The sequence below is a fragment of the Psychrobacter sp. CAL346-MNA-CIBAN-0220 genome (assembly GCF_040309805.1).
Classification (GTDB): Bacteria; Pseudomonadota; Gammaproteobacteria; order Pseudomonadales; family Moraxellaceae; genus Psychrobacter.
Map to the genome: position 1 here is coordinate 461,374 of NZ_JBEOPF010000001.1, position 57,671 is coordinate 519,044.

Here is a 57,671-nt window from a genome sequence, read left to right on the forward strand (position 1 = left end):
GCGACCTTATTTTACCTACCCTATTTTATCTACTCATGGCAATATAAGCGGACAAAAGTAATATTTTTATCAAAAAAAACGTTATAGGTGTTTATTGTTCTATAATTGATGCTAATAAAACCGATAAAAGGTGGTATAATGGAGATAAGTGGATATATGATTAATATGCCAAATGACCTCATGCGATACGACTGGTATATTTCTACTCATATTTATTATTAGCTGAATTAAATAATAATTAGTATGAATAATCGTAATCGAAGCAGAGTTAAGTGGTTTATATATTTAAAAAGACAGTTACCATAACTTTTATAAATATTTACCTCATCTGATATACCCTATCATCAAGTTTGTTGGCTATTCCGCTGATACCCTGTGCAACGACCAATAGACCGTTGTATACAATACGATGATCTCTTTACTATTTGGAAACGTTCTATGTCTGGTAATAATTTCGTCATGCAGCCTATTGATTTATTTAAAGTACTGTCTGACCCAACCCGCCTTAAATTATTCCAAATTTTATTCAAAAAAGAATCTCGCTGTGTGTGCGAGTTGGTTGAGCTCCTTGATCAGCCGCAGCCAACAGTATCACGGCACTTAAATCATTTAAAGAAACTAGGCATTTTAAGTAGTGAGCGCGATGGTACTTGGATATGGTACGAAGTAGCGGATAATCTACCGGCCTGGTGTCAGGATGTCTTAGAGATTACGTACCACACCTTAAATGAGCAAAGCGCTCATCATAAAGCTTAGCAGGACACCTCCTCTTGCTGAGTGACATCACAAATCTGTATGACAAAAAAAGACCTATATTTATATATAGGTCTTTTTTATAGCGGCTATAAAATGATAGTTAGACAAATTTTGTACTATACCAAATCTAAAAAGTCACTAACAAAGGCGCTGGCTGGCTGGTGTATTAGCGCCTCTGAGGTGCCTACTTGCTCGACAATACCATGATTCATGACCACAATCTCATCGGATACGGCACGTGCTTCTTCTTGGTCATGAGTGACCATAATACTGGTAATACCCAGCTCATGATGGATATCTTTTAGCCAGGTACGTAGCTCTTTACGTACCTTAGCGTCAAGTGCGCCAAAGGGCTCATCAAGTAATAATAGCTTTGGCTTTACCGCAAGCGCGCGAGCCAGCGCAATCCGTTGACGCTGGCCACCTGATAACTGATGCGGATAAGCATTGGCAATCTGCGGTAATTGTACCAAATCTAATAATTCGGCAACGCGCTTATTAATATCGGCTTTGCTCGGGCGCTCATTTTTGGGTAATAAGGTCAGCCCAAATGCGACGTTCTCGGCAATATTTTTATGACGGAACAGCGCATAATTCTGAAACATAAAGCCGATATGGCGCTTTTGTACTGGCGTATTAGTGACATCGACTTCATCAAACAATATTTGCCCTGAGTCTGCGTATTCTAACCCGGCAATGATACGCAGCAAAGTAGTTTTACCACAACCAGAGGGCCCTAATAAGGTGGTCATCTTACCGGTTGGTACGGTGACATTGATATCATTAAGGGCGGTGAAGTCGCCAAAGGTTTTATTAACGTTCCTAATCTCGATGCTCATAGCAATATCTCTTTTAATGTCTCTTATTGATTCTTTTGTTCGCTTTTATGATCTGGCAAATGGTTTGATAAATAGTTAAATAGTGTGAAAGCTGGCTAAGGACGGAGCTGTTGTTGATACTCTAAGCTATCAGTCAGTACTACTATTTTTTATCAACCGTCGCATTGGCGCTCACTGGTAGCTCAGGCGCACTTGCCAGCCGCTCAGATTTAGCAAATTTACGCTCTTGTAGCTTGGTCATTAATTGTTGTACTAGTAGCGTGATCAATGCTAAACCAGCCAATAAGCTTGATAAGGCAAAGGCAGCGGTAAAGTTATAATCATTATAAGCAACCTCAACCAATAGCGGCATGGTATTGGTTTCACCGCGAATATGACCGGATACCACGCTGACCGCCCCAAACTCACCCATCGCCCGTGCATTGGTCAAAATCAAACCGTATAGCAGTGCCCATTTAATATTAGGCAGTGTTATGTGCCAAAACGTCTGCCAACCGGTGGCCCCTAGCGTCAATGCCGCTTGCTCCTCAGAATCACCTTGGGTTTGCATCAAGGGTATCAGCTCACGCGCCACAAAGGGAAAGGTCACAAATAACGTTGCTAAGACAATGCCAGGAACTGCATAAATGATTTGTATTCCCATGCTCTCTAACCAGCCGCCAACGGTAGAGTTGAGACCGAATAATAGGATAAACATCAAACCAGCGACTACCGGCGACACCGAAAAGGGTAAATCAAGTAAGGTCGTGACCAACTGCTTACCTCTAAATTGATAACGGGTCACCAGCCAAGCTATCGCCACCCCCATCACCATATTAATAGGTAATACAATAGCGGCAGTAATCAGCGTCAGTTTGATCGCTTGTAGCGCTTCTGGGTCGACAAGCGAGGCAATATAAAGCTGCCAGCCACCCTTTAAGGCCTCGTAAAACACCGCTAACAATGGCACCACTAACATGATGATCATAAATAAGACGGCTATGACAATAAAGGTGCGTCTGATCCATGGCGTATCTCTGGTCGCCGGATTGCTTTGGTAGTCGTAGCTATTGGCTATTTGCATCTTAGCGGGCTCCTACGCGGCGCGACAGTTTCCACTGCACTATATTAATGGTTAGTAAAATCACAAACGAGATCATCAGCATAAATAACGCCACTGCGGAGGCACCTTGAATATCAAACTGCTCCAGTTTACTAATAATGATGAGCGGTAGGATTTCAGACTCCATTGGAATATTACCGGCAATAAAAATGACTGAACCATACTCGCCAGTGGCGCGCGCAAACATCATGCCAGCGCCCATTAATAATGCGGGTAGCAGCTCCGGTAAAATGACCTTACGAAAAGTGTCTAAACGATTGGCCCCTAGCACCGCAGATGCCTCTTCAAATTCAACTGATAGCTCTGCCAATACGGGCTGTACCGCACGTACAATAAACGGAAAACTTACCACCACCAATGCCAACCAAATCCCTATAGGGGTAAAAGCCACTTGTATATCGAACTTTTCAAACCACTGCCCAATAAGACCATTCGGCGCATATAAAGTCGCAAGAGATATACCCGTGACGGCGGTCGGTAGCGCAAAAGGTAAGTCAACCAAGGCATTAATCAAGGATTTGCCCCAAAATTCATAACGCACTAGTACCCACGCCACCAGCGTACCAAATACCATATTGGTCAACATCGCCAAAAATGACATCCATAAGCTCAGTTTGATAGCCGCCATGACCTGAGGTTGACTGATGGTCGCCCAAAAGCCTGTCCAGCCCATTTGACTGGTGGTATAGGCCATCATTGCAAATGGTAGTACCACCAATAACGACAAGCTAAAGACAGTTATGCCCATACTCAGCCCAAACCCTGGCAGCACATTACGCTGGCGCATGCGGGTCAGCCAGCCCTTTTTATTAGGTTTGCTGGCAGGAGAAGTTGTTGCACTCATAGTGGTTAGTATCCTATTGCTATTGCCTAACTGATGGTGTTTATCGTAAAGACCATGTTGTACAGGTATTATTAGAAGGCTTACGGTATAAAGGACATAGCGCAGGTGGCCATGTCCTTTATATAGTTTGGTATAGCTAGTAAAATTTTTCGCAGCCATACTGACTTTTTTCTAAAGCGGCGCGGCTATACGATAACTTACAATCACTACTGCGGGGCGTTAATTGCTAACTGATCGAAGACACCGCCATCGCTGAAGTAGGTACCCATGATCTCATCCCATGAGCCAAAAGCGTCATTCGGGCGGAAGGTATCAATCGGTGGTAATTTATCGCCGTTTTTATCAAGGACGCTTTTTACGCTAGGACGTAAATATAGATCAGCGGCTAATTGCTGGGCAGGCTCGCTCCATAAGTAATCAAGATAAGCTTTTGCCGCAGCAGTGGTGCCTTTTTTGTCCGTAACCGCTTTTACAATAGCGACCGGACTTTCAGACTTAATAGAATATTTGGGATAAATGATATCGACTTGACCTTTACCAAAATCAGTAGCGGCAAGGTTGGCTTCATTTTCAAAAGTAACTAAGACATCACCGATACCGCGCTGGACAAAGGTAGTGGTTGCTGCACGTCCGCCATTTTCATAAACTTTGACGTTTTTGAGCATCTCTTTAACGTAGTTTTTGGCAGGGGCTTCTTCATTATTAAAGGCATGTAGACCATAACCATAAGCGCCTAAGAATGCATAACGACCATTACCGGTAACTTTTGGATTGGCCATTACAATCTCAAGACCCGGCTGGGTTAAATCTTGCCAGTCTTTAATATTCTTAGGATTGTCTTTACGTACCAAGAAGACAATAGTGCTGGTAAAGGGAACGGCGTTGTCAGGGAACTGCTCTTCCCAATCCGCCTCAACCAAGCCTCTTTTCTCCAATAACTCAATATCTGAGCCTTGGTTCATAGTGGCCACATCGGCTTGCAAGCCATTAGCGACTGATAGTGCTTGTTTGCTCGAGCCGCCATGGGATTGATTGACCGTTATATTACTGTTTGGATTTTCAGCTTTATAATGCTCAATAAACAGTGGGTTATAGTCTTTATAAAAGTCGCGCGCCACGTCATAAGAGACGTTTAGCAGCTCAATATTTTGACCCGCAGCTGCTGTGCCGTCAGCCGCCACATTCGAGTCTGCTTGCTCACTATTGCTACAACCTGCAAGTCCCAAAGTCATCGCCACGCCTGCAATACTTAAGACACTAAGTGCTTTGTTTTTATAGGGGCTGGTCGGTTTTCCGAGCTGATTGCCTGCTACGTAAGATGTCATAAATGCCTCAAAGTGTTATATGATGTAATGCAGTTATGCTAACAGTGCCAGCTTATTATGTTTAATGACGAATATGCGTATGTTATTGCCAATATGGAATATAGAACTGGCTAGAGGCCATTAGCGATTCTTTACTATTATTGCGGCGGACGTGCCAGCTGATCAAATAGCCCACCATCGATAAAGATGGTATCCATAATCTCATCCCAAGACCCAAACACCGCCACCGGCTCAAAGGTATTTATGTTAGGTAACGTGGCTTGATGCGCCGCTAGTACTGCTTTATCACTAGGGCGTAGATACATCTGCGCCATCAGTTCTTGCGCTGGCTGGTCCCATAGACCTTTTAGGTAGGTATTTGCAGCGTCGGTGCTACCGTTTTTATCGGTAACGCTGTTAACCACCGCGACCGGATTATTAATGGCAATAGAGTAGCTGGGATAAATAATTTCCACCTTGCCTTTGGCGTGTTGGGTGGCGACCAAATGCGCTTCATTTTCGGTGGTAATGAGCACATCCCCTAGCCCGCGCTGAGTAAAGCTAGTCGTTGCTGCGCGCGCACCGTTGTCATAAGTGACGACGTTTGCGAGCATCTTTTTAAGATAGTCATTGGTTTGAGGAGCGTTTTGAGTGCTGTCTTCTTTAAAATGATGCAAGCCATAACCATAGGCACCCAAAAAAGCATAACGGGCAGTGCCGCTGGTTTTTGGGTTTGGCATCACTACTTCGACACCTTTATGCGCCAAATCCTGCCAATCTTGGATATTTTTGGGGTTACCCGTCCGTACCAACAGCACCATAGTGCTGGTATAAGGCACGGCATTATTAGGCAGCGCTTGTTGCCAATCAGCTGCAACTAAGCCTTTTTCTACCAATAAATTCATATCAGTATTTTGATTTAAAGTCACTACATCGGCTTGTAGACCGTTAGCGACTGACAGCGCTTGTTTACTCGAACCGCCATGCGATTGATTAATACTAACCTTACTATCTGGATGTTCTGCCTGATAAGCGCTGCTAAATAAGGTGTTATATTCTTTATAAAAATCGCGTGATACATCGTAAGAGACATTCAGCAAACTAATATTTTTATTATCGACAGCTGCGTTAGCGTCTTGGGTGGCTTGCGTTGGATTACAGCCAGTAAGCAGCACCATAGTTGTAATGGCGCCACCCATCATCAAAGTGCGTGGCAAAATACTTGTCTGAGCAAACCCTAAACTTTGATTAGCGGGGTGTAATACGTTGGTCGCTTTGGCAATATGTCGCATGGTAGCTCTCTATAAGATTGAATTTATAATATAATTTTTATTAAACCGTTTTTTATGACCCTATTTATTGGGTTAGAAGATACTTAATTGAGTAGAAGTTATTTATTAGAGCAACAGCTAGAGGGTGAAATTGGATAACGCTATGGATAATAAGAGCCATGCTAGCAGCTTGTACGAGTAACGCTTAGTGACAAAAGCGCTTATCAAGTTATTAACTTGGCATAAGTGTTTTTATTAGATGGCCTACACTAAGAAAGTTTGCGTAACGTTTATGCTATAAGGCAATTAGCCACTTGTGGCATACTTCAATTATGTAATGGACAGGTAGTGGCTATGTTCATTCACTACTCGCAAATGCATCACTTTATGAACATTAAGGCTGTCATATGACCACATACTTAACCCATCGCACATTTTATTCTTCTGCTATTCTTGTCAGTGCTCTTATGATAGTGACAGGTTGTCAGGCAGTAACGCCTAGTAGCTCAGATATCAGCAGTCCCAATATCGCTGCAAATACGGCAGCAGTGATGCAGACAGCAACCATACTCACGCCAGCGGTTCAAACTGTCGTTGGTGATTATGCCTCTGATGGTTATGCTAAACGCACACAAGGCTATGATTGGGTTGGGGTGATGGTGCGACCCCATGGCGACGCTGAAATTGATATCAAAGTACGCGCACGTGCCGACATCAAGCAGCCCAGTTGTAGCTTTGATGGCAAAGCAACATTGATGGGTCAAGATAATGCTCATGGGGTTATTTTTCAGACTATCGCCAATGATAGCGTGACTTTTTTACAGTTTAAAGATGGTAAACTAACCATTGATAGCCAAGACAAACAGGCCCTAAATTATTTTTGTTCCGGTGGCGCAACGCTTGCTGGAGATTATCAAAAACTTACTAGTAATTTAAAAATCAGCTAAAAGTACTAATAGTTAAGAGTGCTAACATTCAAATTGATAACAATAAAAAAGGTGCCAGATTTATCGTCTGGCACCTTTTTTTTAACGGGTTTTTAACTGGGCCTACTGGTCTTTTAAACCGCAGACGCCCCTACTAACTTTACTTCAGCGCGTTCTTCTCTTGCAATATTGGCATAGTAGCTGCGCAAAATATCCAACACTTCCGGACGGCTAAAGTTGTCTGGCACGTCTTCATCTTCTGATAGCGCTTTACGTAGCTTAGTACCGGACACTTTTACATGCTGGGTGGCATCATGCGGGCAGGTCTTACCTGAGGCCATTGCATTACAGGCATTACACCAAAATGTCCAATCTATCTTTAACGGCTGGGTAATTAGGTCGTCTTTTTCTAACTTCTCAAAAATAGTTTGCGCATCAAAGGCGCCATAATAATCGCCAACACCCGCATGATCACGGCCAACAATCAGATGGCTACAGCCATAGTTTTGGCGGAATAACGCATGTAGCAAGGCCTCACGTGGGCCCGCATAACGCATATCTAGCGGATAACCTGCTTGAATAACGGTGTCTTGTTTAAAGTAATTATCAATCAATGTTTTGATAGCTTCTTGACGGACTTCGGCTGGGATATCGCCTGGTTTGAGCGCGCCTAACAATGAATGTACCAATACCCCATCACAAATCTCAATGGCAATTTTGGCCAGATATTCATGCGAGCGATGCATTGGATTGCGAGTTTGGAACGCTGCGACACTTTGCCAGCCTTTATCGGCGAGTATTTGGCGCGTCTCTGCTGGGGTTTTGTAAATCTCTGGATATAGGGTTGGGAATTCACCTTCACTTAACACCTCAACGCTACCCGCAATATTAACCTCATCTTGGCTTAGCACTTGCTGAACGCCCGGATGCTCGCTATCAGTAGTGGTAAAGACTTGCTGGCACTCGTGTTCTTTATCGATGGTATACGTTTCTTCTACCGTTAACACGCCCATGATTTCGCCATTTTCAGCGACCAACGCCACTTTATCACCTTGAGTTAAGCTATCAGCGGTGGTTTTTGGCGCAGACAAGGTAATGGGGATAGGCCAAAACAAGCCAGCGTTAGCGCCCGTTTGCAAACGCATATTATCAACGACACCTTGCCAATCCGCTTGATTCATAAAACCATTAAGCGGGGTAAAACCACCAATACCTAACATAATTAAATCGCCGCGCTCACGTGAGCTTAGGATAATTTGCGGCAAAGTGCTGGCAAGTTCAAGCGCTTGCTTTTGTGCATCACCAGTTAATAGTAAAGGCTTGAGCTCGCTGCTGCCGTGCGGTGCTACTAGGTCAGATTGAGATTTAGGTGTTGCTGTGGCTGCTAAAGGTTGTGTCATGTTGATTTTAAGGACCTCGAATAAATGGTGAATTAAAAAGCTAAAAATGGAATTTTAAATACTAAAAAACCATGCAATAAAATTATGAATTGGGCTTGAATGGGATATGAGTAATACTGCAATGTATTTGATAAGCATAGGCTACCTAACTTTCGTTATGAAAATTTATGCTGTGTTTGGATATGGATATGACTTAAAGGAATTTATGTTTCAACGCTCAAGCTTATATGATGTAAAGCTATATTGTCTTAAGCCAGTTTTTTTAAGACCCCACTAACCATTTTTTTGATGCTACTACCTAGCAAATCATTTTCGCTGCCGCTCTTTGTATTGCTTTATCGCACTGACTTAGCGCATTTTTTGACACCACCTTTAAGTTTAAAAACAAAATTGAGATTACGTCATGTATCAATATAACTATGCTGACCAAGCTTTGGTTGAGGAACGGGTTGCCCAATTTCGTGACCAGACTCAGCGGTTTTTGGCAGGTGAGCTGCCAGAAGAGCAGTTTTTGCCACTGCGTTTACAGAACGGACTTTATATTCAGCGTTATGCGCCCATGCTGCGTATCGCCATTCCATACGGCCTACTTGCCAGCTATCAATTGCGCAAATTAGCTGAAATTACTCGTCTTTATGACAAAGGTTATGGTCACTTTACTACTCGTACCAATATTCAGCTGAACTGGCCAAAGCTTGAGGATGTGCCAGATATCTTGGCACATTTGGCTTCGGTACAAATGCACGCCATTCAAACCTCAGGTAACTGTATTCGTAATACCACTACTGATCCTTATGCTGGTATTCATCAAGAAGAAATTGCGGACCCGCGGCCGTATTGCGAAATTATTCGCCAGTGGTCGACCTTTCACCCTGAATTTGCTTTTTTACCGCGTAAATTTAAGATTGCAGTTATCGGTACGGAAAATGACCGTGCGGCGACCCAAGTGCATGATGTGGGTTTGCATGTGAAAATGAATGATGCTGGCGAGATAGGTTTTGAAGTGATAGTTGGCGGTGGACTTGGACGTACACCAGTGATTGGAAAAGTTATTAATGAATTTCTACCGCGCAAACATCTACTCAGCTATTTAGACGCTATTTTGCGAGTTTATAATTTGCATGGTCGCCGTGATAACAAGTTCAAAGCACGCATTAAAATATTGGTTGAAAGCATGGGCGGTCGCGAGTTTGCCAAATTGGTCGACGCAGAATGGGAAGCGCACATCAAAGACGGCGCGCTTACTTTGACCGATGATAATTTTGCCACCGCTAGCAGCTTCTTTAGTGCCCCTGATTATGTATCGATCGATGCGCTACAAGTTCAGTCTGAGCTACAGCAGCTGTTGACCAGCAATCAAGACTTTGCCAATTGGTATACCCAAAATACGGTCGCACATAAAGTTGCCGGCTATCGCGCTGTGGTTATCTCGTTAAAAGCAGGATTGGTTGACGGGAAATATGTGCCTTCAGGTGACGTGAACGAAGCGCAAATGGACGCCTTAGCTGATCTCTCCGACCGTTATAGCTTTGGTGAGCTGCGTGGAACCTATCAGCAGAATTTAGTCTTCGCCGATGTCGAAATCAGCCATTTATATGAGCTATGGCAGCAATTGGCTGAGCTAAATTTAGCACGCGCCAATATCAATACCTTAACCGACATGATTGTTTGCCCCGGCTGGGACTTTTGCTCGCTTGCCAATGCCACTACCCATAATATCGCCGAACAAATCGAAAAGCAGTTTGATGACCTCGATTATCTATATGACTTAGGCGATATCCGTCTGAATATGTCCGGCTGTATGAATGCCTGCGCCCATCATCACGTTGGTGATATCGGTATTTTAGGCGTCGATAAAAAAGGCGAACATTGGTATCAAATCAGTTTGGGTGGTAACTCTAGCGATAACGCCAAAATTGGCAAAATATTGGGTAGAGCCGTGCCCGCTTCTGACGTTGCCAGTACCTTACAGGTTGTTTTAGACACGTATCTTGAGCTGCGCGCAAAGACTGAAGACGATGTCGAGCGTTTTGGCGAGGTGATTGATCGGGTTGGCATAGCCCCATTCAAGGAGAAGGTCTATGGGTAATCATCATGTGCTCAATAGCAGCGGCATTGATATCAGCAGCAAAGACAATTGGTATGCGCTCATTACCAATGAGCTGCCGGATGGTATTGCACTCACACACGTCAGCTTGCTTGAACTGCTGCACAAACAAGAAAAGCTCGATGTGCTTGTGCCGCTTACAGATTTGCTTAGCGCAACTGGTACGCTTGCTGGTGGTCTATTGCAACAAGTGTATGAGCTATTAATCCAGCATAGCAGTCAGCTAGGTTTATGGATTACCGCCGATACTGATACCGATGCGCTAGCAGGATTGACAGAGCTTTTATTAGTACAAGCGTTAATTGTGATTCATGTGCCTGCCTTTACTGATGGGCGCGGCTTTAGCTTTGTTCAAACGCTACGCCAACTCGGCTATACCGGTGAAATTAGAATGGCGGGTGCGTTTGGTCGTGACCAAATTGCTTACCTTTTACGTGCCGGCGCAGATAGTTTTGTGCTCAGTAAACATGATATGCAATCTATCTCTGACATCAGTCAAGCATTTAACGCGCTTGCCAGCAGCTACGATGGTCGAAACGCAGCAGCATTACCGATGTTTGCGGGCGCTTAATTTTATGATCAATCATACGAACTTATATTAATCACTTTTCACTCTAATTATTTTTACATTAACAATCATTAAGGAGCGCATCATGAGTCAATTACACCCCAACTTAGATATCGACCAAGCCAATAAAGACCTACAAGGCAAGTCACCAGAAGATATCGTTGCATGGGCACTTACCCAAGCCGAAAACCCAATCATTACTACCAATTTCCGTCCATATGAATCAGCTATTTTGCATTTAGTCGCTAAACAGCGTCCTGATATCACCGTACTATGGGTAGATTCAGGCTATAACACCGATGCTACCTATCAGTTTGCTAATAAGCTCATTCGTGATTTGAACCTAAATGTCATCACTTATATTCCCAAACAAACCAGTGCCTACCGTGACGCGACTATGAATGGTATTCCGGGTATTGATAATCCACAACATGACGAATTCACTGACCAAGTGAAGTTAGAGCCGTTCCGCCGTGCACTTAACGAGCTAAAACCTGACGTTTGGTTCAATGCTATTCGTAAAGATCAAACTGAATTTCGTCAAGGTCTTGATGTGTTAAGCCTATCTAAAGATGGCGTATTAAAAGTCGCGCCATTATTTGAAAAAACCGACGCTGATTTGGATGTTTATTTGACTGAAAACAACCTACCGAACGAGCTTGATTACTTTGATCCAACTAAGGTAGAAGAAAACCGTGAATGTGGTTTGCATACCCAGCTATAATAGACCAATGATTAGCTGATACTTTAAAAAGTTAATACTAAAAAATCCTGCTTATGCCTTTTTATACCTACTTATGACAGTAAGTGGGATTTTTTATGCGTGCCATTAATTTTATGCTGCTATTCCTTTTCCTATCAATAACCACCGTTATCATGTCAAAAACGAATATGCTAATGCCAATACGCTAGGTGAGCAGAGCCACGCAATGCCCCATAATGGTTTCATAAATTAGCTTTAATTGACTGCAACTAACTGACGGTGACGATATGAACACCTTTCCGCTATTTTTTAAATTAGAAGGCCGCAAAGTACTTATCGTGGGCGGCGGTGATGTGGCGCTACGCAAAGCAGATTTGCTCAGCCGGGCTGGCGCATGTATTACTATTCTTGCGCCGAGTATCTGTGCTGAGCTACAGGCTCTATTACAAGAAACTAAACACGAATTAATCTACGAAAATTATAATCAGACCTATATAACAGGCTCGCGCGTTATCATTGCTGCGACCGATGACGAAGCGCTTAATCATCAGATTCATGCCGATGCCACTGAGCTTAATATTCCAATCAACGTGGTCGATACCCCGCACTTATGTGATTTTATTTTTCCCGCTATCGTTGATCGCAACCCGATTGTGATTGGTATTTCATCCAATGGTAAAGCGCCGGTGCTGGCACGTTTATTACGGGCACGGTTAGAGACCTTAATACCACAAGGCTACGGTAAGCTGGCTAAGTTAGCAGGTGACTTTCGCGCTGAAGTGAAGACTAAAATACCGACCCTTACTGGACGTCGGCAGTTTTGGGAACGTGCCTTTGAAGGTCAAGTCAGTGAGCTGATGTTTGCCGGAAATGAAACCCAAGCAGCAGCGCAATTACAAGCCGATTTAGATAGCACGGCGGCTCAGATCGTTAAAGACAATACGGTCAAAACTAGCACCTCTAATCCTACGAGCCAGCACGCGGCTGGGCCAAATACACCAACGACATCAGCAAGTACGCCGGTACTCGCGAATGAGTCAACTACTAGTGACAATAATACAGCCACCAAACCTATTCAGCCTATTGGCGAAGTCTATATCGTCGGTGCAGGACCTGGAGATCCAGAGCTATTAACCTTTAAAGCGCTCAGGCTTATGCAACAAGCAGACATTGTATTTTATGATGCACTGGTATCGCCGCAAGTGCTAGATTTATGTCGCCGAGATGCTGATAAAGTATTCGTCGGTAAAAAACGCAGCAACCATGCCGTGGCGCAATTAGGTATTAATGAGCTATTGGTTAACGAGGCCAAAAAAGGTCGACGTGTGGTGCGGCTAAAAGGGGGCGATCCGTTTATCTTTGGCCGTGGTGGTGAAGAGATTGAGAGCTTACGCGCGCATGGTGTTGCCTATCAGGTCGTTCCGGGTATTACCGCTGCTAATGCTGCTGCAAGTTATGCGGGTATTCCGCTGACTCACCGAGATCATTCGCAATCGGTTCGCTTCGTCACTGGGTTCTTAAAGGCGGGTGCACCCAACGATAATTTTAAAAATCTACTCGATACTGATGAAACTGTGGTGTTCTATATGGGCCTGCATTCACTACCACGCTTGACCGAAGGCTTAATTGAGGCGGGACGCTGTGCCGATACCCCTATCGCTATTGTCTCTAATGCCAGTATGCCCAATCAGCAAGTATTAACGGGAACGCTTGCAACTATTGTTGCCCAGCAAGCAGAAGCGCAACTACCAACGCCTGCGTTACTAATTATGGGTGATGTGGTCAGCCTACATCATGATTTGGCTTGGTACAATCTACACAATCAGCAGCACAATCAAAACGTTAGTGATACGGCCAGTAACTGGCTACGTGAGGGCACGGCTGCTACCCCGAAAGATTCAACTTCAAACCAGCCTACTCGCCAGCAAGCACATGCCTTATCAATGGTAGCTAATCTTGCTGAGCAAAAACAGAGTGATAGTTTGGAGCAGTTGGTGATTGGTTAGGTTATATAGGTAAAAGAGCAAAAAACCACACTAGCAAAATTGTTAGCGTGGTTTTTTTATAACAAGATTAAGCTATCAAGACGTAATATTACTACCCCGACCCATTCAAACACAGCAAACCCCACCGATTCTTGCTAGAATAAAAACTTTCTATTGACCGTAATCATAGCCCGCTTATGTCCTTATCTACCGCTATTACATCTTCGTCTTCAGCTTCTCATATTAGACCTTTAAATATCTTACACACCTCCGACTGGCATTTAGGAAGACGGCTATATGGGCATATGCGTTATGAAGAATTTGAGGCATTTTTGAGTTGGCTACAAGAAACGATCAGCTCTCAACAAGTAGACATATTGATTGTTGCTGGTGATATATTTGATACGATGACACCAAGCAATCGTGCGCAAAACCTATATTATGGTTTTTTAGGTAAAGTTTCAAAAACCTGTTGTCAGCATATCGTCGTTGTAGCAGGTAACCACGATTCTCCGACATTTTTAGAGGCGCCCAATCAAGTATTAAAGTTTTTAAACGTACATGTCATTGGTATGGCTTGTGAAGACTTAAATGACGAAGTGTTGGTTTTAAATGACAAACACGATATCCCATATTGTATCGTGACCGCTGTACCTTATTTACGCGACCGCGATGTCAGAAACAGTAGTGCTGGTGAGTCGATGGACAGCAAGGACGCTAATGTAATCAACGGTATTCGCGCGCACTATGACGGCGTGGCTGCTATAGCCAAAGCCAAGCAAGATGAGCTTACTGAGACAGTGGACCACTATGTTCCTATCATTGCGACAGGGCATTTATTTACGGCTGGCGGAAGTACTACAGCAGATGATGGCGTACGTGACTTATATGTCGGCAACTTAGGTAAAATCTCCGCCGATATGTTTGATGAGTGCTTTGATTATGTGGCGCTTGGGCATTTACATGTGCCGCAGCGCGTTGGAGGCCGTGAGCATATTCGATATTGTGGCTCGCCTATTCCCATGGGCTTTGGCGAAGCGCGCCAACAAAAATTGGTCTTATTGGTTCAGTTTGGCGCGGTAACGCATAACGTTGCTAGTAATTACAACAGTAATAATGACCTTCTAATATCAGATAGCGACATTGACATACCAAAGTGTCAATCTAAAATCACCTCAAACAATCATGCTAATAGTAATGATGATTATATGGATGACTTATTTGGCTTTGAAGATACTTTTAACGAGAAAGCTATATCATCATCAGATAGTAATCGCCAGTTATTACCTTCATTTACGAGCGATACAGATTCTAGTACAAATTCGACATTGCTTCATCACGACAATGACCATGGCATGCAAGTCATCTCCCTTCCCATCCCCTGCTTTCAGTCATTAGCGCAAGTCTCAGGTGATATTAAAACCATCGAAACGGCCATTCGCACGCTTACGCAGTCGCGCTCATCGTCAGAGCCAATTTGGCTTGAAGTTAGTTATACTGGCGATGACATTGTTGCCAATCTGCGTGAAAAAATAGATGCCATAGTAGACGGTTTGCCATGTGAGGTACTTATAAGTAAAAACCCAACCAAATATAATAAAGTACTCAACCAAGAACAATCCTCTGAAACCTTACAAGATTTAAATGAATTAGAAGTTTTTGAGCGCTGCTTGACGCTTAATGAGGTAACAGATGCGCAAAAGCTAAGCCTACGCGACGCTTATGAGCAAATACTGTATGCCATCCATCATACAGACAGTCGCGCTGAATAAAATAAGTGCCGAATAGCATTTTATTAAAAACAATATCAAAACTACTATAAAGAATATCTCCTTAACTTATAAGTAAGGGTTGCTCATGCGACTGATTGAATTAAGCCTAAAAAATCTAAACTCCCTCAAAGGTGAGTGGCATATTGACTTTACTGATCCCGCTTTTATTAGTGAAGGCATTTTTGCCATTACAGGACAAACCGGCGCTGGCAAGACCACCATTTTGGATGCGATTTGCTTAGCGCTATACAGCCAAACTCCGAGACTGGGTGATATCACCGCTTCGTCTAACGAGATGATGACCCAAGGTACCGGTGAGTGTTCAGCTGAGGTGGTCATAGAGATCGGTGGCAAGCATTATCGCTGCTTTTGGTATCAGCATCGCGCGCATAAAAAAGCCAAAGGTAATCTACTACCTATCAGACATGAAATAAGTGATGTTGAAACCGGTGATATCTTAGAGGATGCCAAGTCTAAAACAACACCGTTTATTAAAGAACTCATTGGCATGGATTTTAGCCAATTTACGCGCTCAATTATGCTGGCACAAGGTGGTTTTGCTGCTTTTTTAAAGTCAGAAACGTGGGAAAGAGCGGCTATTTTAGAGAAAATAACGGGCACTGCCATTTATGCGCAAATCTCTAAAAATGTCTTTGAGAAAAAACGGCATAAGGAGCATGAGCTTGCTAAATTACAAGCTGGTGTGGACAGCTTACCCTTGTTAAGTGCCGAAGATGAAGCACAGCTGATAACAGGTCTACAAACGCAGCAACGTTTACAAACAACGCAGCGGCAAGACTTTGATACCGTCACTAAGCAATTGGGCTGGCTAGAGGATGTTGCGCAATTGAAGCAAAGCTTAGCGCAAAACCTCACCACACTGACGAGCGCCACACAAGATGAGCAAGACTTTATTCCAAATGCTTTGCGCCTAAATGCAGCCAATAAGGCGCTTGAGATTGAAAGCGCTTTTCAAGCACTGACGCACAGTCGTGATACAAGCAAACAGCTCAAAAATGAACAACAAGATTTACTCGATAAAAAACCTACTCAAACTATATTACTAGAGAAATCTACCGCTAATTTTAACGCTGCCAACACGTCTGAATCCCAAATGGCAAATGAGCTACGCGACACCCTACCCATCATTGCTCGCGTGCGACAACTCGATGCCAAGATACAGCAGTACACACACACGTTAGCCGCTGATAATCAGCGTAAAAGCACCTTATCATCGAGTATCCAGCGCTTATCACAAGAGATAAGTAGCCATCAAACAGCAGAACAAGACATTAAGAGCGAGCTTACTCGCATCGCAAACTACCTAAGTGAGCGTAGTGCGCTGAATGGTATTGATAGCGATATTATTACCTTTAATAATAACTGTACTCGTATGAAGTCATTGCTACAGAGCAATACTCAATCAAGTGACAACAAACAGGCTCATCAAAATGCAAACAGCCAGTTGCAAAAAGAACTATCTACTCTCAATCAGCAGCAAGAAACAGACGACAAGTTTATTGGGGAAAAGCAACAAGCACTCAAAGAGTTACAACAGCAGCAAGCGGCATTACTACAAGATAAATCACCAAATGGGCTGCGCGCTCATATTGATTATATAGACGCCCTCACTCAGCACAGCGAACAAGTACGCCTTGGGCTACAACAGTTAGCTGACGTCTCAGAAAAAATAAATATCGTCAGCGCAGCGGTGCCGGATATCCAACAAGCAGTGAATGCGATTAAAGATACAATCGCTAACTATGAATCAGATATTAAAGGCGCAAAAGCCCAACGCCAAGACAAGCAAGACTATCTTGAAGCACTACAGAAAGTCGCTAAGCTTGAGAATTATATTATCGAGTTACAGGATGGTATACCATGCCCATTATGTGGGGCACTTGAACATCCGTATGAAAATCAACATCCTCTATTAGACAATAATGATAGCCAACATGAAACCTCGTTAACTGAGCAAACACGGCAACAAATTACTAATATCGATACACGTATAGATAATATGACGCACGCATTATCAGATTCTCAAGGTCAATATGCTGGCAAGCAAAACCAGCTACGAAATGAAAATAACCAACTCGCTGCGTTGCGCACGCAAGCGAAAACGCTTTGTACCGATATTAATAACCATATCAAAAATGATATTAATGCGATAAGTGTAGCAATGTCTAGTTCAGCTAATGACACTGCTATTAACACTATCGTTCAGCCTATAAAAGACATGAGTAATGAAATACTCACTGTTGCTCAGTATTTAGCTGGCGATGTAGCCGATAGTATAGGCACAGACCCGCAGTTGCTCAGTCATTTGTTATCCACCGTTAACGATACCAAATCAGCACTGAGCCAAGAAAAAGAAAATATAAAAAGTACGCTTAACCACTATGATAGTTTGACTCAAACACTGTCTGAGACGACCAAAGTGCTTGATAATGCTCAGAAACAACAGCAGCACTACTACGATGATAATAATAAGATAACTACTAATATCAAGCTCAATACTCAGAGAATAGACGACATAGATAACGTGCTACAGGCAAGTTTCATGGAGCTGACTACAGTAATATCCGCTGTAGCGGCAGTGGTAGACACCTATCCGGCTGATAAGTATCAAAACAATCTAAGTAAAGTATTCAATGACGGATCAATAACAGACGCTAGTCCAATAAAAGAGACTCTATTAGTATTAGACAATAGTGTTCAGGATAAAGCAGTTATTAATTCAGAGGATAGCGATGCATATATTGGTCACTTGCGACAGTTCAGTCTACGTTTGACACAGCTAAAACAGTACTTTCATGCTCAAAAAGACAACATCCAAACCTTACAAACGGAAAGCAGCAAATTATCCACTCAAATTGAGACCAAGCAGGTACAGTTAGATAATGAGAATACTGAGCTTAATAAGCTTAGTGATGGTATTGAAGAACAAACAACAGCGCTTAAACAATTACAAGACGATAGAACACAAAAATTTGCTGATCAAGATCCTGATGAAGAAAGCGATCGTTTGCATGAAGCACTTGATAACGCGAAGTCCAAAAAGGGAGAAGCACAAAGACAGCTGGATAATAGCGAACAGGCGCTATTGCAACTACGAAGTCGCGCGCAGCAACTGTCCACTGACCTTAGTAGAATTTTTAGCACGCTTAATACGCAGGAAAGTGAGTTTTCTAAATTATTAATGCAAGCGCAGTTTACTACTGAAACTGATTTTTTCAATGCTCGCCTATCCAAATCGACGCGCGACACGCTCCAACAGCAATACACCTCTATTGAACAGGCATTAAATCACGCCAACATGCAATTAAAGCAGACGCAGCACGCACTCGATGAAAAGGTAACTTTGGCATTAACCGAACTGACTGATGAAAATCGAGACCGTCTTGCCAGCAAACATACTGAACTAACGCTAGAAACTGAGCAGCGACTGGGTACGATTGGGGCGATCACGCAGCGACTAAGAGACAATGAGCAACAAAAAATGGCGCAGACAACGCAAAATATTGCTATTAACGCTCAAAAAGAAGCGCTGCAAGTTTGGCAACAGCTTGATGAACTCATAGGTTCATCAAGCGGCAAAAAATATCGCAATTTTGCGCAAGGCTTGACCTTTAAAATCATGATTGACCATGCCAATATTCAATTAGAGAAAATGAGCAACCGCTATTTACTGACACCTGATATCACTAATCCGCTGGAGCTTAACGTCATTGATAACTATCAAGGCGGCGATGTTCGCAGTACTAAAAATCTCTCGGGTGGCGAAGGTTTTATTATCAGTCTTGCCTTAGCCCTCGGATTGTCCCAAATGGCCAGTCAAAATATTCGGGTGGACTCGCTATTTTTAGATGAAGGATTCGGCACACTTGACGAGGAGTCGCTTGATATCGCCCTTGACACCTTAACCAACTTGCAACAAGAGGGTAAAATTATCGGTATCATCTCTCATGTGCAAGCACTAAAAGCACGTATTTTTACCCAGATTCATGTGAAGAAGCTCTCAGGTGGTTATAGTGAAATAAGTGGTCAAGGTTGTAGTAAAGTCACTACTAAAGACGCTGTTTAAAGTATGAAAGAGATTAAAAGATTATGATGCTAATCAGATTTATACATAGTGTGGGTAACGCAAAAACAGCTATTGCCCTACCCATTGTTTTAGTTGGAACCTTGGTTATCACGACTGGAATAGCTCAGGCAACCATCAGCTGCGCCGGTTATTTACCCAGTAGTTATTTTGATCGTATCGACGACAATAGAGAGTTTGCTGGCAAGCTGGTCGATCTAGAAGATCGTACGCAGCAGCTAGAAGACTTAAGTGGCAACGTTATTGTAGAGGGATTGACTGACGGCTATATATTGATGGACAAATATTTATGGGCGCAGCGGCTTGGCGCAAATGGAAAGAAGTATGGGATTGCCACCGCAACTGGCGAGATAATCGTACCGTTCGCTTACGATAATATTTCGACCGAGCCTGATATTGGAACCAGCTTTATCGTCAGTATTGATACGCCAGATGGCGTAACCAAACAGGGTATTATAGACCGCAATGGTTATTGGATTTATCCCACTCAACCTCAAAATAATAAGCAACAGCAGAAACAACTCAAGAAACTCAGAATCGATAATGGCTATGGCGACTACAGCAATGCTAAACCAACACAGCAACTTATAAAAGCAGCTGATGCGCCATTTAACCTTGTATCTGCTTCTATCAGTCACGCGCATTATGATAGTGATGCTGACCGTGACTATTTTTTGATTGAATCTTTGTCTGAAGATGCTAGCAAGACCGAAGCTAAATCAGCAATAAACAAGATTGGTTTGCTCGATGATCAAGGCGCTTGGGTTATTCCACAGCAGTATGACGCGCTCTATCCATTAAATCCTTGTACGGGTAAACCTTTATATTTACAGGCCATTATTACAACGGCAAAACAACAGCAAACGGCTCTAATTGACCCATACAATAACATTATCATTCCTTTCGCCTCCAATCAGAATATTGAGCTTTTCAATAATAATGCAGCTTTTGATAATGAGAGTGCAACGCCGCTATTTCTGCGCAGTACCTTAATCGACAGTAGTACTGCGATCGGAATGACTCAGGATATTCAAGACGATATTATTAGCGCACAAATTGTTGATGCTCAAGGTAAGCTGCGCCTTTCCTCTACAGCGCCTATTATAAAGCTGCTATATCATCAGCTGTATGCCTATCAGCAGGCAAGCAAGTTTGGCTTTATTGATAATCAGGGTAACATTGTATTAAAGCCACAGTTTGATAGTTATCGTGATGAAGGCAATAAAGTATGGGTAGAAAAACAAGGTAAAATGGTGCGTTTAGAGACATTAACCATATTAGATTAAACCATATTTTTCATATCATATCTAATCCAAGCTAAGGCTGATATACAAGCTTCATATTGATTTAATATAGAACACTCGACTCCGTTGCTCGCACGCTCTCAAAGTCGCTCGTTTGTCTTTACCAAATCACATCTGTATCCGTTCTATAAAATTTTAAGCAGGCTTATAATGAGCAGACAATAAAAAACCACCTTTAAACTATTAAAGGTGGTTTTTTTGATTATAAGTATTTAATGAATAAGTTGACTGTTATTTAAGAGCTTATTTAGTAACCAAACCACTCAATTCACTCATCAGTACCGACAGCGTCGACAGACTAATGACTCTGTCATCATTATTATCAAGCTTTTGCATCTCAGAAGTGACTGACTCAAGCGGCGCTTCATTACGAGATTTCCAATCATTAAACGCTTGCTTAGTATCTGCTTTTGACAATACCGCATCCATCAGTAAGCGCAGACTACGGGTTATCTCATTAGCTAGTGCATGACGAGCACGGCGATCCCAATAGTCTTGCTGCGGTAAGGTGGCGATATTATCCATCATCCAATCCAGCTGCAAGACTTGATAGGCCTCAAAGTATAGTGCTGCAATTTCATCAACAGGACGCTCATACTGCTCAGCGAGTAGCGCGGCATCAAGAGCATCAACATGATAAGGCAGCATCGCAAACAGGGTGGCATCATTATCAGATAAACCATCTTGCGTTAAGCTTGCAGTGTCCTCTTGTAAGTGCTCAGCGAACTGCTGCTCAATAAAGCCGCCATTTTTTGTCAATTGCTCAACACTACTGCCAAAGCGGCTGATCATATCGGCTACTTGTATGTTTGGGCCAAAGGCATTGATAAACCAAACCACACCGCGTTCAAGCGCATCCCGTAAACGCAGCTCAAGCTGTAGCAAACGCTTAGCATCGACTTTATTATCAAGTGATTCAAGCAATTTCCATACTGCTGATACCTCAAAAACCTCACGGGTAATAGCATAGGCGCGAATAATAGTCGCCAGCGACTGATCCGTTTCTTCATACAAGCGGAACAGTGCCTCAATACCCAATCGGTTGACCACACTATTGGTCAGATAGGTACTAATGATTTCATTGGCTGGCGGGACAATTTTGCCATCGACAATGTTATCGGTGACGTCTAACATGCCGCGCAGGAAGGTTTGATAACAGGCAATACCTTCAGCTTGAAATGCTTCACGGCCATCGGCCATGGTTTTGGTCTTAACAATGAAGCCGCCTTTAGAGCCAACCGGAACAATGACCGCATTTTTAACCATTTGCGCTTTGACCAGACCCAATACTTCGGTACGAAAATCTTCCATACGATCTGACCAACGCAGGCCACCACGAGCAGCTTTACCACCTCGCATATGTACCGCTTCAACACGAGGCGAATAAACAAATATTTCAAACATTAGTTTTGGTTTGGGCAAGTTTGGAATATCACCTGCCAGGAACTTAAAGGATAGACGGTCTTTACGTTGACCCTCATTATCGGTTTGATAAAAGTTCGTCCGCACCATAGCGTTGATCAAATCTAAGTACCAGCGTAAGATACGATCTTCATCTAAACTATCGACAGCTGTCAGCGCTGTAGTGATTTGCTCTTGAATTTTGGTGGTTTTATTAAGGCGATCATCATCGCTATGTTTTGGATTCATACGCGCATCGAACAGATCGGCCAATGCCACACTAATGGAACTATTTTTGACCACCGTTTGCTGAATATAACTACTTGAGAATGGGGCTCGTGCTTGGCGCATATAATTAGATAATGCACGCAATACTACCACTTCATAAGTATCAAGCTTGGTTGTCAAAATGAGCTCATTAAAGCTATCGCTCTCAACCTGTCCGGCCCAAATTTGCTTGAGGCTATCTTCAAACTGAACCCGTACCACTTGCATATCGACGGTATCAACATGCTCCAAGGTCAGCTCATATTCTTGCATCCAAATAGGCTGTTCGGGTAGGTCAAACTCATAGGTTTGCGCTGAGATCACCGATACGCCAAAGTTTTCAAGTACGGGTAATACTTTGGACAATATTACTGGCTGCTGACGACCATATAGTTTTAGATGCAGCTGATTACCAGCATCGCCTGTTGACTGGTATAAATGCCATAGCATTGGCTGCTCGTCGGTTAAGTCTGCCAAGCGTTTGGTGTCTTCAACAGCAGTTCTAGCATCAAATCGCTCTTGGTAAGCCGCAGGAATATAATGTAAGAATCGACGAATTAAGGCATTGGCTTGCTGTTCACCAACGTTATCGAGCAACATTTTTTGATAATGATCATTCCATGACTGCATTAGCGCTGACAGCTCGGACTCAAGATCACTGGTGTCTACAGTATTGACTTGACCTGGTACGGTACGCACATGGACATGAACACGTGCATGGTCCGACTCATTAAACTCAGTAGTAAAACCAGATGAGGTGCCACCATAAGCCTCTTTTAGCACGTTTTGTACTTTAATGCGCAGTTCGGTATTGAATTTATCACGTGGGATATAGATCAAGCAGGAAACAAAGCGCTGATAATGATCGATGCGGGTGAATAGTCGTAGGCTCTTTTTGTCTTGTAGCTGGGTAATACCAGAGACGATAGGATATAGCTCTTCGACACTAGCCTGAAATAAGTCATCACGTGGCAAAGTATTAATCACGTGCATCATCTTATGATAGGCATGACCATTGCGTGGCAGATCTGCCATCGTCATGATTTTATTGGCCTTTTCGCGTAATAGTGGGATTTGCTGCACACTCAGCTGATAGGCTTGCGAAGTCAACAGTCCAATAAAACGATATTCCCCAACCAGCTTACCTTTATCATCAAACTTATGAATACCTAAAAAATCCATATATACTGGACGATGGATGGGTGATACACGGCTTGATTTAGACAGTACCAATACCCGAGGCTCGGTTAATAGTTTTTTAAGATTAACAGGCAACTCATCAAAACTCTTTGATAGAGTATCCTCAGTAGCACCGCGCAGTAAGCCAAGTCCACTATTACCAATGGCAAATAGGTTTAAATCAGCTCCTTTTTCTTTATCATCTTCTATATTGTTGCCTTCTAAACGGTATTCACGGAACCCTAAGAAAATAAAATGTTCATCAGATATCCAATCTAAGAAAGCTTGAATTTCCTTTTTAGAATAAAATACTTCTGGCAGTGGTTTTTGTGACAGCTCTGCTTTAATATCAGTCAGGCGCACCTGCATTTGTTCCCAATCACCGACTACCGTATCCAAGGTGTCGATTTTGTCTAATAGTATTTGCTGTAGCACCGCTAATTCGTCGTGGTCTTGATAAGCAATCTCACAATGGATCAGTGACATATGGGCGGTGCCAGTTTCTTGCGCACTGTCCATTTGGGTGATATTACCCTCGTCGTCACGTTGAACACTAATAATAGTGTTATAAGTGCGATGTACATCGATACCTTGTAGCTCAAGGGTCATTAATAGCGTATCTACCAAAAACGGGCGATCATAAGCCACCATTTGAATAACGGTATGAGAGCTATGAAAATGCTGTTCTTCAGCAATAGGATTTAAAATAGCCAGCTGCGGCTTACTGCCATCATAGGCTTTAAGTAAAGTAAAATGATGCAATGCCATGCCTGCCAAATCAGCATCGCTTATCGTATCTGCAGTTTCATGATGTAGCGAATGATAATAACTGTGCATAAAATAATCAAGCAACGACTTATCCTTTTGCACATAACTAGTGGCGATGTCGCTTATTTGGGCAATGCGCTCTTCTGTAATAGTAAGAGAGTTGGGCATAGCAGCTGTCCTTTTTATCAGTTTATTTTTTAGTGTCAATCACAGTATTAGGATGAGATTTTTTTGCAATTATTGTTGATATTATTTATTAACGCCAGCGTAATGCAGAATGTACTTATTTAGACCTTGGTTAGACCGTTTTTTATATATTCTCTAACGCTCACATTAACGGGTTAAATTGTAACCCACATACCCGCCTAACTAAAGCGTACAACATCATTTCATGTATAAGAACTGCTTTAATAACCTTTATTAATGAGATTGCTAATATTAATAATTATCTATCAACACCTAGTCTACGCTATTGCTGGGTGGTAATTATATTTACATTGTTTTATTATTAAACAATTTTCTATTTTTAATCTTAATAATGCCAATCATCTACTGTATAGACCGTTGTATAGTCCTTTATACCAGGTATTATTCTGTGAACTGTTTTAACCCTGTTGCCATTGCGTACTGGCAAGTGGATACTCATGGTAATCAGGGCGACTTTTTTGCTAGAATACGGCAAGATATTTAACGGTACGATACAGACTCGTTATTAACTCATTCGCTATTAGATAGCTATTAACTCGTAACGCTAAGGGCAAGATGTATGATGAATATTTTAGTGATTGGTTCAGGTGGTCGCGAACACGCATTGGCGTGGCAGTGTGCTAAAGATGATAACGTGCAACAAGTTTATATCGCTCCTGGCAATGCAGGTACTGCCCTTGAGCCTAAATGCCAAAACGTTATTTTAGAGACTGCTACTAGCGATTCTGATCACAGTCCAGTCATCAAATTTTGCCAAAATAATGCGATTGATATGGTTATTGTCGGTCCTGAAGCACCACTAGTTACGGGTATTATTGATGCTTGTCGTGACGCTGGTGTTCGAGCATGGGGCCCGACCGCTTATTGTGCACAGTTAGAAGGCTCAAAAACCTTTGCCAAAGAGTTTATGGCAGAGAACAATATTCCAACTGCCGCGTATCAAGGTTTTACCGATGCTGCTAGCGCCAAAGCGTACATTAGTGAGCAAGGGGCACCTATTGTTATCAAAGCCGATGGCCTAGCTGCTGGTAAAGGAGTTATTGTTGCCGAAACTGTTGAGCAAGCATATGTTGCTATTGATGATATGCTGGCCGATAATAAGTTTGGCGATGCAGGTAGTCGCGTGGTCATTGAGCAGTTTTTGCGCGGTGAAGAAGCCAGCTTTATTTGTATGATTGATGGCGAGAACATTTTACCAATGGCCACTAGCCAAGACCACAAACGCGCTTTTGAGGGTGATACTGGACCCAATACCGGTGGTATGGGTGCCTATTCTCCTGCGCCAGTGGTCACTCCAAAAATTCATGACAAAGTAATGGCACAGGTAATCCAACCCGTTGTTGATGCTATGAAAGCTGCCGGTCATCCGTACACCGGGTTTTTATATGCTGGCTTGATGATCGATGAATCAGGAAATCCCTTTGTGATTGAGTTTAACTGCCGTTTTGGTGATCCAGAGACGCAACCTATCTTAATGCGCCTGCAGTCCTCAATGGTAGATTTAGTAAATAAAGGGCTGGCAGGTCAGTTACCTATTCAAGCAAATTGGGATGCTCGCCCTGCACTTGGTATTGTGATCGCTTCAAAAGGCTATCCTGAAACATCTTCTAAAGGCGATGTTATTAGTGGGTTACCAGCACTTGATAAGCAAAGTAGCAATACTAATGATAACCATAGCTCTGAAGCAGTAAAGGTTTTTCATGCTGGTACGACTTTTGCTCATGGTAAGGGTACAGATAACCTTAATGCCGATGCCATTAGTGATAATGTTAAAGAAATCATTACTAATGGGGGACGTGTTGTATGTGTGACCGCCCTAGCAGATACTATTTTAGACGCACAGCAAGCCGCATTAACGGTAACAGGTGCCATTAGCTTTGAGGGTGCGCAATATCGTCGTGATATTGGTCATCATGCGATCGCGCGTGATCCTAGTTAATAGATAATCAGCTTGCTGATAAAATGTATAATAGTTCCCAATATTCAATTATTCGACCTAGTAATACGCTAGGTCGTATTTTTTGATACCTTACTATTTATCGTAGTGTTGTTTATAATACTTAAGCTTACAAAGCAATTGTGACCAGTCATCTATAGCTTATGAACCAGCATCACTTTGTATGATACACTTTTGTATATCAGCGTCATATCTACCTTGCATTGTTGGTCTTAGACCCGCAAATCATTACCAACCTGATGAATGATTATATTTATGGAACATGATACGTCTAAACCTTCTAATAAGAAGCAGTCTATCGATAACCTGAAAACCTCAGGGTTTGAGCGTCGACTATCGATTGCTAAAACGTCTTTGAATATTGGTCGTCGCTGGGCAGGTAATAGTGTTTCTGGTATGTTTTTAGACAAAAAAGCACGCTCAAAACGCAATCAGGCGTTTATGGAAGCACAGGCAAATTATGTTGCAGAAGAGCTGGGGAAATTAAAAGGTTCCGTGGTCAAGATTGGTCAAATGTTAGCGATGTATGGCGAGCATGTACTGCCACCTGAAATCACGCGAGCTCTTCAAACTCTAAATGACGATACCGCTACCTTAACATGGCCAAAAATTGAACAGACATTACAGTTTACATTGGGGGACAAATTACATGAGCTTGAGATTAATCATACTCCTATTGGTACCGCGTCCCTCGCCCAAGTGCACCGCGCAACCATACTCGCTACTGGCGAACAAGTCGTTTTAAAGATTCAATATCCAGGTGTAGCAGATGCCATTGATTCTGATTTAGCACTGTTTAAACGTTTGTTAAGAGTAAGCAACGTCGTACCGCAAACACGTTCACTTGATACGTGGTTTGAGGAGATACGCGACCTACTTCATAACGAAGTCGATTACGATGTTGAGGCAGCAACGACAGAGCGTTTTTATGAGCGTTTGCTTGATGACCCACGTTACGTTGTTCCTAAAATCAACCCCATCTATTCGAGCAAGCGTTTGCTGTGTATGAGTTACGAGCCTGGGGTTACAGTAAACTCTGATGCACTGCGACTATTGTCTCCTGAGCGTCGCAATGCAATTGGACAAGCGGCTATTGAAATAATGATGCAAGAAATTTTTGTATGGGGCGAGATGCAAACCGACCCAAACTTTGGTAACTATCTAGTGCGCACTACTGACAATGATAACGAGATAGATAAACTAATATTACTAGATTTTGGTGCTATTAGGCAGTTTGATGATACCTTATTGACGATTGCCCGTGGGCTCTTGCGTGCAGGTTACTATCATGACCATCAAGCAATGATGACTTCGATGACTGGTTATGATTTTTTCAACAGTATGAGTGATAAAGTTCGATCTGACGTTGCGTCATTATTTTTACTTGCTACTGAACCCTTTAGTAATCCTGAGACCAACCCCAGTATTCCTACCAATTGCCTAGATGAGCAACAACGTTACGTCTGGGTCAATAGCAAATTACATTCACGACTCTCCGCCACTGCTAAGCGAGCTATGCAATCGTTTGAGTTTAATTTGCCACCAAAAGAGTTCATGTTTATAAGTCGTAAATTTATAGGTGCCTATACATTTCTGACAGTTATAGGTGCTCATACGAGCTCTGATAATTTGGTTAAGCCCTACTTATAGTGTTTTAAATTAACAAAATTTTGGACTGCCCTTTAGTGGCAGTTTTTTTTAATCATTTTTTGTTTGCTTAGGCTATTTATTGTAAGGTTTATGTAAAGGTTAATGCCCTCATGTATCAAATCTAGTTTAGTACCTCTCAAGCCTAATTATGTTGTATTATTAGTTTAAGCATTACATAGGTGACCAAGAAATGTTATTAATAACAAACTCAGTGCTTATCTTATCTGCACTGTTTTATAGTTGTATTTTGCCGCTGTTTGTCTTTTTTTAACTGCGTGCTATTATAACGCCTCTTATTCGCTGATAATTTTTTCTTTAATAACTATGGGGATATTCTCACTTTTATGATCACATCATCAAACGCCAATACCCTACCCAAAACCTATCCTTGTCCAAGCTGCGGCACCCAAACCGCATGGCAAGATAACAAATCCAAACCTTTCTGTGGTGAGCGCTGCAAGCTTATTGATTTAGGCGCTTGGGCAAGTGAAGAATATACCCTACCCTCTGAGGCGTCGCCATTTTCTGATGAACTATGATTTTTCTTGACGATATGTCTTTTATTGCCTCAGCTAAAAAGCAATTGTATTGCCTATAACGCTACGAATTCCTATTGTAGGATTTAACATTTTAATATTCCAAGGATGCCTGCATGTCAGCTACTTATCTGATGCCCACTTACAATCGTCAGCCGATCAGCTTTACCCGCGGTTCGGGTAGCTGGCTCTATACTCAAGACGATACACCGTATCTAGATGCACTCACTGGCATCGCTGTATGCGGTCTCGGGCATTGCCATCCACAGGTTACGGAGGCGATACAGCAACAGGCAGGAATTTTAGTACATACTAGTAATTTATTCGGTATTGATTGGCAAGAGCGTGCTGGCGAAACCCTATGCACTGCTGCGCAAATGGATAGTGTGTTCTTTGCCAATAGCGGCGCTGAAGCCAACGAAGCTGCACTAAAAATGGCACGTCTTTATGCCTACCAGCAAGGGTTTAAACGTCCAAAAGTCATAGTTATGGAACAGTCATTCCATGGTCGTACCTTACTATCGCTATCAGCAACTGCCAATCCTAAAGCGCGCGAAGGCTTTTTTACTTTAGATGACGATTTCATTCGCGTCCCTTTTGGCGATATTGAGGCGATCAAGCAAGCAGCCAAGGAACATGATGATATTTGCTCCCTATTCGTAGAGCCCATTCAAGGGGAAGGTGGTCTCAATACTGCCGCCAATGGTTTTGCCTATTTAGAGCAATTGCAGGCTGAATGTGATGTCCATAATTGGCTATTTATGATTGATGAAGTACAGACTGGTAATGGCCGAACCGGTAAATATTTTGCTTATCAACATAGTAATGCGCGTCCCGATGTATTGACCACAGCAAAAGGCCTTGGTAACGGTTTTCCAGTCGGTGCCTGTATGGTACGAGGACGCGCAAATGGTCTATTTGGCGCTGGCAGTCATGGTTCTACCTATGGCGGTACGCCGCTTGCAAGTCGCGTGGTTCATAGCGTTTATGACGTATTGATCAATACTGATATCATGGACAATGCGGTACGTGAAGGACAATTTATCCGCGAAACCATGACCAACGAGCTTCAGCAACATGGCATCAGTAGTCGCGGCGCTGGAACGATGATTGGTATTGTATTGCCAGAAACTATGGACTGTAGCCAACTGGTAGATCGTGCCCGTGATGAGCAAAAGCTAATTATTAATGTGACCGGCGGCCATGTTATTCGTCTCCTACCGCCACTAAATATAAGTCGAAATGAGAGTGAGCAAGTGGTCGAGCGTTTGCGTAACTTGTTAAAACCATTACTTTAAACTGTATTTCTGACAGTATTCATTAAAATGTTGCTGTTATTAAGAAGCAACCTTGAAAAAGCCTCTAGATGACAATTCATCTAGAGGCTTTTTTATTCCCTATTTTAAGATATAGAGACTATATAAATATTACTATGATTGAGTGAAGACAAACGAGGGACTTTGGGGCTTACGAGCAATGGAGTCGAGTGTTCTTTACTCAGTTGTAGCGACAACCCCAATAGCAAATACGCCCTAGCCTTTAACTTGCATGGAAATATTTTTTTAGTACTTCTAAGCAGCGAGTAATTTTTGCGGGTTGTTGCTCACGATTTAAGGTGACCGCATAAAGAACAAAGCTTGGCAACTGATAACCAGTCAAGACTTCAACTAATTCACCACTTTCCAGCTCTTTCTTAACATCCATCTCCATCATCCTAACCAATCCATGACCTTCTTTGGCTAAAGTAGTGGCCATAAAGACATTATTAGTATGAATACGTGAGGTCATTTTAAGACGAGTCTTTTTATTTGTCTCTATTTTGGTAAATTCGAGTTGGTTACAGTCTTTCATGATATCAATGCAAATCAATTGATGATCTGCTAAATCTTTGGGACTCTCAATTTTTTTATGTTGACGCAAATAATGCGGTGACGCTAGTAGTAACTGGCGAACATCCGTCAGCGGATGACTGCTTAGAGTTGAATCATTAATACTAGGACTCATACGAATAGCAATATCAATACGCTCATCAATCATATCAATGTAGCGATTATCTGCAAAATAAGTAATGCTCAAATCATCGTGTGCTGCCATCCACGTGGATAGCGCCGGTAAAATACGATTAACGCCAAGCTCAGGAGTGGTGGCAATGCGCAAACTACCTGCTAGCTCATCACGCAGTTGATTTACTTTAATTCTACCTTGCTCAGCAGCACTAACCACGTCTTTTGCCGCTTCATAAAAACTCTCACCGGCTTCTGTTAAGCTCAGCTTACGGGTTGAGCGATGTAATAATACCACGCCCAGCTCATTTTCTAACGATCGAATCTGTTGGCTGACCGCACTGGTTGTGATACCAAGCTGGCGAGCTGACCCACTAAAAGAACCGTGTCCGACCACACTGGCGAACACAGCCATACCGCGTAAATTATCTAACATATTCTCACCTAAACAAGATTTGCAATTTTTAATATAACTTAACTAGTATAGCTGATTTTTATTATTTTTTCATAGAATGTATGGTTCATTAATACGGTCGATAATACATAAAACATAGAAATATCAATGTACTAGGTTTTATCTATGGTACTTGATTAATAAACTCTAGCGTTCATTTCAAATAATTTTAGTTAATAATAGTAAAATTATTTTTATTGATTGTTTAATAAAGGTTAACGTTAATGATTTTATTAGATCAGTTTGACCCTACCCATCTTGCCTTCGCCACGATTTGCAAGATATTGCATTACTGGCGACTCCAGTAGAAGGGATTCTGCAACGTCAGTAGCTTGTGCCAACCTCTGCTGTTGACGGCGCTCAGGTGTTTTGTCCTCAGATTGAGTGACATTACTATCAATTTGTAAGCCAATGTTAGCCTCAGAAAATTGCTGCTGTAATTTTTCTGCCAGCTGTTTAAAGGTGGCCTGTAGATGTTTACTATCAACACTAGTAATAAATAGCGACTCACCGTTACACATACCAGTCATCATACCTTGACGGGCAAGTGCCAACTCATCTGAAGCAAGGCTACCCGCGTCACGAGCAGTCTGTAGCCAGTAGTCCCACTTGTCTGCTGTCCATTCGTCAATTAAATCTTGAGGCTGACAACGCAGTAAAATACGGGGATCATCAGTTGCTGATATTAGCTGAGGTTCAGGTTCAACGACTGGTTCAGGTTCAACAATTGGTTCAGGTTCAACGACTGATTCAGGTTCAACACTGGGTTCAGGCTCAACGACTGGTTCAGGCTCAACGATTGGTTCAGGCTCAATACTTGATTCAGGCTCAACGACTGGTTCAGGTTCAACACTTGATTCAGGTTCAACACTTGATTCAGGTTCAACACTTGATTCAGGTTCAACACTGGGTTCAGGCTCAACGACTGGTTCAGGCTCAACGACTGGTTCAGGCTCAACGATTGGTTCAGGCTCAATACTTGATTCAGGCTCAATACTTGATTCAGGCTCAACGACTGGTTCAGGTTCAACACTTGATTCAGGTTCAACACTGGGTTCAGGTTCAACGACTGATTCAGGTTCAACACTGGGTTCAGGTTCAACGACTGATTCAGGTTCAACACTGGGTTCAGGGCTCTTGCTATCTTGCGTCGCAACGTTATAAATTTGCGCTTCAGGCGTTGACGTTGCCACATGGCCAGCGAGAGTTGGAGTACTTAAAACATTATTAGGTGTAGCTGTCGTAGTAGTAGTCAGCATCTCATCAACAGGCAAGGGTCGAAAGGCCAATAGACGCAAAATACACATCTCCAGCGCTTGCATCGGGGTACTGGCAAGCCTAATACCTTCACGAGCTTGAACTACAATTTCATAATACAACTGTAAGACATCAGGGCTGATATGCTGTGCCAAATCAGTAATAGCCTGCGTTTGTGCCTTATTTACATTAAGCGCTACTTCAGGTAACAGCTGAGTTAACGCTAATTGATGGAGTAGTTCAGCGAGTCCATCAAACATACTGGACGCATCGACCATTTGCGCGCGCATCTGCTCAATGTGAGCTGCTACTGCCGACTTATCATGGTTATAAATATCAGTGATCAAACGTACCAAATCGGCCGCATCAATCAAACCGAGCATCTCATTAACGGTCACATCATCGAGCGCGCCTTGACCAAAGGCGATCGCCTGATCGGTCAATGATAGCGCATCACGTACCGAGCCTTTAGCAGCACTCGCCAGCTGCCAAAGTGCTGGCTGGGTATAAGTAACGTGCTCTTGGGTTAAGACATTTGCTAAATGATCACTGAGCAAAGTTTGCGGTAAGGGACGCAGTACAAACTGCAAACAACGTGAAATAATGGTAATTGGCAGCTTTTGAGGATCAGTGGTGGCTAGCAAAAACTTCACATGCTCAGGGGGTTCTTCTAATGTCTTAAGTAACGCATTAAAGCTGTGGGTCGACAGCATATGTACTTCATCGATAAGGTAGACTTTATAGCGCCCTTGGCTTGGCGCATAAGGCACATTATCGAGTAGCTCGCGGGTATCCTCAACCTTAGTACGTGAGGCGGCATCGATCTCAATAAGATCGATAAAGCGCCCCTGATCAATCGCCACGCAGTTATCACACACACCACACGGGGTACTGGTTACGCCGGTATCACAGTTCAGACACTTAGATAGAATACGCGCAATAGTAGTCTTACCAACGCCGCGTGTGCCAGTAAATAGATACGCATGATGCAGACGATTATAATCAATCGCATTAATCAACGCTTGCGAGACATGGGTTTGCCCAATCAACTCATGGAAGTTTTTGGGTCGATATTTACGGGCTAAGACTTGATATTGTTGCGTCATATCTATCCATTATGCCAAGTTATTTTAAATTATTAGAGTGCTTATTATAGCAAAAAGCCAGCGCATTCGTCTGGCTTCTTACTGAGTTAACAATGATTTGATGTACGCTTAGTTAACGGAACTGATTAACTATTGGTCAGTCTTACGGCGCATCTGCGGGAATAAAATCACATCGCGAATACTGGCTGAATCCGTAAATAGCATTACTAAACGGTCAATACCAATACCCTCGCCAGCAGTTGGTGGCAAGCCATAAGACAAGGCTTCAATATAGTCTTCATCGAAATGCATGGCTTCATCATCACCAGCATCTTTTTCGGCAACTTGTCCGCGGAAACGCTCCGCTTGATCAGCGGGATCATTTAGCTCACTAAAACCATTGGCCAATTCACGACCACCAATGAACAATTCAAAGCGATCAGTAATCTCAGGATTGTCGTCATTACGGCGTGCTAGCGGTGAGGTCTCAGCAGGATATTCAGTAATGAATGTTGGTTGACGCAGTTGGTGTTCAGCGGTTTCTTCAAAGACGATGGTTTTTAGTTTACCGGCACCGAAGACGTCTTTTACTTGTTGCTTAAGCGTGGTCGATACATAGTCTGCTAAGTAGTCGCGGTCATCAATACGTTCCATATCAAAGCCTTCAGCGTATTGCGCAATAGCCTCAGACATTGAAATGCGTGCAAAGGGGGCTTTTAAACTGATGGTTTCTTCTTGATACGTCAGCTCAGTGCTACCCAAAATATCCGTCGCCAGCTTATTAAATAAGCGCTCAGTTAAATCCATTAAATCATGATAATCAGCATACGCTTGATAAAATTCGATCATCGTAAATTCAGGGTTATGGCGGGTTGACACTCCTTCATTACGAAAGCTACGGTTAATCTCAAATACTTTTTCAAAACCGCCAATCACTAGGCGCTTTAAATACAACTCAGGCGCGATACGCAAATATAATGGCATATCTAGGGCATTATGATGCGTTGCAAAAGGACGTGCCACTGCTCCGCCTGGGATAGGATGCATCATCGGCGTTTCTACTTCCATGAAGCGTTCGTTCAACATAAACTGACGAATACCACTGACCACTTGGCTACGAATAATAAAGGTATTGCGAGTGGATTCATTGGTCATTAAATCAAGATGACGATTGCGATAACGGCTTTCGGTATCGGTCAAGCCATGGAATTTGTCTGGCAATGGACGCAGTGATTTAGTCAACAACTCAATCTTATCCGCTTGTACTGTTAGCTCGCCAGTATTGGTACGAAACAAAACCCCCGTGATACCAACCACATCACCAATATCCCAAGTTTTAAAATCAGCATAAACCTCTTCGCCCACGCCTTTTTTATTACAATAGATCTGGATACGTCCGGACATGTCAGCAATAGTAAAAAAGCTAGCCTTACCCATTACGCGCTTAAGCATCAAACGCCCAGCGACGGTTACCTGTACGCTCTCATCGCCATTCTCTACCTGTTCAGCCAATGTTGGCTTATCGGTATCAGCAAACTGAGTTTGCAAATCATCGGCAAGATTAGCGCGGCGAAAAGTATTGGGATAAGGATTGTTACCGGTCGCAGCGATAGCATCGAGCTTTGATTGACGCTGACCGATCAAATCGTTAATGTCTTCAATAGGTTGCTCTGCAGTTGGGTTATTCCCAGCTTCATCATTGCTCATAAAATATCCTAGCTATTGGGTTAGTTATTATAAAAATTTTATTTGAAACGCATATAGTTGATCAGAAAAAATGCCATACTAATCTAACGATAATTAGGTAAACAACAATCGACTTCGTTATTCACAAACGCTCAAAGTCGCGCGTTTATCGTCATCAAGTTGTCTTTACAACCTTTTCGAGTGAGAGTAACTGTTGATAATTATTAATATTAAAAAATACTTATATTAAAAACAATTAATCGCCACCGCCGATACTGGCCATCAAGTCCGCTTGGTGCTCGCGCAATAGCGAATCAAGCAATTCATCCATATCGCCTTCCAAAATGGCATCAAGCTTATATAGCGTCAGATTGATGCGGTGATCAGTCATGCGCCCTTGGGGAAAGTTATAGGTGCGAATACGCTCACTACGGTCACCACTACCGACCAAATCACGGCGTATGGTATCAGCCGCATCGATTTGTTTTTGCACTTTGGCTTGCTGGATTCTTGAGATCAGCATTTTCATCGCTTGCGCACGGTTTTTATGCTGACTGCGCTCCTGTTGACACTCTACCACGGTACCTGTTGGAATGTGAGTCAAGCGTACGGCAGAATCGGTGGTGTTAACGTGCTGACCGCCCGCGCCACTTGAGCGAAAGGTATCAAAACGAATGTCTGCAGGATTTAGATCTACCGTATCGTCAATCTCAACTTCCGGCATGACTGCCACAGTACAGGCTGAAGTATGCACGCGGCCTTGGCTTTCAGTCTCAGGCACACGCTGAACACGATGTACCCCAGATTCAAACTTTAAGCGCCCATAAACGCTGTTACCAGACACACGGGTAATAATCTCTTTATAACCGCCATGCTCACCCTCACTGGCTGACAGTACTTCCACTGTCCACCCTTGAGTCTGGGCGTACTTTTGGTACATTCGAAATAGATCGCCTGAAAAAATTGCCGCTTCATCACCGCCCGTACCCGCACGAATCTCCAGAAACGCCGGCACTTTATCGTTCGGGTCTTTCGGCAACATCATAACGTTAAGCGCCTCTTCCATCTCTACTATGGTATCACGGGCGCTATCAATCTCATCTTGCATCATCTCTTTCATCTCAGGATCGACAGACTCAGCCAGCATATCTTCGGCATCGGCTTGATCCCTTTCTGCACGCCCATAGGTCAGCCACAAAGTGGTAATATCCATTAAATCGCTGTGCTCAACAGACAGCTCACGGAATTTATTATTATCGCTGATGACACCAGGATCGGACAATAAAGCGGTGACCTCTTCATAACGGTCTACCATCTGGTCTAAACGTAAGCGCAAGGATTCTTTCATAAAAGGGCTTTTATATAAATAAGGGAAATAAGAAGGCGATTATAGCAAATTTTTGCGGCTAAATTAAAACCGCTGCGTAAACTTAGCGCTTATATCGTCAAACACCACTAAATTTACTTAATAATAAAAAGCTAAGCCATAAAAAATAGCCAAGATTGCTCTTGGCTATTTTGATAGGACGATTGGGTTTTAATAGTGCCAGTAAGTTGAGTACTTAAAGATATAATGATTATTAAACTTTACGTACCAACACTGAACCAATAGAATAACCGGCACCAAATGAGCAAATCACACCTAAATCACCTGATTTTAGGGCATCTTTATAGCGATGAAAGACTACCATCGGGCTTGATGAGCTGGTATTGGCAAACTCAGCAATAACGCTTGGTGCAATAGCTTTATCTGCATCTTTACCAATGACTGTACGTAAGATTAAGTCCAGCATATTAGCATTGGCCTGGTGTAGCCACATCATCTTAACGTCAGAAGTTGGTATATCATTTTCCTGTAAGTGCTCAGTAATAACTTGTGAGACTTTCGGACAAACTTCACGGAACACTTTACGACCATTTTGTGAGAACAGCTTATCTGTCACAGGCTCTTTAATATCCGGATACATCTGTGTTTTGGCCGCTAAGAATTCTGAACGATCCATAAAGCCATATTCGTTTTTGATATTGGTCGAAAACTCAGTAAATAGCTTACAGTTTAAAATCTCATAACCTTTAGGCGTATCTAAGTCTTCTACGATACAGGCGGTTGCCACATCACCAAAGATAAAGTGGCTGTCACGGTTGCGCCAGTTGAGATGCGCTGAAGTAATCTCAACGTTAACGACGGCGATACGTTTGGCCAGACCCGATACGATAGAACCGTGTGCTTGGGATAGACCAAAGGTCGCGGCACTACAAGCCACATTCATGTCATAAGCAAAGCCGCCGACCATACCGATTTCATTTTGGATTTCAATAGCAACCGCAGGATAAGTACGCTGGAAGTTTGAACAGGCAAGGATAATGCCATCCAAATCATTAGCTTCTAGTCCGGCATCTGCTAGCGCATCTCTGAGTGCCGCTGCACCCATCTCTGCCATCACAGACAACTCTTCACCCAAGTTACGATAAGCAATGACTGGAGCCATAATTTCAGGGTCTAAGATACCGTCTTTTTCCATCACATAACGTGACTTAATACCGGATACTTTTTCAATAAACTCAGCGGATGAATGCTGAAGTGCAGGTATGGTATCGCTTGCTATGTCGTCAGCGTGTTTTTCATTATAATTATCAACATACTGGTTAAATGACGCCACCAGCTCTTCGTTACTGATGCTATAAGGGGGAATGTACAGGCCGGTGCCGGTGATACAAGTCGTCATGATAAGCTTCCTTGTCTACTACTGTTGCGCTTAACGATAAGCATAAAATTTGAGAAAGTAGCATACATCTACTTTCAGTGAATATCTGTAAACTTAAAATCAGTGCTTTATTATGCCTGAATATTATTATTTTTCTAATACTTTGTTACAAATAATCAATTTCGAGTCGATAACTAGCAAAGGTAGGCTCAATTGACGCGCACCTACGATATAATCACTCTCATTAAAATCGTTCAACGTGATTAGGCGCAATAACTAGGAGACCCCATGGCAGGACTTTTTGATTGGTTATTCGGACAATATGCCGACTACCCGACACTGTTTATTACCCTTGAATTGATTGGCGTTGTGTTTGGCGTTGCCAGTGTGCTCCTTGCCCGCAAAACTAATATTTTGGTTTTTCCTATCGGAATAGTCAGTACCGCTATTTTTGTTTATTTGCTATGGAAGTGGCAACTGTTTGGCGATATGTTTATCAATGCTTATTATACTGCCATGAGTCTGTACGGCTGGATTAATTGGTCAAAAAGTAGAGCAAGTACAAATCAGAAAGTTAAAGTAAGTCAGAACCGCCAACAGCGAGACCAGCAGTCTCAAAACGATGTCCAAATTGAACATATTCAATCAAGTGATATACCGATAATGGCCGTTCTAGCCACTGCTACAGTCGCATTCGTGGCGTTGGTATACTACTTCCGGCCTGTTATTAATAATGGCTTTAGCTTTGATGGTGCGGTATTGGGTTTACATTTGTTTACGTGGATCGATTATACCGATATGCTGACCACCGCGTTATTTTTGATGGCAATGTGGTTAATGGCAAGCCGCAAAATTGAGCATTGGCTACTATGGATTGTGGCCGATACCATCTCAGTGCCGCTATACTTTTATAAAGGTCTCACCTTCACCGCACTCCAATATGTGGTATTCACTCTTATTGCAATCTGGGCATATTATGAATGGCAACGACGCTACCGCCTTCAATTTAACGCAGCATACGCCTAAATCAGTCATTAACGTTGCAATCTTGGGCGCAGAAAGCACCGGAAAAACCACCTTATGTCGCGATTTGGCCACGCATTTCGGTAGCCTTTGGGTGCCAGAACATATGCGCACCTATCTACAAAATAAATGGAATATTGAGCGAAAAACTTGCACCTGGGATGACCTACTTCCTATTGCTCAAGGTCAAATAGAACTGGAACATAAGCTAGCACTACAAGCTGAGCAGACAGGCAGCTATCTGTTTTGTGATACCAGTCTGTTTGAGCTGATGGTTTATGCCAATTGGTATTATGGCGATTGTCCTGATGCCATTACGCAGGCCGCATTAGCACATCATTATGATTTGATTTTGCTTACCGAAGTCGATATCCCGTGGGTCGCTGATGACTTACGTGATAGTCCGCATGAACGTGAAGAGATAAGCGCACGCTTTGCAAATGAGCTAACCCGTCATGACAAACAGTTTCGTTATGTCGGTGGAAATAGAGATGATAGAGTTTTGCAGGTGGTCGAGTCACTTAATAAAATTAATAAGTAAGATTTAGCGTTCCTAATCATCTTTATGATAATGAATATAACTATTCGGATTTTACACGTCGTTGCTTAATAACAATCAAGTTTTCAAACAATGAGTTTCATTTGAAAAGTTTAAACGGTTACTTATCCTCAAAAATAGCTTTAATAGATCATATACCTACGTCGACAGCACACATCATAAGCTATTACTTATGCCTCTAAAAAATTCAAGAGATATCCATGCTAAAAAAAGTTGAACACTCCTTAGAAAAGACCATTTTTAGAAGCCGCTGGATACTAACTCCTTTTTATTTAGGTTTGGTTTTAGGTATCATTTTATTGTTTGTCAAATTTGTCCAAAAACTAGGCTATATGTTCGCTAATATTTTTAGTGCTTCTACAGCAGATGTCATTGTAAACATACTGGTGCTGGTCGATATTTCGTTGGTTGCTAGTTTATTATTAATCATTATATTCAGCGGTTACGAAATTTTCGTCTCCAAAATTGATATCGGTGATCATGATGATCGCCCTGACTGGATGGGAAAGATTGATTTTTCTGGTCTTAAACTGAAAGTTATTGGTGCCATTGTCGCCATTTCTGCAATTGATCTTTTAAAGTCGTTTATGGATATCTCTAATGAGATGACTGCTGCCGATGGCGATAAACTGATGTGGAAAGTGATTATTCATATGACCTTCGTGGTGTCTGGCCTATTATTTGCTATTATGGACAAGGTCGTTGGGGACACTAAAAAGCACTAGTGTCGACTAATTAGTAGAGTCGTTAAAATCATTCAAAAGTGATTTTTGATTGGCAATATTAGAATTTTAAAGCCCTGCTACACTATAGACATAGTCTGGCGACCTTAAACATCTTTTACGAGATGGTGTTATTTACTTAGGCTATTTTATATCTTGAGTAAAGGTAACTGAGCTTGATTATGCTATCGCTAACCCACCCCACAGAATCATTGAAAATTATTAGGAACTATTTTTGAAAGCCACGTTGTACACGATTATTGCGTTAATTGCTTTTGCCGCAAACTCTCTCTTTTGCAGAATGGCTTTAGCAGAAGGTTATATAGATGCATGGAATTTTACGATTATTCGCCTGTTGAGTGGTGCGGTCTGTCTTGGAATTATTATGACGGTTTATACTCATAATTTAAAAAGTAAGGGCGTTCTTAATCAGGAAATTAATCATGCAATCTTAAAAGACAAAGGCAGCTGGCTAAGTAGTGTTAGTTTGTTGGTTTATGCCCTTTGTTTTTCAGTTGCTTATGTTGTGCTAGATACTGGTACTGGCGCGCTTATTTTATTCTCAGCGGTGCAACTGACCATGATAGGTTGGGGTATTTATAAAAAAGAGCAGTTAAGTCGCTTGCAATGGGCGGCTTTTATAGTGGCAGTCGCAGGTTTTATTTATTTAATGCTACCTTCAGCGGCTGTCCCCTCCCTATTTGGCGCTGCGATTATGGCCATAAGTGGTGTGGCGTGGGGAATATATAGCATACGTGGCAAAGCATGTGTATCGCCGCTTCGAGCTACGGGCTTTAACTTTATCAGAAGCCTAATCGCTGTTCCTCTATTGTTATTAATAGGGTTGAGTAACATAAAAGATATCAGTATTGAAGGAATATTATTGGCTTGTATCTCGGGCGCCATTACATCCGGTATTGGTTACAGCATTTGGTATATGGCAATGCCACTGTTAAAAAGTACCCAAGCCGCAGTGGTACAATTTTGCGTACCTGTACTTGCCGCTATCGCTGGCGTATTATTTTTATCTGAGCAATTAACGATGCGATTTATAGTGGCAAGCGCTGTTATTTTAGGTGCAGTACTGGTGTTTATTTTAAATAAGAAAGTGCTTAAACAGCACAGTTAAAAAATAATAATGCTTTTAATAAAAAGCTTCGCCATTTTAGCGTGCATAGAAATGAGAGAGTTAATGAACTATAAAATATTTAAAATGATTGGTCGTTTCTACTTAGGCTATTTTTTGTTATGAAGTATCCAAGTTTATTGGAGTATTACGCTACATACTGGACTAATAAAGCTAAACTGGTATCAGCGTTTTGATGTTTTAAACCTCTTCCTCAATTCCGATTTATCACTTAAATAGCTGGCACGAAAGCGCATAATTTTTGATAAAACTCGCGATAAAATAGCAGCCGTGGTCATAGTTTTCATGACACTTAAATTTTCTATTAAAATCTTCAAACAGATTTCCTAAACCAAAAATGCTGCCCCTTAAATTATTAATGGGACAGCATTTTTATGATCTAACTACTTTAAATAAATGGCGACAGCTTACGCATTAAAATGAATAACTGAGCGAATACTCTCGCCTTTATGCATAAGGTCAAACGCTTCGTTGATATCTTCAAGTGGCATAGTATGAGTAATAAAATCGTTTAATGGAATCTCACCTTCTAGATAGCGTTCGACATAACCTGGCAATTCTGTACGGCCTTTTACACCACCAAATGCCGAACCCCGCCAGACTCGACCGGTTACTAGTTGGAATGGACGGGTTGAAATCTCTTTACCCGCGCCAGCAACCCCGATGATAACCGACTCGCCCCAGCCTTTATGGCAGCACTCAAGCGCTGAGCGCATGACATCGACGTTACCGATACATTCAAACGAATAGTCAACGCCGCCATCAGTCATCTCGACAATGACATCCTGAATTGGTTTGTCATAATCTTTAGAATTGATACAATCGGTCGCGCCTAACTTTTTGGCCAACTCAAACTTATCTTCGTTAATATCAATGCCGATAATACGGCTGGCTTTTGCCATTTTTGCACCGATAACGGCGGCTAAACCAATACCGCCAAGACCAAAAATAGCCACGGTAGAGCCTTCTTCAACCTTGGCCGTATTCATCACTGCGCCCATACCAGTAGTCACGCCACAACCGAGCAGGCAAACTTTTTCCAACGGTGCTTCTTTGCTCACTTTGGCCAAAGAAATCTCTGGCAAGACCGTATATTCAGAGAAGGTTGAGCAACCCATATAATGATAAATTGGCTGACCATCTTTATAAAAACGAGTGGTGCCGTCTGGCATTAAGCCTTTACCTTGAGTCTCACGTACGGCTGAACACAGATTGGTTTTACCGGAAGTACACATTTTACACACGCCACATTCTGCGGTGTATAAAGGGATGACATGGTCGCCTACTTGGACGCTAGTCACACCTTCGCCAATTTGCTCAACGATACCGCCGCCTTCATGACCTAAAATAGCAGGGAAAACGCCTTCTGGGTCTTCACCAGATAAGGTATAGGCATCGGTATGACAGACACCACTAGCGATTATTTTTACCAACACTTCGCCTTTGCGCGGTAGCATAACGTCCACTTCTTCGACTGAGAGTGGCTGATTGGGCCCCCAAGCAATAGCGGCTCTCGATTTGATAAATTTATCTGACATTTGCTCTGACATAGTCGTCTCTCTTTTTAATAATTAATTATTGTAGTTTGTTAAATACAGGCATCGTTCTAAAATACGTGCTTGCGGTTAAGTGAAGCTATCCTTTTCTTTTAATGCGACGTGGATATAGTCGGTACACTTTAAAACAGGTACAGTGTGGCTGGTAGAAATTTTTGCAGCCTCTGTCTGGCGAAGCGCACAGCACGCTAGAAAATTTTTACCAGCTGCACGTATTTATCTACATATCGCTTTTATTTAGCATTGACTATAGCACCCCTGCCCTCGATAAAAGAAACATTCAACTCATTGTGCTTTCTTTATATTAGCAGGCTTCAGCGCTAATAAATTAGAAGCTATTTTAATTTATGTTGCTATTTTATATTATTTCTATACTAATGATAATATACTCTATTTGAAATTATCTTTTACACAGTGGTAATAATCATGAAGTGGGATGGCATTAGCGAGTTCGTCTACGTTGCAGAATACGAGAGTTTTACGCAAGCGGCAAAAAAGTTAAGCATCTCAACTGCCCAAGTGAGTCGGCAGGTAAGCGCCTTAGAGCAGCGGCTTAATATAAAATTACTGTACCGCACCACGCGCAAGGTATCGTTAACAGAAGAAGGTCAGGTGTTTTATCAGCACTGCCGAGCTGTGCTCGATGGCCTAGATGCAGCTGAACAAGCGGTGAGTAACTTGCAATCAAAGCCGCAAGGTATAATCAAGTTGACCGCCCCTGTCACTTATGGAGAACGGCAATTACTGCCATTGGTAAATGACTTTATGGTGCACTACAGTGATATTGAGGTAACGGCTTTTTTAAGCAATCAAAAGATCGACTTGGTTGAAGGCGGCTATGATCTAGCGATTCGCATCGGTAAGCTAAGCGATTCTACTATGATGGCCAAAAAGCTCAGTAGCCGTACCAATTTTGTCTGTGCGTCGCCATCCTATATTGAAAAATACGGCATACCGCACTCTCTAACCGAGCTTGCTCAACATAACTGCTTGCTTGGCACCTTGGACTACTGGCATTTCAAAGAAACCGGTAAAGAGCGAAATATTCGTGTGACTGGTACCGTGCATTATAACAGCGGTTATAGCTTAGTTGATGCTGCTTTAAAAGGACTGGGTATCGTGCAGTTGCCTGATTACTATGTACAAAAACACTTAGAAAACGGTGGGCTTGTGAGCATACTAGATAACTATAGGGAACCCGAGGAAGAAATATGGGCGGTTTATCCCCAAAATCGTCATTTATCACCAAAAATCAGGTTGTTGGTAGATTATCTAACGCAACGCTTATCTAAACCATAAGTGTTTTCACGCATGTTGCCCTTTAACGTACTAACCTAGCACACTGATTTAGCGCACTAAAATAACGGGTGAGAGCGTGCTAGCAATAATCTCAGTAGTGGTACTGCCAAGAAATAACTGCCGCCATTTAGAACGTCCATAAGCACCGACCACAATGATATCGATGCCGTTATTCACTTGAAAGGTTAATAGTGTATCAACGGCATCAGCTTCAGGTAAGTGATGAGCCTCGACCGTAAAGCCCGATGACGTTAATTGTTCTACTGCTACCGCTAAGCTTTCTGTAGAGGAGTCATCATGATGGCCTATCATCAAAATATGACCTTGCATGCCTTTTAATAGCGGGCTCTTAGCAACCATTTCTATCGCTTTAATAGCTGTTTTACTGGCGTCAAATGCGATCATGTACGAAGTGGGTGTTATAAATTTTTCGGAGCAAATCAGGATAGGTATGTTTGATGCGCGTGCCACCGTTTCGATTTGGCTGCCAATATTAATTCGGCTATTTTTATGATCTTCTCCGCGCCGTCCCATGACGATGGCTCGATTTTTTGCTTGGAAGTGTTCGATAGCGGGTAACAACTTACCGCGGCGTTGATAGACGCTGACTTCTACATCAAAGTCAGTATTAATATGACTTTTTGCATCTTCTACTAACGCATTACTATAACTGTTAACTACCTTCGCTCTTTGTTCATCCAACTGGGTTAACTCTTCTAATAGAAACTGGCGACTATTGATGCCTATCGCGCCTGACAAGTCGCGCCTTGTTGACGCTGGAATATCACTGACATGTAATAGCGCCACCGGTAAATCTAAGCGGCTGGCATACCATGCCGCATAGCTACAAACAGACTCAGTGACTGCCGATCCATCAATACAAGCTAAAACATGCTGTTCTGTGGTCATAATTTATCCTTAATTCTTGAATGAATAAAGTTGTCAATTATCAATCAGCACTCAATTAGCATTTAATGAGCGCTTAAATTACTAGCGGCGTCTGATTTATCATGAACACCGAACTTTTCTACCATCGCTTGGCTGGCCTCGTTAAGGCCTATCAGCTCAACCTCAGTGCCTTCTCGGCGAAACTTAATAATGACTTTATCAATAGCGGCGACAGCAGTCACATCCCAAAAATGAGCTTCAGAGACATCGATAACCACATTAGGGATTGCTTCCTTAATATCAAATGATTCTATCAAGCGCTCTGCCGATGAGAAAAACACTTGGCCGTTCACTCGATAATAACGCGTTTGCGCTGATTCATCTAGGTGCGTATCGACACTCATATAACGTTCAATCTTATTAGCAAAGAATAATGCGGATAACAGAACGCCGATCAGAACCCCATAAGCTAAGTTATGGGTGGCCACGACCACCGCGACAGTGGTAATCATTACTAAATTACTCTGTAGAGGTTTGGTCTTCAACTCTTTAAAAGAGCCCCAGTTAAAGGTACCAATCGATACCATAATCATAACCGCCACTAACGCGGCCATGGGAATAATCTTCAACCAGTCACTTAAAAAGACTACCATTAACAATAAAAACAGCCCAGCAACTAAGGTCGATAAACGAGTAAAGCCGCCTGATTTTACGTTGATTATAGACTGACCTATCATCGCACAACCTGCCATACCGCCAAAGAAACCACTAACTACATTTGCCATTCCCTGACCTTTACATTCTTTATTTCGATCGCCTTTGGTATCGGTTAAATCGTCTACGATGCTTAAGGTCATCATAGATTCTAACAAACCGACTATGGCCAAACTAATTGAATAAGGCAAAATAATACGCAAGGTGTCTATATTCAAAGGAATATCAGGTAATAAGAAAATAGGCAGGGTATCAGGCAACTGGCCCATATCACTGATGGTTCGTGCCTCTGCGCCAAATATAATGGCTAAAATAGTCACCAATACGATACAGACCAAAGGCGAAGGAATAATCTTGCCAATTTTTGGAATGTGGGGATAGCCATATATTATGATTAATCCGAAGGCGACCAGAGCATAGACATGCCATAGATTTGAGCCCGCTTGCGGCATTAACTCAGGAAGTTGCGACATAAAAATTAAAATGGCTAAGGCATTAATAAAGCCAATAATAACTGACTGAGAGACATACTTCATTAAGTTACCCAGTTTCAGGAAACCAAAGATAACTTGCAAAACCCCAGTTAGAACAGTTGCTGCCAGCAGATATTGTAAGCCATGATCTTTGACTAACGTTACCATCAATAACGCCATAGCACCGGTAGCGGCAGAAATCATCGCCGGACGTCCACCGACAAAAGCGATAACGACCGCAATACAAAAAGAAGCGTAAAGACCAACCTGTGGATCAACACCAGCAATGATTGAAAAGGCAATGGCCTCGGGAATAAGGGCTAAAGCAACTACCATACCCGCTAGGACATCACCTCTAACATTCGATAGCCAATGCTCTTTAATAATATTCAACATTTTTAACTCAGTCTTATTTACTGATTTATTATTTTAATAATCTATACCTTCGAAATAACTAGCAAAATAGAATAGTAAAGTAATGGCGTAATGATTCACCGCAATCTTCTGGCTAGGCTTATGGGCCCATTAAATATTGTGAGAAGATACTAGATACTATTTTGGGTCTATTAATTCCAGATACTATCTGGAGTCTCTTAATTTAGAAACTTAACAGTTAAATCGATTAGTAAGGTAAATAATAAAGCAATGGGATCACACAGAAAAAAGCGCAAAACGCTTTAAAAAAAGGGGTATTGCTGTAAAAAGCAATAAGTTACTGGCGGGGGTACAACTAGATTGGCATATTCATTTTTATAGTAAAACTCTTATAGGATTGATAGCTTATGTTTTTGGTAAACAGGAGCTGTCGTTAATGGCGCTAATTCTAACATATAGATATGGTTAAGAAAATATTATATTTTTAGCTCTAATAGAGTAATTAGGGGCTGTACGCAACTAAGACCATCGTTACCTTCTAGTAAAAGTTATTCACCATTTAAGCTCGTTATCTTTTGTGTGTAACCCTGTATCATATATAGATAGCTTAGACACAGTTAAAATTAAAAATAAGATGCAATAGGAATACTTGTTTTATGACCATTACCACTGAAAATTCAACAGTCGATACCGCAATAAATAAAAGTACGACCTCTACTTCTGCACACAGTGTTCAGGTAAGAGGCGCGCGTGTTCATAACCTAAAAAATATCGATATCGATTTGCCTCGTGATGCGCTGGTGGTTTTTACTGGTATATCAGGCTCAGGCAAATCATCACTGGCTTTTGGCACTTTGTTTGCGGAGTCGCAGCGTCGCTATCTTGATTCGGTGTCCCCTTATGCGCGTCGATTAATAGATCAAGTCGACGAACCTGATGTTGACGCCATAGAAGGGCTGCCGCCTGCGGTCGCACTGCAACAACAACGAGGCACACCCTCTGTGCGCTCATCAGTTGGCAGTGTCACAACCATCTCAAATGGTCTACGTATGCTTTACTCACGAGCTGGAGAATATCCTACCGGTCAAGAGATGCTGTATGCAGATGCGTTTTCGCCCAATACCCCTGATGGCGCTTGCCCTACCTGCTCTGGTATTGGCCGTGTGTTTGAGGTGACTGAAAAGCTGCTGGTCCCTGACGACAGCAAAACCATTCGAGAACGTGCTATTGCAGCATGGCCACCTGCATGGCAAGGTAAAAATCTGAGCCGCATCTTAGTAACACTCGGCTACGACATCGACACGCCGTGGAAGTCATTACCGAAAGAGACGCGCGACTGGATCTTGTTTACTGAGGAGACACCCACTGTCCCGGTCTATCCAGAATATAGCATTGAACAAGTACGAGCGGCGATTAAGAATGAGGAAAAGCCCAATTATATGGGCACGTTCTCGAGTGCTAAACGCTTCATACTACACTCGTTTGCCACTACCCAAAGCCTGCTAACTAAAAAACGCGTTTCTCAGTTTATGCAGATTTCTGTATGTCCAGATTGCCACGGTAAGAAACTAAAGAAAGAATCCCTATCGGTCAAATTTGCAGGACTAGATATTGGGGAGCTGTCGCAACTAACCTTAAACGAACTGGCTCTCAAGCTGCAAGATGCTGCTAATAAAAATCCAGCTGATGATACTGTAAGTCGAGAAAAGGCTATTGTCGCTCAGCGTATTGCCAGTGACATTCTTTCGCGAGTTGAGGCACTGACAATGCTGGGCTTAGGATATTTGTCACTTGAGCGCACCACTCCTACTTTATCTCCAGGTGAGCTACAACGTCTGCGTCTAGCTACTCAAATTCGCTCGCAACTGTTCGGGGTCGTGTATGTGCTCGATGAACCTTCTGCGGGTCTACATCCAGCAGACACTCAAGCGCTATTAAGTGCATTGGATGAGCTAATAGCATCGGGCAACTCGGTATTTGTGGTTGAACATGATGTTAGCGTTATCAGGCACGCTGATTGGATAGTAGATGTTGGGCCAGATGCCGGAATTCATGGTGGCGAAATTATTTACAGCGGCCCAGTAGAAGGGTTACGCGAAGTCAAAAATTCGCACACTGGCCAATATCTTTTTACCACTGATGCAAAAGTAAAACATACGCAAAGAGAGCCGACGGCTTGGCTTAAACTAGCAGGGGTTGAGCGTAACAACTTGCATGGGCTAGATGTTGAGTTTCCCTTAGGGGTTATGACCACCGTTACTGGGGTATCGGGTTCGGGCAAATCAAGTTTAGTGAGTCAGGCTCTGGTCGAACTCATTTATGAGTCACTAGGACAAAAGCAAATCGTGGAAGCCCCAACTGGCGAAGCTGATTTACTCGAACAAGAGTTAGAAACGCCAACTGGCGGGCACATTGTTAGTGGGATGGAGCATGTAAAACGATTAGTGACCGTTGACCAAAAAGCAATTGGTCGTACGCCGCGCTCAAATCTTGCTACTTACACGGGACTGTTTGATCATGTGCGTAAGCTGTTTGCAGCAATGCCAGAAGCAAAGGTACGCCGTTATAATGTCGGCCGTTTTTCGTTTAATACGGTAAAAGGTCGTTGCCCAAATTGTGAAGGACTTGGCTTTGTGATGGTTGAACTGCTGTTTCTTCCCAGTGTTTATTCACCGTGCCAAGTGTGTCATGGTCAACAGTACAATGACAAAACGCTTGAAATCACCTATCGAGGCAAAAATATCGCCGAAGTGCTCGCGCTAACAGTTGAGTCAGCCTATGAATTCTTTACCGATGAATCTGCCATTTTGCGGGCCTTAAACGCTTTGCTTCAAGTCGGACTTGGCTACTTAAGACTAGGCCAGCCAGCCACTGAGCTATCTGGCGGTGAAGCCCAGCGGATTAAACTGGCTACCGAACTTCAACGTACCCAGCGAGGCGATACGCTTTATATCCTTGACGAACCGACAACCGGCTTACATCCTGCAGATGTATCGATGTTGATGTCACAATTAAATGGCCTCGTTGACGCTGGCAATACGGTCATTATGGTCGAACACGATATGCAGGTTGCCAGCAATAGCGATTGGGTTATCGATATTGGCCCGGGTGCTGGCGATGAAGGCGGACTTATTGTCGCTCAAGGCTCACCTGAAGAAGTAGCTTGTTCAGAAATAAGTCAAACTGCGCCCTTTTTGTTGGCAGAGTGCAATTCTTAGGAATGTTCTGTAGAGAAGTGTCATACAGAAACATTATAAACTCATTTTAGTTTCCAGCATAAAAAATAGAGCCGATATTGGCTTTATTTTCTTGTGAACAAAGATTTGTAAATAAAGGTTTAATCTAAGGCTTTTAAGCCCGCTTTAGCAATACGAACATCTTCACTACCATGCGCGCCACCTACCCCAATACTACCAACTACAATGCCATCAATATAAATGGGCACGCCACCATCTAACATCAGCATATTTTCATCTAAATACCTAATGTCATCAGGAATACTGCCGTCTTTGATACCCTTAGCAATATCTGCCGTTTCTCTTTTTTGCGAATTAGCGGTATACGCTTTTTTATAGCTGGCACGAATGGTGTGCACGCCTGCTCGATGATCTCTCAAAACGGCTAAAGTTTGCCCCGAAGCATCAACAACTGTTACTGATACCATCAATTGATCTTTTTTGGCTTCTAAGGCAGCAGCATTCACGATGCTCTGTGCCATCTCACCCGTTAATACAGGAATGGTTGCCACATAAGCTCCAGAGTTAGACACGTTTGGTTTAATTTCATTGTTTTGCGAAGTGCTGAGCGAGGTGCTGGCACAAGCCGTGACCGATAACAGAGACGTTGCCAGAGCGGCATAAACGAATAATTTTTTCATTTTAAATCCTAAATATTGTTGTATTGACAACTTAATAAACCTTAATCAACACGCCTTAATTAAATGTTAGGCAAATTTATAGCCTTTGCATAACTTTTGGGTGCAAATTTCATAGTGACAATTAGCATGCATATTAGCGTGATAAGAAGCATCAGCCAAACGGCCTGAAAACTACCGGTCCCTTCACGTAAAACCCCTGCTAAATAAGGAACAATCGCCGTAATAATAAAGCCAATCCCTTGTACAAAAGCAGTCAATGCTCCCGCTAATTTAGGTAGTGATAAATGATCAAGTGCCACGGTTAGCGTTAGTGCAAAACAAGCACCAAGGCCACAACCTATCATGGCGGCCCAAAGAATCAGCAATGATTCTGGCATTAACATTAATCCTGCAAATCCAACGATCTGAATACCTACCGCAAAAAACAACCAAGGGCGTCGATCTAGACGATTCGATGAAAGCGCAGGAGCACCAAGCGCCCCAAGCACTTGAAAAATAGTCATGATGCCGATCAGCTCGCCACTACTCTGAGCGCTCCAACCTAAACCACGAGCATAAGTTGGCAAAAAGGCTATCATACAAGCATAACCAGCGTTTGCTAAGCCAAAATAGATGGCCAGTAACCACGCGCGACGATTTTTAAAAAAATTGATTGGTACACTGTTGTGCTTGGTTTCCATCACCTCCAATGGCCTTAGCCACCATAGCAATAGCGCAATCACCGGTAATATCAGCCATATACTAAGGCCTGCTTGCCAGCTACCATAATGCTCAGCCACTAGCGTGCTAAGCGTTGCAGCAATTCCGCCCCCAGCCATTAGTGAGGCTGAATAAATACCCATAGCCAGTGGTACGCGCTTAGGGTACCAGCGTTTTACGACGCCGGGAGCCATCGCCTGTACAATAGCGATACCGGTACCACCTATTAGCGCGCTGGCAATCAACGACCAACCAGCTCCTAGCCATAAACGCCACAAGCCAGCCAAGGCAATAGCAAATAATCCACCGGTTATCCAAGCACTTTCGCTCAGCCGTTTGCCAACCCAAGGGAGCAATAAAGGGAACACGCCCATACAGAACATAGGTAACACCACCAGTAATGAGGCTGCTTGCAAACCTATACCGGTACTCAAGCGGATTTCCTCTAGCAAAGGGCCGGTGGACGTTATGGTTGGGCGCAAAGTCAGTGCCAATCCGGCAATCACTATCATAGGCCAAAATAGCGTGAGCACCGACTGGCGTGTATTGGAGGAGATATGATCAGTACTCATGAATAAAGAGGTGTCCATTATTGATAATAAGCATCGCCAAAAAAGCCGACGCCGCGCGCCGACTTCTTTGATATTTTACTCTTCTTAAAATAGGCTGTGAGGCAGATGCCTAGTGAGGCGCTTAAAAAGGTTTGAAAGGTAAGAATTTACCATCGAGAGTAATAACCGCACGGTCACCACCTTCTGGATCTGCAACTTTTTTAATGTCCATTTTAAAATTGATAGCGCTGATAATACCGTCGCCGAACTGTTCATGGACGAGTGCTTTAAGAGTAGTGCCATAGACCTGCATCATCTCATAGAATCTATAGATAGTAGGATCTGTAGGCATTTCACTGCCGACACTACCGCGTAATGGAATAGCTTGTAGTAAAGCGATAGCATCATCATCTAGGCCTAAGGTTTCGCCAACTTTTTGTGCGGCGTCTGTTGGTAATGGATGCTGACCTAGCAGAGCTGCGGTTACATACACATCACTAAGACCAGTGCCTGCTGCTATTTGCTCGAACGACAAGTTTTTTGCGGCTTTAGCGGCAACAATAGTATCAGTTAATGCTTGGCGTGCGCTGTTACTAATTTGAGACTGAATCATGGTAATACCTTTTATAGTTTATGGTGAGGGTAATTGAGTTATTGATTATTAAGTTGAAAATAGTTTTAGTTGGTGTTGCTTATAATTAATGAAATTCAAATCGTATTAAGTTAAATAGTAATGGATTAAACAGCGACTGAAAGCGGCTGTATAGGGTACGCGAGAACCTCGGTATTCTCGGCAAGGGAAACAAAATTGTTAGTAGCGCCGTCTAAGGCATCAATGCCGCCAGTCTCAATATCGTAAACCCAACCGTGCAATGCCAAACGCCCTTCTCTTAGCGCCAGACGTACCGAGGGATGAGTTTTAATATTTTCAATCTGAGCGATGACATTTTCTCGTACCATAGATTCAATACGGTCGCTATCACTTAGATGTTGGATAGATTCATTAACCACTCGCGCTGAGTCGGCATAACGCAACCAGCTGCCAACCGCTGGCATGTGATCCATGCAGGTACAATTAGCAATGGCTGACATGGCACCGCAGTCTGAGTGACCACAAATCACCACATCGGTAACTTGTAATGCCGTTACGGCGTATTCTACCGAGGCCGATACCCCGCCCGGCTCAGGCCCATAAGACGGTACAATATTTCCAGCGTTGCGAATAACAAACAAGCCACCGGGTTCGCGCTGGGTTATTAGCTCAGGAACTAAGCGGCTGTCTGAGCAAGAAATAAATAAGGTACGTGGATTTTGCTTAGTAGCCAAATCTTTGAATAAATCGGCGCGTTTGGGGTAAGCCTCGCTATGGAACTTTAAAAAGCCTTCAATAATATCTTTCATAACGCTTGTCTCTGTCTTGTCGATAGAGTGAATACTACGCCGTTATAGTAATAAGGTAAAAGACTGGTATATTATGATGTCAATAACAAATACTTATAGATAGATTATGATACTCAGACACATTAAATACTTTCTGGCTGTTGCCAAGCACCAAAGCTTTACTCGGGCGGCAGCATCTCTGTATGTCTCGCAGCCCGCTTTATCACAACAGATTAAGCAGTTAGAAGAGACGCTGGGTACGACTCTGTTTGATCGTTCGGGTCGTAACGTCAAGCTAACCGATGCGGGTGAAGTGTATGCCCGCTACGCGCATAGAGCCTTGCAGGATTTAGAGGAGGGACGCCGAGCGCTGCATGATGTACAGAACCTGAGTCGCGGTGCCCTGCGGGTTGCAATTACGCCCACTTTTACCACTTACCTAATAGGCCCATTGATAAAGGAATTTCATAACTGTTATCCAAATATCACCTTGAGTGTGCAAGAGATGTCACAAGAGCAGATGGAAAAACAATTGCTCGATGATGACTTTGATGTCGGTATTGCCTTTGCCGAGGTGCAATCTGCCGATATAGAAACCCAAACTTTACTCATTGAAACGTTAGCACTGGTCGTTAATAATAACCACCCTCTCGCCCAGCAGCAAGCCATTGACTTGCAGACTCTAAACACCCAATCATTGGTACTGTTAAGCCATGAGTTTGTGACCCGTGAGCAAATTGAGCGCTATTGCCGTCAACACGATATCCAGCCAAAGGTGCTCATGGAGGCCAACTCACTCAGCGCAGTTATTGAAATAGTACGCCACACCCAATTGAGTACCTTGTTACCGTCCAATATTGTGAGTAATCGTGATGAGCTGGTCGCTATTGCACTGGCCCCGACTTTACTAAAGCGCACCGCGGTACTATTACAACGAAAAGGTACTTATCAGAGCGCTGCTACTAAAGCTTTTATTAAATTGGCGCATAAGGTCTGTGAATCAAATTCAGAAGCTAAAAATCCAAAATAGCTTAAAGCCACTTTTAGAATACTCTTGATTTATTATGACATGTCTATATTATAGGACATATGGAAATAACAAATGCTATCACCAGTTTTGCGGCACTCTCTCAAGATACTCGCTTAAAGGCATTTAGACTGCTGGTCAGTCAAGAGCCTGATGGCTTGCCTGCCGGTGAAATCGCTCGTCAGCTGTCGGTGCCTCACAATACTATGTCCGCGCATCTGTCAGTGCTATCACGAGCGGGATGGGTGGTCTCGCAACGTCAAAGCCGTCAGATTATCTATCGCGCTTCACTATCGCATATGGAAGCCGTCGTTCAGTTCTTATTGCAGGACTGCTGTGCTGGACATCCAGAGCTTTGCGCTTCTCTTGTAGACCATTTAAGCGGCTGTGGCGTCAATAAATCCGGCAGCTAAATTAACTATCAGGTCAATTACAGCTAAATAAACAATCAAGCCAAAAAAATCCTAACGATAACCTCAATAATAATATCTAAGGTCGCTATGACATCCCTTATTTTTCATAACCCTAGCTGTGGTACTTCTCGTAATACATTGGCCATTATGAAAGCCTCAGGTGAACCACCAAATATAATTGAGTATCTAAAAACACCCCCTACCCGTGACTATCTACTCGAGCTATTGGCATTAACTAACATTTCACCGCGCGAGCTGCTACGACACAAAGAAGCAATTTACAATGAGCTGGACTTAAATAATCCAGAATTATCTGATGATAAGCTCATTGACGCTATGATTATGCATCCTATTTTAATAAATCGTCCTATCGTAGTCACGGATAAAGGGGCGGCATTGTGCCGACCTGCAGAGCGGGTATTTGAATTATTAAATAATCCAATAGCTATTTTCAAGAAAGAAGATGGAGAAGTCATCCAATCTGATAAAGACAATGCCCTACACTCATCGCTTGGTTTGATTGACTTACCCAATATCGACTCGAAGAGTATGCACTCCATTGATATTGAGTCTTTGATTGGCCCAAATGACCCACGCCATCCACCTAAGATATTGGTGCTATATGGTTCTCTACGTGAGCGCTCGTTTTCCAAACTGGCAAGCGAAGAGGCAAGTCGGATATTGCGTTGGTATGGTTGTGAGGTGCGTACCTTCAATCCATCAGGGTTACCACTACCTGATGATGCTCATGCAGACCATCCAAAAGTGCAAGAGCTGCGTGACCTTGCGCAGTGGTCAGAAGGCATGCTATGGGTCAGTCCCGAGCGCCACGGCAGTATCACCAGTATTATGAAGGCGCAAATTGATTGGATTCCGTTGTCTCTAGGCGGCGTCCGTCCGACCCAAGGTAAAACCTTAGCAGTGATGCAAGTCAGTGGCGGCAGTCAGAGCTTTAACACCGTCAATCAGCTGCGCATTCTGGGACGTTGGATGCGGATGATTACCATACCCAATCAATCGTCTATTCCCAAAGCCTTTTTAGAGTTTAATGATGATAATCGAATGCAGTCATCGCCTTTATATCAGCGCGTTGTCGATGTGTGTGAAGAATTGGTTAAGTTCACTTGGCTCACACGGGGACGCTCAACTTATTTGACCGACCGTTATTCAGAACGCGTAGAAAACGCAGAAGAACTCTCACAGCGCGTCAATCAAAAATCTATTTAACGTTTAATCCTTTCTACGTCATGGTTTTATTAAGGCGACTTCATGTTAGCACTAGCGATTTTTATCGTCACCTTGACCTTAGTGATATGGCAGCCTAAAGGCTTAGGTATTGGTTGGAGTGCGATTGGCGGTGCGTTAGTAGCATTAACTTTTGGCGTGGTGCAACCGGCCGATATTGGTATAGTATGGAATATTGTTTGGGATGCAACTTTCACCTTTGTCGCGCTTATTATTATCTCATTGATATTAGATGACGCAGGGTTTTTTGGCTGGGCAGCTCTTCATGTTGCTAAATTTGGCAATGGTAAAGGGCGTTTATTATTCCCTATGATAGTGATTTTAGGGGCGTTTATTTCAGCTTTTTTTGCCAATGATGGTGCCGCGTTACTGCTGACTCCTATTGTTATCGCTATTCTGCTTCGCCTTGATTTTTCACCAAAATCAGCATTAGCATTCATTATTGCTACCGGCTTTATCGCAGACACGGCAAGCCTACCGCTAATCACCTCTAATCTCGTCAATATTGTTAGTGCCAATTATTTTGATATAGGTTTTGGGCGCTATGCTTCGGTCATGGTTCCAGTGAATATTGTATCTGTGCTAGCGACATTATTGGTGTTATGGCTGGTATATGCGCGCCATATTCCAAAACATTATTCAACCGCCAACCTTAGCTCACCGCAGTCCGCTATCAAAGACCCTTTGGTTTTCCGCGCCGCATTTCCACTCTTAGCCTTGTTGCTCCTTGCTTATTTTGCGACTGAGTCGTTAGGTATTGCTATCTCATTAGTAACTGGAGCTGCTGCGCTACTGCTCATGTCGATCGCAGGCCGCTGGTGGCAAGGAGGACGCAGTGCTATTATTTCTGTATCCAGTGTCCTACGCAAAGCCCCTTGGCAAATTGTATTGTTTTCAATAGGTATGTATTTGGTGGTTTACGGCTTGGGCAACGCTGGACTAACCGCATACGGCGCACAAATACTCAACTGGTTAGGCCAGCGAGGCAATATCGTCGCCACATTAGGGACTGGATTTCTCTCTGCTATCGTGGCCTCAGTGATGAACAATATGCCATCAACCTTAATAGGCGCACTAGCCATTGACCACGCACAAGTCCCTGCAGCAACTCAAGAGTTGATGATTTATGCCAATGTGATTGGCAATGATTTAGGACCAAAATTTACACCGATTGGCAGTCTTGCAACCTTATTATGGTTACATGTCCTGGCGGAAAAGAATTATAAAATCAGCTGGGTTCAGTATATGAAAATTGGGTTAGTCATTACTCCACCAGTATTACTAGCCACCCTTTTGGCCTTAGTATTTTGGTTGCCTATCATAAATGGATAAATGGGTTAATAAGCGCTTATGTAATATCTTATTTACTGCAGTTGCTTAACCACAAATTAGCCTACATTGATTACAATCAACACTTCACGTTCTTGTGGTGAAAATGATATACAAGCTCTTATAAGACTTAAAATATCAAATGAATTCTACTAATAGCTACCTCATAAAAATAATAATCTAGATTTACCACTCTTAAAGGTGCTAGTATATAAGAATAATTCTCATTAACATAAAGGCCTTATTAAGTTAA

General features: G+C 42.7%; 42 protein-coding genes and 1 pseudogene. 24 read left to right on the top strand and 19 right to left on the bottom strand.

What is annotated here, in order from left to right:
- Nucleotides 1-438 precede the first annotated feature (438 nt).
- Nucleotides 439-756, top strand: coding sequence for a metalloregulator ArsR/SmtB family transcription factor (locus AAEY88_RS01820; protein ID WP_350558199.1), 318 nt, complete (start codon nucleotides 439-441; stop codon nucleotides 754-756).
- Between the two features lie 116 nt (nucleotides 757-872).
- Here the strand turns inward: AAEY88_RS01820 and AAEY88_RS01825 are convergent, their stop codons facing one another.
- The 5 genes from AAEY88_RS01825 to AAEY88_RS01845 all read right to left on the bottom strand — a co-directional run bounded on the left by AAEY88_RS01825 (nucleotide 873) and on the right by AAEY88_RS01845 (nucleotide 6,023).
- Nucleotides 873-1,595, bottom strand: coding sequence for a sulfate ABC transporter ATP-binding protein (locus AAEY88_RS01825; RefSeq protein WP_350558202.1), 723 nt, complete (start codon nucleotides 1,593-1,595; stop codon nucleotides 873-875).
- 142 nt (nucleotides 1,596-1,737) lie between these two features.
- The gene (gene cysW / locus AAEY88_RS01830) at nucleotides 1,738-2,658 is read right to left on the bottom strand and encodes a sulfate ABC transporter permease subunit CysW (RefSeq protein ID WP_350558205.1); all 921 of its coding nucleotides are present in this window, start codon (nucleotides 2,656-2,658) and stop codon (nucleotides 1,738-1,740) included.
- Between the two features lies 1 nt (nucleotide 2,659).
- The gene (gene cysT / locus AAEY88_RS01835; protein ID WP_350558208.1) at nucleotides 2,660-3,541 is read right to left on the bottom strand and encodes a sulfate ABC transporter permease subunit CysT; all 882 of its coding nucleotides are present in this window, start codon (nucleotides 3,539-3,541) and stop codon (nucleotides 2,660-2,662) included.
- 206 nt (nucleotides 3,542-3,747) lie between these two features.
- The gene (locus tag AAEY88_RS01840) at nucleotides 3,748-4,866 is read right to left on the bottom strand and encodes a sulfate ABC transporter substrate-binding protein (protein ID WP_350558211.1); all 1,119 of its coding nucleotides are present in this window, start codon (nucleotides 4,864-4,866) and stop codon (nucleotides 3,748-3,750) included.
- A 137-nt stretch (nucleotides 4,867-5,003) separates the two neighbouring features.
- Complete coding sequence (locus tag AAEY88_RS01845; protein ID WP_407074414.1) at nucleotides 5,004-6,023, bottom strand: sulfate ABC transporter substrate-binding protein; 1,020 nt, start codon at nucleotides 6,021-6,023, stop codon at nucleotides 5,004-5,006.
- A gap of 500 nt (nucleotides 6,024-6,523) precedes the next feature.
- Here AAEY88_RS01845 and AAEY88_RS01850 point away from each other — a divergent pair, with 500 nt between their 5' ends.
- Nucleotides 6,524-7,063 carry a hypothetical protein gene (locus AAEY88_RS01850; RefSeq protein ID WP_350558217.1) on the top strand — a complete coding sequence of 180 codons (540 nt, stop codon included), beginning with the start codon at nucleotides 6,524-6,526 and terminating at the stop codon, nucleotides 7,061-7,063.
- Nucleotides 7,064-7,176: 113 nt separating this feature from the next.
- Here the strand turns inward: AAEY88_RS01850 and sat are convergent, their stop codons facing one another.
- Entirely contained in the window at nucleotides 7,177-8,442 is a 1,266-nt protein-coding gene (gene sat / locus AAEY88_RS01855) for a sulfate adenylyltransferase (protein WP_350558220.1), read from the bottom strand.
- Between the two features lie 403 nt (nucleotides 8,443-8,845).
- On the opposite strand from sat, the gene AAEY88_RS01860 reads away from it, so the two are divergent.
- From AAEY88_RS01860 to AAEY88_RS01890, 7 genes are all read left to right on the top strand, one after another.
- Nucleotides 8,846-10,531 carry a nitrite/sulfite reductase gene (locus AAEY88_RS01860; protein WP_350558223.1) on the top strand — a complete coding sequence of 562 codons (1,686 nt, stop codon included), beginning with the start codon at nucleotides 8,846-8,848 and terminating at the stop codon, nucleotides 10,529-10,531.
- Complete coding sequence (locus AAEY88_RS01865) at nucleotides 10,524-11,120, top strand: DUF934 domain-containing protein (RefSeq protein WP_350558226.1); 597 nt, start codon at nucleotides 10,524-10,526, stop codon at nucleotides 11,118-11,120. Before AAEY88_RS01860 ends, AAEY88_RS01865 begins: the two co-directional genes overlap by 8 nt.
- An 82-nt stretch (nucleotides 11,121-11,202) precedes the next feature.
- Nucleotides 11,203-11,841: a phosphoadenosine phosphosulfate reductase family protein gene (locus AAEY88_RS01870; RefSeq protein ID WP_350558229.1), complete on the top strand. Its 639-nt coding sequence runs from the start codon at nucleotides 11,203-11,205 to the stop codon at nucleotides 11,839-11,841.
- Nucleotides 11,842-12,107: 266 nt separating this feature from the next.
- Nucleotides 12,108-13,826 carry a uroporphyrinogen-III C-methyltransferase gene (gene cobA / locus AAEY88_RS01875; RefSeq protein ID WP_350558232.1) on the top strand — a complete coding sequence of 573 codons (1,719 nt, stop codon included), beginning with the start codon at nucleotides 12,108-12,110 and terminating at the stop codon, nucleotides 13,824-13,826.
- Between the two features lie 176 nt (nucleotides 13,827-14,002).
- Nucleotides 14,003-15,577, top strand: a complete 1,575-nt coding sequence (locus tag AAEY88_RS01880) for an exonuclease SbcCD subunit D C-terminal domain-containing protein (RefSeq protein ID WP_350558235.1) — start codon at nucleotides 14,003-14,005, stop codon at nucleotides 15,575-15,577.
- Between the two features lie 85 nt (nucleotides 15,578-15,662).
- Entirely contained in the window at nucleotides 15,663-19,664 is a 4,002-nt protein-coding gene (locus AAEY88_RS01885) for an AAA family ATPase (protein WP_350558238.1), read from the top strand.
- Nucleotides 19,665-19,687: 23 nt separating this feature from the next.
- On the top strand, nucleotides 19,688-20,968 hold the full coding sequence (locus AAEY88_RS01890; RefSeq protein ID WP_350558240.1) for a WG repeat-containing protein: 1,281 nt from the start codon (nucleotides 19,688-19,690) through the stop codon (nucleotides 20,966-20,968).
- A gap of 261 nt (nucleotides 20,969-21,229) precedes the next feature.
- Here AAEY88_RS01890 and AAEY88_RS01895 read toward each other — a convergent pair whose 3' ends face one another.
- Nucleotides 21,230-24,769, bottom strand: coding sequence for an NAD-glutamate dehydrogenase domain-containing protein (locus AAEY88_RS01895; RefSeq protein ID WP_350558243.1), 3,540 nt, complete (start codon nucleotides 24,767-24,769; stop codon nucleotides 21,230-21,232).
- Nucleotides 24,770-25,370: 601 nt separating this feature from the next.
- On the opposite strand from AAEY88_RS01895, the gene purD reads away from it, so the two are divergent.
- From purD to AAEY88_RS01915, 4 genes are all read left to right on the top strand, one after another.
- Nucleotides 25,371-26,747 carry a phosphoribosylamine--glycine ligase gene (gene purD, locus AAEY88_RS01900; RefSeq protein WP_350560409.1) on the top strand — a complete coding sequence of 459 codons (1,377 nt, stop codon included), beginning with the start codon at nucleotides 25,371-25,373 and terminating at the stop codon, nucleotides 26,745-26,747.
- A gap of 273 nt (nucleotides 26,748-27,020) precedes the next feature.
- Nucleotides 27,021-28,415, top strand: a complete 1,395-nt coding sequence (locus AAEY88_RS01905; RefSeq protein WP_350558246.1) for an AarF/ABC1/UbiB kinase family protein — start codon at nucleotides 27,021-27,023, stop codon at nucleotides 28,413-28,415.
- Nucleotides 28,416-28,759: 344 nt separating this feature from the next.
- Nucleotides 28,760-28,954 (top strand): DNA gyrase inhibitor YacG, encoded by a 195-nt coding sequence (locus AAEY88_RS01910; RefSeq protein ID WP_350558249.1) that lies wholly within the window; start codon nucleotides 28,760-28,762, stop codon nucleotides 28,952-28,954.
- A 113-nt stretch (nucleotides 28,955-29,067) separates the two neighbouring features.
- Complete coding sequence (locus tag AAEY88_RS01915) at nucleotides 29,068-30,249, top strand: aspartate aminotransferase family protein (protein ID WP_350558252.1); 1,182 nt, start codon at nucleotides 29,068-29,070, stop codon at nucleotides 30,247-30,249.
- Nucleotides 30,250-30,490: 241 nt separating this feature from the next.
- On the opposite strand, the gene AAEY88_RS01920 is transcribed toward AAEY88_RS01915, so the two are convergent.
- From AAEY88_RS01920 to AAEY88_RS01940, 5 genes are all read right to left on the bottom strand, one after another.
- Nucleotides 30,491-31,390: a LysR family transcriptional regulator gene (locus AAEY88_RS01920; protein ID WP_350558255.1), complete on the bottom strand. Its 900-nt coding sequence runs from the start codon at nucleotides 31,388-31,390 to the stop codon at nucleotides 30,491-30,493.
- Nucleotides 31,391-31,641: 251 nt separating this feature from the next.
- A complete protein-coding gene (gene dnaX / locus AAEY88_RS01925; RefSeq protein WP_350558258.1) occupies nucleotides 31,642-33,771 on the bottom strand; it encodes a DNA polymerase III subunit gamma/tau in 2,130 nt (709 codons plus the stop codon).
- 129 nt (nucleotides 33,772-33,900) lie between these two features.
- Nucleotides 33,901-35,457: a lysine--tRNA ligase gene (gene lysS, locus AAEY88_RS01930; protein WP_350558261.1), complete on the bottom strand. Its 1,557-nt coding sequence runs from the start codon at nucleotides 35,455-35,457 to the stop codon at nucleotides 33,901-33,903.
- A 235-nt stretch (nucleotides 35,458-35,692) separates the two neighbouring features.
- Entirely contained in the window at nucleotides 35,693-36,784 is a 1,092-nt protein-coding gene (prfA, locus tag AAEY88_RS01935; RefSeq protein ID WP_350558264.1) for a peptide chain release factor 1, read from the bottom strand.
- Nucleotides 36,785-37,016: 232 nt separating this feature from the next.
- Nucleotides 37,017-38,162 (bottom strand): beta-ketoacyl-ACP synthase III, encoded by a 1,146-nt coding sequence (locus AAEY88_RS01940; RefSeq protein WP_350558267.1) that lies wholly within the window; start codon nucleotides 38,160-38,162, stop codon nucleotides 37,017-37,019.
- Between the two features lie 267 nt (nucleotides 38,163-38,429).
- Between AAEY88_RS01940 and pnuC the strand changes: the two genes are divergently transcribed.
- From pnuC to AAEY88_RS01960, 4 genes are all read left to right on the top strand, one after another.
- Nucleotides 38,430-39,167 carry a nicotinamide riboside transporter PnuC gene (gene pnuC / locus AAEY88_RS01945; protein WP_350558270.1) on the top strand — a complete coding sequence of 246 codons (738 nt, stop codon included), beginning with the start codon at nucleotides 38,430-38,432 and terminating at the stop codon, nucleotides 39,165-39,167.
- On the top strand, nucleotides 39,118-39,705 hold the full coding sequence (locus AAEY88_RS01950) for an ATP-binding protein (protein WP_350558273.1): 588 nt from the start codon (nucleotides 39,118-39,120) through the stop codon (nucleotides 39,703-39,705). Before pnuC ends, AAEY88_RS01950 begins: the two co-directional genes overlap by 50 nt.
- Nucleotides 39,706-39,923: 218 nt before the next feature.
- On the top strand, nucleotides 39,924-40,448 hold the full coding sequence (locus AAEY88_RS01955) for a TIGR00645 family protein (RefSeq protein ID WP_350558276.1): 525 nt from the start codon (nucleotides 39,924-39,926) through the stop codon (nucleotides 40,446-40,448).
- A 232-nt stretch (nucleotides 40,449-40,680) separates the two neighbouring features.
- Entirely contained in the window at nucleotides 40,681-41,574 is an 894-nt protein-coding gene (locus AAEY88_RS01960; protein ID WP_350558279.1) for a DMT family transporter, read from the top strand.
- Between the two features lie 425 nt (nucleotides 41,575-41,999).
- On the opposite strand, the gene AAEY88_RS01965 is transcribed toward AAEY88_RS01960, so the two are convergent.
- Nucleotides 42,000-43,130 carry an S-(hydroxymethyl)glutathione dehydrogenase/class III alcohol dehydrogenase gene (locus AAEY88_RS01965; protein ID WP_350560411.1) on the bottom strand — a complete coding sequence of 377 codons (1,131 nt, stop codon included), beginning with the start codon at nucleotides 43,128-43,130 and terminating at the stop codon, nucleotides 42,000-42,002.
- 444 nt (nucleotides 43,131-43,574) lie between these two features.
- On the opposite strand from AAEY88_RS01965, the gene AAEY88_RS01970 reads away from it, so the two are divergent.
- Complete coding sequence (locus AAEY88_RS01970; RefSeq protein WP_350558282.1) at nucleotides 43,575-44,447, top strand: LysR family transcriptional regulator; 873 nt, start codon at nucleotides 43,575-43,577, stop codon at nucleotides 44,445-44,447.
- A gap of 48 nt (nucleotides 44,448-44,495) precedes the next feature.
- Here AAEY88_RS01970 and AAEY88_RS01975 read toward each other — a convergent pair whose 3' ends face one another.
- Both AAEY88_RS01975 and AAEY88_RS01980 read right to left on the bottom strand, forming a co-directional pair.
- Complete coding sequence (locus AAEY88_RS01975) at nucleotides 44,496-45,356, bottom strand: universal stress protein (protein ID WP_350558285.1); 861 nt, start codon at nucleotides 45,354-45,356, stop codon at nucleotides 44,496-44,498.
- 62 nt (nucleotides 45,357-45,418) lie between these two features.
- Nucleotides 45,419-46,918 carry a SulP family inorganic anion transporter gene (locus AAEY88_RS01980; RefSeq protein WP_350558288.1) on the bottom strand — a complete coding sequence of 500 codons (1,500 nt, stop codon included), beginning with the start codon at nucleotides 46,916-46,918 and terminating at the stop codon, nucleotides 45,419-45,421.
- Nucleotides 46,919-47,553: 635 nt separating this feature from the next.
- On the opposite strand from AAEY88_RS01980, the gene uvrA reads away from it, so the two are divergent.
- Nucleotides 47,554-50,115, top strand: coding sequence for an excinuclease ABC subunit UvrA (gene uvrA / locus AAEY88_RS01985; protein ID WP_350558291.1), 2,562 nt, complete (start codon nucleotides 47,554-47,556; stop codon nucleotides 50,113-50,115).
- Between the two features lie 119 nt (nucleotides 50,116-50,234).
- On the opposite strand, the gene AAEY88_RS01990 is transcribed toward uvrA, so the two are convergent.
- From AAEY88_RS01990 to AAEY88_RS02005, 4 genes are all read right to left on the bottom strand, one after another.
- Entirely contained in the window at nucleotides 50,235-50,774 is a 540-nt protein-coding gene (locus AAEY88_RS01990) for a heme-binding protein (RefSeq protein WP_350558294.1), read from the bottom strand.
- A 59-nt stretch (nucleotides 50,775-50,833) separates the two neighbouring features.
- Nucleotides 50,834-52,045: a CynX/NimT family MFS transporter gene (locus tag AAEY88_RS01995; RefSeq protein ID WP_350558297.1), complete on the bottom strand. Its 1,212-nt coding sequence runs from the start codon at nucleotides 52,043-52,045 to the stop codon at nucleotides 50,834-50,836.
- 121 nt (nucleotides 52,046-52,166) lie between these two features.
- Complete coding sequence (gene cynS, locus AAEY88_RS02000; protein ID WP_350558300.1) at nucleotides 52,167-52,637, bottom strand: cyanase; 471 nt, start codon at nucleotides 52,635-52,637, stop codon at nucleotides 52,167-52,169.
- 125 nt (nucleotides 52,638-52,762) lie between these two features.
- Nucleotides 52,763-53,425 carry a carbonic anhydrase gene (locus AAEY88_RS02005; RefSeq protein ID WP_350558303.1) on the bottom strand — a complete coding sequence of 221 codons (663 nt, stop codon included), beginning with the start codon at nucleotides 53,423-53,425 and terminating at the stop codon, nucleotides 52,763-52,765.
- Between the two features lie 106 nt (nucleotides 53,426-53,531).
- Here AAEY88_RS02005 and cynR point away from each other — a divergent pair, with 106 nt between their 5' ends.
- The 5 genes and pseudogenes from cynR to AAEY88_RS02030 all read left to right on the top strand — a co-directional run bounded on the left by cynR (nucleotide 53,532) and on the right by AAEY88_RS02030 (nucleotide 57,421).
- Nucleotides 53,532-54,434 carry a transcriptional regulator CynR gene (cynR, locus tag AAEY88_RS02010; RefSeq protein WP_350558306.1) on the top strand — a complete coding sequence of 301 codons (903 nt, stop codon included), beginning with the start codon at nucleotides 53,532-53,534 and terminating at the stop codon, nucleotides 54,432-54,434.
- A 59-nt stretch (nucleotides 54,435-54,493) separates the two neighbouring features.
- Nucleotides 54,494-54,844 carry a helix-turn-helix transcriptional regulator gene (locus AAEY88_RS02015; RefSeq protein ID WP_350558309.1) on the top strand — a complete coding sequence of 117 codons (351 nt, stop codon included), beginning with the start codon at nucleotides 54,494-54,496 and terminating at the stop codon, nucleotides 54,842-54,844.
- An 87-nt stretch (nucleotides 54,845-54,931) separates the two neighbouring features.
- Nucleotides 54,932-55,264 (top strand): annotated as a pseudogene (gene arsC, locus AAEY88_RS02020) (arsenate reductase (glutaredoxin)); the annotation flags it as partial.
- Nucleotides 55,265-55,363: 99 nt separating this feature from the next.
- Complete coding sequence (gene arsH / locus AAEY88_RS02025) at nucleotides 55,364-56,071, top strand: arsenical resistance protein ArsH (RefSeq protein ID WP_407074415.1); 708 nt, start codon at nucleotides 55,364-55,366, stop codon at nucleotides 56,069-56,071.
- Nucleotides 56,072-56,113: 42 nt separating this feature from the next.
- Nucleotides 56,114-57,421, top strand: a complete 1,308-nt coding sequence (locus tag AAEY88_RS02030) for an arsenic transporter (RefSeq protein ID WP_350558312.1) — start codon at nucleotides 56,114-56,116, stop codon at nucleotides 57,419-57,421.
- Nucleotides 57,422-57,671: the final 250 nt, after the last annotated feature.

Coding starts and splice junctions, on each gene's coding strand:
- AAEY88_RS01820 (WP_350558199.1), top strand. CDS start 439: ATGTCTGGTAATAATTTCGTCATGCAGCCTATTGATTTATTTAAAGTA.
- AAEY88_RS01825 (WP_350558202.1), bottom strand. CDS start 1,595: ATGAGCATCGAGATTAGGAACGTTAATAAAACCTTTGGCGACTTCACC.
- cysW (WP_350558205.1), bottom strand. CDS start 2,658: ATGCAAATAGCCAATAGCTACGACTACCAAAGCAATCCGGCGACCAGA.
- cysT (WP_350558208.1), bottom strand. CDS start 3,541: ATGAGTGCAACAACTTCTCCTGCCAGCAAACCTAATAAAAAGGGCTGG.
- AAEY88_RS01840 (WP_350558211.1), bottom strand. CDS start 4,866: ATGACATCTTACGTAGCAGGCAATCAGCTCGGAAAACCGACCAGCCCC.
- AAEY88_RS01845 (WP_407074414.1), bottom strand. CDS start 6,023: ATGGTGCTGCTTACTGGCTGTAATCCAACGCAAGCCACCCAAGACGCT.
- AAEY88_RS01850 (WP_350558217.1), top strand. CDS start 6,524: ATGACCACATACTTAACCCATCGCACATTTTATTCTTCTGCTATTCTT.
- sat (WP_350558220.1), bottom strand. CDS start 8,442: ATGACACAACCTTTAGCAGCCACAGCAACACCTAAATCTCAATCTGAC.
- AAEY88_RS01860 (WP_350558223.1), top strand. CDS start 8,846: ATGTATCAATATAACTATGCTGACCAAGCTTTGGTTGAGGAACGGGTT.
- AAEY88_RS01865 (WP_350558226.1), top strand. CDS start 10,524: ATGGGTAATCATCATGTGCTCAATAGCAGCGGCATTGATATCAGCAGC.
- AAEY88_RS01870 (WP_350558229.1), top strand. CDS start 11,203: ATGAGTCAATTACACCCCAACTTAGATATCGACCAAGCCAATAAAGAC.
- cobA (WP_350558232.1), top strand. CDS start 12,108: ATGAACACCTTTCCGCTATTTTTTAAATTAGAAGGCCGCAAAGTACTT.
- AAEY88_RS01880 (WP_350558235.1), top strand. CDS start 14,003: ATGTCCTTATCTACCGCTATTACATCTTCGTCTTCAGCTTCTCATATT.
- AAEY88_RS01885 (WP_350558238.1), top strand. CDS start 15,663: ATGCGACTGATTGAATTAAGCCTAAAAAATCTAAACTCCCTCAAAGGT.
- AAEY88_RS01890 (WP_350558240.1), top strand. CDS start 19,688: ATGATGCTAATCAGATTTATACATAGTGTGGGTAACGCAAAAACAGCT.
- AAEY88_RS01895 (WP_350558243.1), bottom strand. CDS start 24,769: ATGCCCAACTCTCTTACTATTACAGAAGAGCGCATTGCCCAAATAAGC.
- purD (WP_350560409.1), top strand. CDS start 25,371: ATGAATATTTTAGTGATTGGTTCAGGTGGTCGCGAACACGCATTGGCG.
- AAEY88_RS01905 (WP_350558246.1), top strand. CDS start 27,021: ATGGAACATGATACGTCTAAACCTTCTAATAAGAAGCAGTCTATCGAT.
- AAEY88_RS01910 (WP_350558249.1), top strand. CDS start 28,760: ATGATCACATCATCAAACGCCAATACCCTACCCAAAACCTATCCTTGT.
- AAEY88_RS01915 (WP_350558252.1), top strand. CDS start 29,068: ATGTCAGCTACTTATCTGATGCCCACTTACAATCGTCAGCCGATCAGC.
- AAEY88_RS01920 (WP_350558255.1), bottom strand. CDS start 31,390: ATGTTAGATAATTTACGCGGTATGGCTGTGTTCGCCAGTGTGGTCGGA.
- dnaX (WP_350558258.1), bottom strand. CDS start 33,771: ATGACGCAACAATATCAAGTCTTAGCCCGTAAATATCGACCCAAAAAC.
- lysS (WP_350558261.1), bottom strand. CDS start 35,457: ATGAGCAATGATGAAGCTGGGAATAACCCAACTGCAGAGCAACCTATT.
- prfA (WP_350558264.1), bottom strand. CDS start 36,784: ATGAAAGAATCCTTGCGCTTACGTTTAGACCAGATGGTAGACCGTTAT.
- AAEY88_RS01940 (WP_350558267.1), bottom strand. CDS start 38,162: ATGACGACTTGTATCACCGGCACCGGCCTGTACATTCCCCCTTATAGC.
- pnuC (WP_350558270.1), top strand. CDS start 38,430: ATGGCAGGACTTTTTGATTGGTTATTCGGACAATATGCCGACTACCCG.
- AAEY88_RS01950 (WP_350558273.1), top strand. CDS start 39,118: ATGAATGGCAACGACGCTACCGCCTTCAATTTAACGCAGCATACGCCT.
- AAEY88_RS01955 (WP_350558276.1), top strand. CDS start 39,924: ATGCTAAAAAAAGTTGAACACTCCTTAGAAAAGACCATTTTTAGAAGC.
- AAEY88_RS01965 (WP_350560411.1), bottom strand. CDS start 43,130: ATGTCAGATAAATTTATCAAATCGAGAGCCGCTATTGCTTGGGGGCCC.
- AAEY88_RS01970 (WP_350558282.1), top strand. CDS start 43,575: ATGAAGTGGGATGGCATTAGCGAGTTCGTCTACGTTGCAGAATACGAG.
- AAEY88_RS01975 (WP_350558285.1), bottom strand. CDS start 45,356: ATGACCACAGAACAGCATGTTTTAGCTTGTATTGATGGATCGGCAGTC.
- AAEY88_RS01980 (WP_350558288.1), bottom strand. CDS start 46,918: ATGTTGAATATTATTAAAGAGCATTGGCTATCGAATGTTAGAGGTGAT.
- uvrA (WP_350558291.1), top strand. CDS start 47,554: ATGACCATTACCACTGAAAATTCAACAGTCGATACCGCAATAAATAAA.
- AAEY88_RS01990 (WP_350558294.1), bottom strand. CDS start 50,774: ATGAAAAAATTATTCGTTTATGCCGCTCTGGCAACGTCTCTGTTATCG.
- AAEY88_RS01995 (WP_350558297.1), bottom strand. CDS start 52,045: ATGAGTACTGATCATATCTCCTCCAATACACGCCAGTCGGTGCTCACG.
- cynS (WP_350558300.1), bottom strand. CDS start 52,637: ATGATTCAGTCTCAAATTAGTAACAGCGCACGCCAAGCATTAACTGAT.
- AAEY88_RS02005 (WP_350558303.1), bottom strand. CDS start 53,425: ATGAAAGATATTATTGAAGGCTTTTTAAAGTTCCATAGCGAGGCTTAC.
- cynR (WP_350558306.1), top strand. CDS start 53,532: ATGATACTCAGACACATTAAATACTTTCTGGCTGTTGCCAAGCACCAA.
- AAEY88_RS02015 (WP_350558309.1), top strand. CDS start 54,494: ATGGAAATAACAAATGCTATCACCAGTTTTGCGGCACTCTCTCAAGAT.
- AAEY88_RS02030 (WP_350558312.1), top strand. CDS start 56,114: ATGTTAGCACTAGCGATTTTTATCGTCACCTTGACCTTAGTGATATGG.